General features: G+C 62.6%; 54 protein-coding genes and 1 pseudogene (2 of these 55 only partly in view). 36 read left to right on the top strand and 19 right to left on the bottom strand.

Annotated elements, in window-relative coordinates:
* Window positions 1-446: the final stretch of a cation:proton antiporter gene (locus tag J3P97_RS12770; protein ID WP_434674358.1), read on the top strand. The gene continues 886 nt to the left of window position 1, outside the view; only the last 446 of its 1332 coding nucleotides appear in the window; its start codon lies beyond the left edge, outside the window; its stop codon occupies window positions 444-446.
* A gap of 3 nt (window positions 447-449) precedes the next feature.
* On the opposite strand, the gene J3P97_RS12765 is transcribed toward J3P97_RS12770, so the two are convergent.
* Window positions 450-986, bottom strand: a complete 537-nt coding sequence (locus tag J3P97_RS12765) for a hypothetical protein (RefSeq protein WP_434604881.1) — start codon at window positions 984-986, stop codon at window positions 450-452.
* Between the two features lie 814 nt (window positions 987-1800).
* On the opposite strand from J3P97_RS12765, the gene J3P97_RS12760 reads away from it, so the two are divergent.
* The 11 genes from J3P97_RS12760 (at window position 1801) to J3P97_RS12710 (ending at window position 11313) form a co-directional block, all read left to right on the top strand.
* Entirely contained in the window at window positions 1801-2550 is a 750-nt protein-coding gene (locus J3P97_RS12760; RefSeq protein ID WP_434674357.1) for a helix-turn-helix domain-containing protein, read from the top strand.
* A gap of 232 nt (window positions 2551-2782) precedes the next feature.
* Window positions 2783-3601: an ABC transporter substrate-binding protein gene (locus tag J3P97_RS12755; RefSeq protein ID WP_434674356.1), complete on the top strand. Its 819-nt coding sequence runs from the start codon at window positions 2783-2785 to the stop codon at window positions 3599-3601.
* 10 nt (window positions 3602-3611) lie between these two features.
* A complete protein-coding gene (gene lhpI, locus J3P97_RS12750; protein WP_434674355.1) occupies window positions 3612-5390 on the top strand; it encodes a cis-3-hydroxy-L-proline dehydratase in 1779 nt (592 codons plus the stop codon).
* Entirely contained in the window at window positions 5383-6048 is a 666-nt protein-coding gene (locus J3P97_RS12745; protein ID WP_434674354.1) for an amino acid ABC transporter permease, read from the top strand. Before lhpI ends, J3P97_RS12745 begins: the two co-directional genes overlap by 8 nt.
* 9 nt (window positions 6049-6057) lie before the next feature.
* On the top strand, window positions 6058-6708 hold the full coding sequence (locus J3P97_RS12740; RefSeq protein ID WP_434568543.1) for an amino acid ABC transporter permease: 651 nt from the start codon (window positions 6058-6060) through the stop codon (window positions 6706-6708).
* Window positions 6701-7423 carry an amino acid ABC transporter ATP-binding protein gene (locus J3P97_RS12735; RefSeq protein ID WP_305494738.1) on the top strand — a complete coding sequence of 241 codons (723 nt, stop codon included), beginning with the start codon at window positions 6701-6703 and terminating at the stop codon, window positions 7421-7423. Before J3P97_RS12740 ends, J3P97_RS12735 begins: the two co-directional genes overlap by 8 nt.
* Window positions 7424-7540: 117 nt before the next feature.
* Window positions 7541-8569: a trans-3-hydroxy-L-proline dehydratase gene (locus J3P97_RS12730; protein ID WP_434604877.1), complete on the top strand. Its 1029-nt coding sequence runs from the start codon at window positions 7541-7543 to the stop codon at window positions 8567-8569.
* 191 nt (window positions 8570-8760) lie between these two features.
* Complete coding sequence (locus tag J3P97_RS12725; protein WP_186632069.1) at window positions 8761-9678, top strand: dihydrodipicolinate synthase family protein; 918 nt, start codon at window positions 8761-8763, stop codon at window positions 9676-9678.
* Window positions 9679-9892: 214 nt separating this feature from the next.
* Complete coding sequence (locus J3P97_RS12720; protein ID WP_434674353.1) at window positions 9893-10447, top strand: DinB family protein; 555 nt, start codon at window positions 9893-9895, stop codon at window positions 10445-10447.
* 15 nt (window positions 10448-10462) lie between these two features.
* Window positions 10463-10813 carry a DUF6152 family protein gene (locus J3P97_RS12715; RefSeq protein WP_434568546.1) on the top strand — a complete coding sequence of 117 codons (351 nt, stop codon included), beginning with the start codon at window positions 10463-10465 and terminating at the stop codon, window positions 10811-10813.
* The gene (locus J3P97_RS12710; RefSeq protein ID WP_434674352.1) at window positions 10813-11313 is read left to right on the top strand and encodes a DUF6644 family protein; all 501 of its coding nucleotides are present in this window, start codon (window positions 10813-10815) and stop codon (window positions 11311-11313) included. The genes J3P97_RS12715 and J3P97_RS12710 overlap by 1 nt, the downstream gene beginning before the upstream one ends.
* 36 nt (window positions 11314-11349) lie before the next feature.
* Here the strand turns inward: J3P97_RS12710 and J3P97_RS12705 are convergent, their stop codons facing one another.
* The 3 genes from J3P97_RS12705 to J3P97_RS12695 all read right to left on the bottom strand — a co-directional run bounded on the left by J3P97_RS12705 (window position 11350) and on the right by J3P97_RS12695 (window position 13673).
* Window positions 11350-11679: a hypothetical protein gene (locus J3P97_RS12705; protein ID WP_434674351.1), complete on the bottom strand. Its 330-nt coding sequence runs from the start codon at window positions 11677-11679 to the stop codon at window positions 11350-11352.
* A 351-nt stretch (window positions 11680-12030) separates the two neighbouring features.
* Window positions 12031-13242 (bottom strand): cytochrome c biogenesis protein DipZ, encoded by a 1212-nt coding sequence (locus tag J3P97_RS12700; RefSeq protein ID WP_434674350.1) that lies wholly within the window; start codon window positions 13240-13242, stop codon window positions 12031-12033.
* Between the two features lie 167 nt (window positions 13243-13409).
* Window positions 13410-13673, bottom strand: a complete 264-nt coding sequence (locus tag J3P97_RS12695) for a DUF2790 domain-containing protein (protein ID WP_434674349.1) — start codon at window positions 13671-13673, stop codon at window positions 13410-13412.
* Window positions 13674-13896: 223 nt separating this feature from the next.
* Between J3P97_RS12695 and J3P97_RS12690 the strand changes: the two genes are divergently transcribed.
* The 7 genes from J3P97_RS12690 to J3P97_RS12660 all read left to right on the top strand — a co-directional run bounded on the left by J3P97_RS12690 (window position 13897) and on the right by J3P97_RS12660 (window position 22712).
* Complete coding sequence (locus J3P97_RS12690; protein ID WP_123344949.1) at window positions 13897-14637, top strand: response regulator; 741 nt, start codon at window positions 13897-13899, stop codon at window positions 14635-14637.
* Window positions 14634-15956, top strand: a complete 1323-nt coding sequence (locus tag J3P97_RS12685; RefSeq protein ID WP_434604862.1) for an ATP-binding protein — start codon at window positions 14634-14636, stop codon at window positions 15954-15956. Before J3P97_RS12690 ends, J3P97_RS12685 begins: the two co-directional genes overlap by 4 nt.
* A 304-nt stretch (window positions 15957-16260) precedes the next feature.
* Window positions 16261-16899, top strand: coding sequence for a ferric reductase-like transmembrane domain-containing protein (locus J3P97_RS12680; protein ID WP_434674348.1), 639 nt, complete (start codon window positions 16261-16263; stop codon window positions 16897-16899).
* 16 nt (window positions 16900-16915) lie between these two features.
* Window positions 16916-17434 (top strand): HvfX family Cu-binding RiPP maturation protein, encoded by a 519-nt coding sequence (locus tag J3P97_RS12675; protein ID WP_434674347.1) that lies wholly within the window; start codon window positions 16916-16918, stop codon window positions 17432-17434.
* A 99-nt stretch (window positions 17435-17533) separates the two neighbouring features.
* Entirely contained in the window at window positions 17534-19333 is a 1800-nt protein-coding gene (locus J3P97_RS12670) for a thiamine pyrophosphate-requiring protein (RefSeq protein WP_434674346.1), read from the top strand.
* A 2-nt stretch (window positions 19334-19335) separates the two neighbouring features.
* Window positions 19336-20010, top strand: a complete 675-nt coding sequence (locus tag J3P97_RS12665; protein ID WP_434674345.1) for a DUF2238 domain-containing protein — start codon at window positions 19336-19338, stop codon at window positions 20008-20010.
* A 128-nt stretch (window positions 20011-20138) separates the two neighbouring features.
* Entirely contained in the window at window positions 20139-22712 is a 2574-nt protein-coding gene (locus J3P97_RS12660) for a bifunctional diguanylate cyclase/phosphodiesterase (RefSeq protein WP_434674344.1), read from the top strand.
* Window positions 22713-22918: 206 nt separating this feature from the next.
* Here the strand turns inward: J3P97_RS12660 and J3P97_RS12655 are convergent, their stop codons facing one another.
* Window positions 22919-23359, bottom strand: a complete 441-nt coding sequence (locus tag J3P97_RS12655) for a carboxymuconolactone decarboxylase family protein (RefSeq protein ID WP_434674343.1) — start codon at window positions 23357-23359, stop codon at window positions 22919-22921.
* A gap of 164 nt (window positions 23360-23523) precedes the next feature.
* On the opposite strand from J3P97_RS12655, the gene J3P97_RS12650 reads away from it, so the two are divergent.
* The 3 genes from J3P97_RS12650 (at window position 23524) to J3P97_RS12640 (ending at window position 26059) form a co-directional block, all read left to right on the top strand.
* Window positions 23524-24957, top strand: coding sequence for a PLP-dependent aminotransferase family protein (locus J3P97_RS12650; RefSeq protein WP_434674342.1), 1434 nt, complete (start codon window positions 23524-23526; stop codon window positions 24955-24957).
* A 123-nt stretch (window positions 24958-25080) separates the two neighbouring features.
* Window positions 25081-25374 carry a putative quinol monooxygenase gene (locus J3P97_RS12645; RefSeq protein ID WP_434568562.1) on the top strand — a complete coding sequence of 98 codons (294 nt, stop codon included), beginning with the start codon at window positions 25081-25083 and terminating at the stop codon, window positions 25372-25374.
* Between the two features lie 280 nt (window positions 25375-25654).
* The gene (locus J3P97_RS12640) at window positions 25655-26059 is read left to right on the top strand and encodes a cupin domain-containing protein (RefSeq protein WP_434674341.1); all 405 of its coding nucleotides are present in this window, start codon (window positions 25655-25657) and stop codon (window positions 26057-26059) included.
* Between the two features lie 40 nt (window positions 26060-26099).
* Here the strand turns inward: J3P97_RS12640 and J3P97_RS12635 are convergent, their stop codons facing one another.
* The gene (locus J3P97_RS12635) at window positions 26100-27041 is read right to left on the bottom strand and encodes a p-hydroxyphenylacetate 3-hydroxylase reductase component (protein ID WP_434674340.1); all 942 of its coding nucleotides are present in this window, start codon (window positions 27039-27041) and stop codon (window positions 26100-26102) included.
* 71 nt (window positions 27042-27112) lie between these two features.
* Entirely contained in the window at window positions 27113-28282 is a 1170-nt protein-coding gene (locus J3P97_RS12630; protein WP_434651749.1) for a p-hydroxyphenylacetate 3-hydroxylase oxygenase component, read from the bottom strand.
* A gap of 312 nt (window positions 28283-28594) precedes the next feature.
* Here J3P97_RS12630 and J3P97_RS12625 point away from each other — a divergent pair, with 312 nt between their 5' ends.
* The 6 genes from J3P97_RS12625 to J3P97_RS12600 all read left to right on the top strand — a co-directional run bounded on the left by J3P97_RS12625 (window position 28595) and on the right by J3P97_RS12600 (window position 33751).
* Window positions 28595-29893: an NAD(P)/FAD-dependent oxidoreductase gene (locus J3P97_RS12625; protein ID WP_434623848.1), complete on the top strand. Its 1299-nt coding sequence runs from the start codon at window positions 28595-28597 to the stop codon at window positions 29891-29893.
* 167 nt (window positions 29894-30060) lie between these two features.
* On the top strand, window positions 30061-30426 hold the full coding sequence (locus J3P97_RS12620) for a cupin domain-containing protein (RefSeq protein ID WP_305494777.1): 366 nt from the start codon (window positions 30061-30063) through the stop codon (window positions 30424-30426).
* A 51-nt stretch (window positions 30427-30477) separates the two neighbouring features.
* Complete coding sequence (locus J3P97_RS12615; protein WP_434604834.1) at window positions 30478-31134, top strand: response regulator transcription factor; 657 nt, start codon at window positions 30478-30480, stop codon at window positions 31132-31134.
* Between the two features lie 242 nt (window positions 31135-31376).
* Window positions 31377-32198 carry a molybdenum cofactor biosynthesis F family protein gene (locus J3P97_RS12610; RefSeq protein WP_434674339.1) on the top strand — a complete coding sequence of 274 codons (822 nt, stop codon included), beginning with the start codon at window positions 31377-31379 and terminating at the stop codon, window positions 32196-32198.
* Window positions 32191-32991, top strand: coding sequence for an SDR family NAD(P)-dependent oxidoreductase (locus tag J3P97_RS12605; RefSeq protein WP_434674338.1), 801 nt, complete (start codon window positions 32191-32193; stop codon window positions 32989-32991). Before J3P97_RS12610 ends, J3P97_RS12605 begins: the two co-directional genes overlap by 8 nt.
* Window positions 32984-33751, top strand: coding sequence for an SDR family oxidoreductase (locus J3P97_RS12600; RefSeq protein ID WP_434674337.1), 768 nt, complete (start codon window positions 32984-32986; stop codon window positions 33749-33751). The genes J3P97_RS12605 and J3P97_RS12600 overlap by 8 nt, the downstream gene beginning before the upstream one ends.
* Window positions 33752-33907: 156 nt before the next feature.
* Here the strand turns inward: J3P97_RS12600 and feaR are convergent, their stop codons facing one another.
* From feaR to J3P97_RS12585, 3 genes are all read right to left on the bottom strand, one after another.
* Window positions 33908-34870, bottom strand: a complete 963-nt coding sequence (gene feaR, locus J3P97_RS12595; RefSeq protein WP_434674336.1) for a transcriptional regulator FeaR — start codon at window positions 34868-34870, stop codon at window positions 33908-33910.
* Between the two features lie 121 nt (window positions 34871-34991).
* Window positions 34992-35612 (bottom strand): DUF3156 family protein, encoded by a 621-nt coding sequence (locus tag J3P97_RS12590; protein ID WP_434674335.1) that lies wholly within the window; start codon window positions 35610-35612, stop codon window positions 34992-34994.
* Window positions 35557-37056 (bottom strand): APC family permease, encoded by a 1500-nt coding sequence (locus J3P97_RS12585; RefSeq protein WP_434674334.1) that lies wholly within the window; start codon window positions 37054-37056, stop codon window positions 35557-35559. The genes J3P97_RS12590 and J3P97_RS12585 overlap by 56 nt, the downstream gene beginning before the upstream one ends.
* A 291-nt stretch (window positions 37057-37347) precedes the next feature.
* Between J3P97_RS12585 and J3P97_RS12580 the strand changes: the two are divergent.
* Window positions 37348-38130, top strand: a pseudogene (locus J3P97_RS12580) (hypothetical protein); the annotation flags it as partial.
* A 144-nt stretch (window positions 38131-38274) separates the two neighbouring features.
* Complete coding sequence (locus J3P97_RS12575) at window positions 38275-39762, top strand: aldehyde dehydrogenase family protein (RefSeq protein WP_434674333.1); 1488 nt, start codon at window positions 38275-38277, stop codon at window positions 39760-39762.
* A gap of 333 nt (window positions 39763-40095) precedes the next feature.
* On the opposite strand, the gene J3P97_RS12570 is transcribed toward J3P97_RS12575, so the two are convergent.
* From J3P97_RS12570 to J3P97_RS12550, 5 genes are all read right to left on the bottom strand, one after another.
* Complete coding sequence (locus tag J3P97_RS12570; protein WP_434674332.1) at window positions 40096-41553, bottom strand: amidase; 1458 nt, start codon at window positions 41551-41553, stop codon at window positions 40096-40098.
* Between the two features lie 17 nt (window positions 41554-41570).
* Window positions 41571-42821, bottom strand: coding sequence for an MFS transporter (locus J3P97_RS12565; protein WP_434674331.1), 1251 nt, complete (start codon window positions 42819-42821; stop codon window positions 41571-41573).
* 10 nt (window positions 42822-42831) lie between these two features.
* Window positions 42832-43764: a SphA family protein gene (locus J3P97_RS12560; RefSeq protein ID WP_434674330.1), complete on the bottom strand. Its 933-nt coding sequence runs from the start codon at window positions 43762-43764 to the stop codon at window positions 42832-42834.
* Window positions 43765-43835: 71 nt separating this feature from the next.
* The gene (locus J3P97_RS12555) at window positions 43836-44807 is read right to left on the bottom strand and encodes a helix-turn-helix domain-containing protein (protein ID WP_434604814.1); all 972 of its coding nucleotides are present in this window, start codon (window positions 44805-44807) and stop codon (window positions 43836-43838) included.
* A 99-nt stretch (window positions 44808-44906) separates the two neighbouring features.
* Window positions 44907-45908: an ABC transporter substrate-binding protein gene (locus J3P97_RS12550; protein WP_434674329.1), complete on the bottom strand. Its 1002-nt coding sequence runs from the start codon at window positions 45906-45908 to the stop codon at window positions 44907-44909.
* 209 nt (window positions 45909-46117) lie between these two features.
* Here J3P97_RS12550 and J3P97_RS12545 point away from each other — a divergent pair, with 209 nt between their 5' ends.
* Window positions 46118-47137: a GlxA family transcriptional regulator gene (locus tag J3P97_RS12545; RefSeq protein WP_434651776.1), complete on the top strand. Its 1020-nt coding sequence runs from the start codon at window positions 46118-46120 to the stop codon at window positions 47135-47137.
* Window positions 47138-47157: 20 nt separating this feature from the next.
* Here the strand turns inward: J3P97_RS12545 and J3P97_RS12540 are convergent, their stop codons facing one another.
* Complete coding sequence (locus tag J3P97_RS12540) at window positions 47158-48099, bottom strand: LysR family transcriptional regulator (RefSeq protein WP_434568583.1); 942 nt, start codon at window positions 48097-48099, stop codon at window positions 47158-47160.
* A gap of 401 nt (window positions 48100-48500) precedes the next feature.
* Here J3P97_RS12540 and J3P97_RS12535 point away from each other — a divergent pair, with 401 nt between their 5' ends.
* From J3P97_RS12535 to J3P97_RS12515, 5 genes are all read left to right on the top strand, one after another.
* On the top strand, window positions 48501-49571 hold the full coding sequence (locus J3P97_RS12535) for a sensor histidine kinase (protein WP_434674328.1): 1071 nt from the start codon (window positions 48501-48503) through the stop codon (window positions 49569-49571).
* 19 nt (window positions 49572-49590) lie between these two features.
* Window positions 49591-50241, top strand: a complete 651-nt coding sequence (locus J3P97_RS12530; protein ID WP_434674327.1) for a response regulator transcription factor — start codon at window positions 49591-49593, stop codon at window positions 50239-50241.
* 100 nt (window positions 50242-50341) lie between these two features.
* Window positions 50342-50716, top strand: a complete 375-nt coding sequence (locus J3P97_RS12525; protein WP_434674326.1) for a response regulator transcription factor — start codon at window positions 50342-50344, stop codon at window positions 50714-50716.
* A gap of 988 nt (window positions 50717-51704) precedes the next feature.
* Complete coding sequence (locus J3P97_RS12520) at window positions 51705-52907, top strand: NAD(P)/FAD-dependent oxidoreductase (RefSeq protein WP_434674325.1); 1203 nt, start codon at window positions 51705-51707, stop codon at window positions 52905-52907.
* 214 nt (window positions 52908-53121) lie between these two features.
* A complete protein-coding gene (locus J3P97_RS12515; RefSeq protein ID WP_434568588.1) occupies window positions 53122-54033 on the top strand; it encodes a LysR family transcriptional regulator in 912 nt (303 codons plus the stop codon).
* Window positions 54034-54219: 186 nt separating this feature from the next.
* Here the strand turns inward: J3P97_RS12515 and J3P97_RS12510 are convergent, their stop codons facing one another.
* The 3 genes from J3P97_RS12510 to J3P97_RS12500 form a co-directional block, all read right to left on the bottom strand.
* Entirely contained in the window at window positions 54220-55260 is a 1041-nt protein-coding gene (locus J3P97_RS12510) for an ABC transporter substrate-binding protein (RefSeq protein WP_434674324.1), read from the bottom strand.
* A 127-nt stretch (window positions 55261-55387) separates the two neighbouring features.
* The gene (argE, locus tag J3P97_RS12505) at window positions 55388-56557 is read right to left on the bottom strand and encodes an acetylornithine deacetylase (RefSeq protein ID WP_434651786.1); all 1170 of its coding nucleotides are present in this window, start codon (window positions 56555-56557) and stop codon (window positions 55388-55390) included.
* On the bottom strand, window positions 56550-57032 hold the 3' portion of the coding sequence (locus tag J3P97_RS12500) for a DUF1028 domain-containing protein (protein WP_434604794.1). The gene runs 192 nt beyond the window's last position; the window shows 483 of its 675 coding nt (coding positions 193-675); its start codon lies beyond the right edge, outside the window; it ends in the stop codon at window positions 56550-56552. The genes argE and J3P97_RS12500 overlap by 8 nt, the downstream gene beginning before the upstream one ends.

The raw sequence follows: 57032 nt of genomic DNA, 5'->3' as shown, positions 1-57032 counted from the left end.
CCGTGCACGGCGACACCCAGGCCCTGGACGACGGCCAGGTGGCGGCCGGGGTGATGATGAGCGACATGCTGGCGTTCGGCAGCCTGGTGGAGCGCTCCATGGAAGTGTTCCTGGTCACACTGCTCGGCGTGGTCCTTGCCCATCACTGGGATTGGCGGGCCTTGGCCATCGGTGCCTTGCTGTTCGCGGTGATCCGGCCGTTGAGCGTGTTGGCGATGCCTTGGGGGAGATTGCTGGATGGGCCGCAACGGTTATTGATCGGCTGGTTCGGCATACGCGGCATCGGCAGCCTGTTTTACCTGTTCTACGCCTTGAACCATCACCTGCAGCCTGAAGTGGGGCAGCTGTGCATTGACCTCACACTGTCGGTGGTGGCGCTGAGTATCCTGGTGCACGGAGTGAGTACCCAACCCGCACTGGCGTGGTATGAGCGCCGAAAAAAGTGACAGTCAGCCACCCGGATCGGTCACTTGGATGAACACCGAATACACCCCCAGCAACACCCAGAACGCCGCGAAGATCCACGGTGTGCGCACCGAAAACAGCAGCGACTTGCGATAGCCCTTGTGGGTCGACTCGCGCTCGCTGAACAGCGGCGAATCATCGTAGGCCAGGCCCATCAACGGTTCACTGCGCAGCAGTTCGCTTTGTTTGAAATGCCAATGGTCGATGATCTCGTAGGCAGCCCGAATCCCCGGCCAGGCGTTGAGCGAACTCAGGAAACCGAGCAGCGCCAGAAATGGCGGCACGATCAGCGTGAAGAGCTTGCCCCACTCCGGATTCAGGTTGGCCATGCACGACGCGAAGGCAATCACCAGGAAAGACTGTGCGGCCAGATACGCGTCGGTTCGATTGGCGAGAATACTGGTTTCGTACTGGATTTCCCGCCGGTAGAAATCCAGCCGCTCCTTGGGTGAGCCAAACAGCTTGGCATTGTGCTCGGTCAGATCTTCTTCGGGCGTAGGGTAAGTCAGGATTCTGGGCATTGCGCAGGGGGTTCCTCGGCTTGATTGAGGTGCATCTAGAAGGGATCGCCGTGGCTGAGTTCAAAGCAATGGACCGAAGGTTCTTTGGATCCAAATGACTGAAGGCAGACCTTGCTCCGTGGGCCGCCGCGAGGCGGCCTAGTAGCCGACCTGGTTTCGGTTGGTTCGCGTTTCCCTGTGGGAGCGAGCTTGCTCGCGATGGCGGACTGCCAGCCAATGAAGATGTTGGATGGGCTGGCCTCTTCGCGAGCAGGCTCGCTCCCACAGGGGTTCTCTGTATGCCATGAAATCTGCGTTTGCCGAAATCCAATGTGGGAGCGAGCCTGCTCGCGAAGGCGGTAGGACAGTCGCGTGATGCCAGTATGTGCCCGGCTCTTGCTCTTGCTCTTGCTCTTGCTCTTGCTCTTGCTCTTGCTCTTGCTCTTGCTCTGCTTTTGACTTTGATCGCAGCGCCCCATTAACCACGCTGGCCGAACGCAGGCATTGCGCAGTGGGCAACCCGGCATGGATGCCGGGTTAGCCGCGCTGGGCCATGGATGGCCCTTCGCGGCGGCCCACGGAGCAATGCCGGAGTGAGGGCATGCCGAGCCTAGGCGAGGCACCGAGTGGTGGGGCAAAGCGCTTTTGGTTACTTTTGGCGCTCTTCCAAAAGTGACCCGCCGTAAGGGCGGAACCCTAAGTGGCCGTTACCACAGCAACGGATATACACCAATAGACAGCCCGAGACAGATAAAGCCAGACCGACGACGGAGCACGTGACAATCGCATCACTTCCATCCGACACTCCCTGCCTCACAAAAAAACGACACCGCCCATGTACCCCTCACTCGCCTCCCTGCCCCCCTGCGACCTCGACACCCTGCTCCAGAGCCTGCAACCCATCGCGCCGCTGCTCGACACCCTCACCGACACAGTGTTCTTCATCAAGGACAACCAGGCCCGTTATGCCTTCGTCAACCAGACCCTGGCCCGACGCTGCGGTTTCAAAGAGCGCAACGACCTGCTCGGCCTCACCGCCGAACAGGTATTCCCGGAACGCTTCGGCCCGCTGTACACCGAACAGGACCGCCGAGTGCTCGCCAGCGGAAGAGAACTGGCCGACCAACTCGAACTGCACCTGTATTACGGCAACCAGCCAGTGTGGTGCCTCACCCACAAACTGGCCCTGCACGACCTCACTGGCCGGATCGTCGGCCTGGCCGGAATCTCCCGTGACCTGCAACTGCCACAATCGAGCCATCCGGCGTTCCAGAAGCTGGCGGCGGTGGATGCTCACATCAAGCGCCACTTCGCCCGTACCATCAGCCTGGCCGAGCTGACCGCCATCGCCGGGTTGTCGGTGGCGCAACTGGAGCGACACTGCAAGCGCATCTTCCAGCTCACGCCCCGGCAGATGATTCACAAGGCGCGCCTGGAAGAAGCCTCGCGCTTGCTGCTGGAGCAGGACTTGCCCATCACCGAGATCGCCCTGCGCTGCGGCTACACCGATCACAGTGCGTTCAGTCGCCAGTTCCGCGCCCTGACCAGCCTGTCTCCCAGCCAATATCGGGAAAACCAGCGCTGATTGCTGTTCCTTTATCGGGCGTGCGCGAGTACCACTGCTCCGATCTGTAACACCGCACCTGACGCGCCTGCTCGCCAACGTCAGCTAGCAGCATCGGAAACCCTCGGTATATCAAGCGCTTACCGACGATTTATCGGAAAAACAAAAACAGGCACGTCGATTGCTTATTTAATATCGTATACGAAATCCTCAATACGATATTTCCCAGCACTTATTCGACAGCGAGGCATTTATGAAAAACCCTGCATTGGCCGTAGCCCTCGGCGTGGCCCTGTTTCCCCTGCTCATCCTTCCCGCCCACGCCGACAAACTCGACGACATCATCGGCTCGGGGAAACTGCGTTGCGCCGTGACACTGGACTTCCCTCCGATGGGCTTTCGTGATGAAAGCAATAAACCGGCAGGATTCGACGTGGACTATTGCCACGATCTGGCGAAGGTTCTCGGCGTCGACGCGGAGGTTGTGGAAACGCCATTCTCCGACCGAATCCCCGCGCTGCTCTCGGGCCGCGCCGATGTCATCGTCGCCTCCACTTCCGACACCCTGGAGCGGGCCAAGACCGTCGGCCTGACCGTGCCCTACTTCGCTTTCCAGATGGTCGTGCTGACCCGCGACGACACCGGCATCAACGGCTACGCCGACCTCAAGGGCAAGAAGCTCGGCAACACCAGCAGCACCTATGAAGCCATTGCCCTGGAGAAAGACCAGAAGAACTGGGGCAGCGGCAGTTTCCGCGCCTATCAATCGCAGAACGACACACTGCTGGCCGTCGCCCAGGGCCACATCGATGCCACCGTGGTGACCAACACCGTCGCTGCCGCGACCATCAAGTCGGGCAAGTACAAGGGCCTGAAGATCGCGGGAGACGCGCCTTACGTCATCGACTACGTATCCCTCGGCGCCAAACGCAACGAATACGGCCTGCTCAATTACCTCAACCTGTTCGTCAACCAGCAGGTGCGGACCGGCCGCTACAAGGAGCTCTTCGTGAAGTGGGTCGGCAGCGACATACCGCCGGCCAACCTGACCGTGCCGCAGGTTTATTACTGAGGATCGCGGCATGCCGAGCACGCCTATCCGCCTGCAGGGCCGCAGCCTGGTCGAGGGTGCCGCCGAGGGCAGCCTGTTGTTCGCCGATGTCGGCCTGAGCTTTTGGGGCGGGGTTGATCCGGCCACGGGCGAAGTCATCGACCGACACCACCCGCTCAGTGGCGAGCGCCTGGCCGGGCGCGTGCTGGCGATTCCCAGCGGGCGTGGCTCTTGCACCGGCAGCAGCGTGTTGATGGAACTGATCAGCAACGGCCATGCACCGGCGGCACTGGTGCTGGCCGAAGCCGATGAAATCCTGACCCTGGGCGTGCTTGTCGCCGAGGTGGTTTTCCGGCGCTCCCTGCCGGTGCTGTGCATCGGCAGCGAAGCATTCAGCGCTTTGCGCGGCCAGGGCTTCGGGCGTGTCGAGGGCAACCGCCTGACCTTGTCCGGGCGTCGGCCCAACGACCAATGGCGTGGGGAAAATACTTGCGCGCAGCCGTTCCAGCCCTCCACTGTCCGTTTGAACGAACGGGACCAGGCGCTGCTTGACGGGGTCCATGGCAAGGCTGCCCAGGTGGCGATGCAAATCGTCTTGCGCATGGCCGACATCCAGGGCGCCGAACAATTGCTGGACATCACCCAGGCCCACATCGACGGCTGCATTTATACCGGCCCGGCCAGCCTGCGTTTTGCCGAACAACTGGTGCAGTGGGGCGCAAAGGTATGCGTGCCCACCACCCTCAATTCGATTTCCGTGGACCAGCGCCGCTGGCGTGAGCTCGGCGTCGATCCGGCCCTGGGCGAGCCGGCCAGTGCCTTGGGCGACGCCTACATGGCGATGGGCGCGCAATTGAGCTTCACTTGCGCGCCCTACCTGCTCGACACCGCGCCGACGGCGGGTGAACAAATCGTCTGGGCCGAGTCCAACGCGGTGGTCTACGCCAACAGCGTGCTCGGTGCGCGGACGCAGAAATACCCGGACTTCCTCGATATCTGCATTGCCTTGTGTGGCCGCGCGCCGCTGGCCGGTTGTCATCTCGACGACCAGCGCAAGGCCGCCCTGATCGTCGAGGTGCCAAGGATCGAATCAGCAGACGACAGCTTCTATCCGCTGCTCGGCTATCACGTTGGCGGCCTCACGGGGCGGCGTATCCCGCTGATCCGAGGGCTGGAAGACTCCGCGCCGACCCTGGACGACCTGAAAGCCTTCGGCGCCGCGTTCGCCACCACCAGCGCGGCGCCGTTGTTCCACATCGCCGGGGTGACGCCGGAGGCCATGGACCCGGCCCAGGTCCTGGATCACGACGCCGTGTTATCGGTGAAAACCGTGGACGCGACGGGACTGCTCGCCAGTTGGCGCGAACTCAACAGCGCCCGGCACAGCCATGTGGATGTGGTTTCCCTGGGTAACCCGCACTTCTCCCTGAGCGAATTCGCCACCCTGGCGAACATTTGTGCGGGACGAACCAGGCACCCCGACGTGGCAGTGGCGATCACCTGCGGTCGCGCCGTGCTGGAGCAGGCTCGCCAGGCCGGTTACCTGGAGCCCATCGAGGCTTTCGGCGCGACGCTGGTCACCGACACCTGCTGGTGCATGCTGGGTGAACCGGTGATCCCTCCGGCCGCCACGACCCTGATGACCAATTCCGGCAAATACGCCCACTACGCACCCGGCCTGGTGGGGCGCAGCGTGCACTTCGCCAGCCTCGGGGATTGCGTCGAGGCCGCCTGTACCGCCACGGCCAGCGGCCAGCCGCCGCAGTGGTTGCAACCTATCGCACGCAAGGGAAACCCGAGCCATGTTTGACTACAGCTTCCAATGGCGCCCGGCCCTGCGCGCGCTGCCCGATATGCTCGCCGGCGCCTGGGTGACCTTCGAAACGGCCGTGCTGTCGATGATTTTCGGCGTGCTGATCGCCCTGCTCCTGACGGTGATGCGCCAGGCCCGCCATCCATTGTTGCGCGGCGTCGGCAACGGCTGGGTATCGATCGCCCGCAACACGCCGTCGCTGTTCCAGATCTACATCCTCTACTTCGGTCTCGGCTCCCTCGGCCTGCACGTCAGCTCATGGTTCGCCTTGCTGGCCGGTATCACCTTCAACAACGCCGGCTATCTGGCCGAGAACTTTCGCGGCGGACTCAAGGCGGTGCCGGGCACGCAGATGCGCGCCGCCCGCTCCCTGGGCATGAGCGCGTTCCAGGCCTACCGGATGATCATCGTCCCGCAATTGCTGCGCATCGTCTTCTACCCGCTGACCAACCAGATGGTCTGGGCGGTGCTGATGACCTCCCTGGGCGTGGTGGTCGGCTTGAACAACGACCTCACCGGCGTGACCCAGGAATACAACGTCAAGACCTTCCGCACCTTCGAATACTTCGCCCTCGCGGCGCTGCTGTACTACCTGATCGCCAAGCTGATCGTCGGGCTGGCCCGGCTGTTGTCCTGGCGGCTGTTTCGTTATTGAGGGCTGGTCATGTTTTCTACAAGCCTTACCGTTAATGACGTGCTGTACCTGCTCGAGGGTGCCTGGGTCACGGTGCAATTGACCGCCTGGTCGATCCTGCTGGGCACCGTCGCCGGGTTGCTGTTCGGTTTGCTACGGGCGTTGCTGCCCCGCGCCAGCCTGCCGTTGGCCTGGGTATTGGACGTGTTTCGCAGTGTGCCGTTGCTGATCCAGTTCGTGCTGTTCAACTCCCTCAAGAGCATCGTCGGCCTGGACCTCAGTGCCTTCGCCGTCGGTTGCATCGTGCTCGGCGTCTACGCCGCCGCGTACTTCACCGAGATCGTCCGCGGTGGCGTGCTGGCGGTGCCGCTGAGCACCCGGCGGGCCAGTCGTTCCCTGGGCCTGAGCTACGTGCAGGACTTGCGCTTCATCGTCCTGCCGATCGCCACGCGGGTGGCCTTCCCTGGCTGGTTGAACCTGGTGCTGGGGGTGATGAAAGACACCGCCCTGGTGATGTGGATCGGCATCGTCGAATTGCTCCGCGCCTCGCAGACCATTGTCACGCGGATTCAAGAACCCCTGCTGGTGCTGTGCATCGCGGGCCTCATCTACTACGTCATGAGCCTGGTGGTCGCCCGCCTCGGCGCGCGCCTGGAAAGAAGGTGGCAGGAAAATGATTGAGATCGAAAACGTGCACAAATCATTCGGCAACCTGGAGGTGGTCAAGGGTGTCAGCCTGACGGTGGACAAGGGCGAAGTGGTCTCGATCATCGGCGGCTCCGGCTCCGGCAAATCGACCCTGCTGATGTGCATCAATGGCCTGGAGCCGATCCAGAAAGGCAGCATCCGCGTGGACGGCGTGGAGGTCCACGACAGCGCCACCGACCTCAATCGCTTGCGACAGAAGATCGGCATTGTCTTCCAGCAATGGAACGCCTTTCCCCACCTCACCGTGCTGGAAAACGTCATGCTCGCGCCGCGCAAGGTACTGGGCAAGAGCAAACAGGACGCCGAGGCGCTGGCGGTGCGGCAGCTTGAGCACGTCGGCCTGGGCGACAAGCTCAAGGCCTTTCCCGGCAAGCTGTCCGGCGGCCAGCAACAACGCATGGCCATCGCCCGGGCGCTGGCGATGTCACCCGACTACATGCTGTTCGACGAAGCCACCTCGGCGCTGGACCCGCAACTGGTGGGTGAGGTGCTGGACACCATGCGTATGCTCGCCGAGGACGGCATGACCATGGTGCTGGTGACGCACGAGATCCGCTTCGCCCGCGACGTCTCCGACCGGGTGGCGTTCTTTTGTAATGGTCGAGTTCATGAGATCGGGCCGCCGGACCAGGTGATCGGCAATCCGCAGCAGCCGGAGACGGCGGCGTTTCTGAAATCGGTGAAATAGCGAATGGCCCTTTCGCGAGCAGGCTCGCTCCCACCCGGACTCGTGTACACCATTGAACCCTGTGGGAGCGAGCCTGCTCGCGAAGAGGCCCGACCAGACAACACAAGGATCTGATCCATGCGCTCATCAAAAATCATCCATGTAGTCAGCTGCCACGCCGAAGGCGAAGTCGGCGATGTGATCGTCGGCGGCGTCGCGCCGCCACCCGGCGCCACCGTTTGGGAACAGTCACGCTGGATCGCCCAGGACCAGACCCTGCGCAACTTCGTCCTCAACGAACCCCGGGGCGGTGTGTTTCGCCACGTCAATCTGCTGGTGCCGGCCAAGGACCCGCGGGCGCAAATGGCCTGGATCATCATGGAGCCGGCCGACACGCCGCCGATGTCCGGCTCCAACTCGCTGTGCGTCGCCACCGTGCTGCTGGACAGCGGCATCCTGCCCATGAGCGAACCCCAGACGCGGTTGGTGCTGGAAGCACCGGGTGGCCTGATCGAAGCCGTGGCCGACTGCCGCGACGGCAAGGTGCAGCGGGTCGAGATCAAGAATGTGCCCTCGTTCGCCGACCGCCTCGATGCCTGGATCGAAGTCGAAGGCCTGGGTTCGCTGCAAGTGGACACGGCCTACGGCGGCGATAGCTTCGTCATCGTCGACGCCCAGCGCCTGGGCTTCGCCATCCGGCCTGACGAGGCGGCCGAGCTGGTGGCCGTGGGGCTGAAAATCACCCGCGCGGCGAACGAGCAATTGGGCTTCGTGCACCCGTTGAACGCCGACTGGTCGCACATATCTTTCTGCCAGATCGCCGCACCCCTTGTGACGGAAAACGGCATCGCCACCGGCGCCAACGCCGTCGTCATCCAGCCCGGCAAGATCGACCGCTCTCCCACTGGCACCGGCTGCTCGGCGCGCATGGCGGTGCTGCACGCCAAAGGCTTGATGCAACTGGGCGAGCGGTTTATCGGCCGCTCGATCATCGGCTCCGAATTTCATTGCCGGATCGATTCACTGACCGACGTGGCCGGACGCCCGGCGATCTACCCGTGCATCGCCGGACGGGCGTGGATTACCGGTACCCACCAGTTGTTGCTCGACCCAAGCGATCCGTGGCCGCAGGGCTATCGGCTTTCGGATACCTGGCCCGGGGCATGATTTCCAGCTTCACCCAGAACCCTTGTGGCGAGGGAGCTTGCTCCCGCTGGACTGCGAAGCAGTCCTGAAGGCTGACAACTCGGTGTGTCAGTCAGATCCTGGGGGCCGCTTCGCGACCCAGCGGGAGCAAGCTCTCTCGCCACAAAAGCAACCACATATACCCGTATACGAAATACCAAAAGGAGACACCCATGAGCAAACGCATCAACTGGAGCGGCGTATTCCCCGCTGTCACCACCCAATTCAACGACGACTTTTCCATCAACCTGGAAAAAACCCACCAGGTCATTTCCAACGTCATCCGCGATGGCGTTTCCGGCCTGGTGGTCTGTGGATCCGTGGGGGAAAACACCTCCCTGAGCGCCGAGGAAAAAATCGCCGTGACCGAAGTGGCGGTGGACGCCTCCCGTGGCCGGGTGCCGGTGATCTGCGGCGTGGCCGAGTTCACCAGCGTGCAGGCCGCCAAGGTCGCCAACGCAGTGCGCAAGGTCGGTGTCGACGGGGTCATGCTGATGCCGGCGCTGGTCTACGGCTCCAAGCCGTTCGAGACCGCCGAACATTTCCGCTACGTGGCCCGGCATGCCGACGTGCCGCTGATGGTCTACAACAACCCGCCGATCTACAAGAACGATGTCACCCCGGACATCCTGATTTCCCTGGCCGACTGCGACAACGTGGTGTGTTTCAAGGATTCCTCCGGCGACACCCGCCGCTTCATCGATGTGCGCAACGAAGTCGGTGATCGCTTCGTGCTGTTTGCCGGTCTCGATGACGTGGTCCTGGAAAGCCTCGCCGTCGGCGCCGAGGGCTGGGTCTCGGGCATGTCCAACGTGTTCCCGAAAGAAGGCGAAACCATCTTCCGCCTGGCCCGCGCCGGACGGTTCGCCGAAGCCATGCCGATCTACGAATGGCTGATGCCGATCCTGCACCTGGACGCCCGCGCCGACCTGGTCCAATGCATCAAGCTGTGCGAAGCCATCGCCGGTCGCGGCAGCGCCCTCACCCGCCCACCGCGCCTGGCCTTGCCGGAAGAAGACCGCGTGTACGTGGAGCAGATCATGGCCAAGGCCCTGGCCAATCGGCCGGCGTTGCCGGATGTGGGGCTGTAAAGCCGCAGCCGATGAAAACCCTGTGGGAGCGAGCCTGCTCGCGAAAGCGGTCTGCCTGATTCGAAGGTGCTGGATGTGCCGCCGTCTTCGCGAGCAGGCTCGCTCCCACAAAGGTTGCGCTCTGTTCGTAGGGCCAACCGACCAGCAACACGTCGCCACCGCCAGTCTTTGCTACGCTTTCGCCCGGCGCAACAACGCGAACGGGAGGCGTTCCATGAACTATTTCCTGGCCCAGGCCCTGAACAACCAATGGGCCAACCACCGGCTGCTGGGCGCCTGCGCGCAACTGAACACGGCCGAATACGAAGCCTACCGCACCAGTTTTTTCCCCTCCATCCAAGCCACGCTGTGCCACATCCTTGAGGTTGACCGTTATTACCTGACTGCCCTGGAAGGCGATGTTGACGGCCAGGAACGGGATTTCTACCAGACCCTGGCTTTCGCTGAGCTCAAGGAAAACCAGGGCAAGACCGACCACCGGCTGGTGGCTTTCTGCGAAACCCTGCGGGAAACGGACCTTGCCCGCTCCATCGACCTGGTGCGCGCCGACGGCAGGGTATGCGAGCGGATCGACCGGTTGCTGTTGCACCTGTTCGAGCACCAGATCCACCACCGCGGCCAAGTCCATACCATGCTCAGCGCCACCCACGTCGAGCCGCCGCAACTCGATGAATTCTTTCTCGACTGCGACCGACGTTTCCGCGAGGTCGAGGAACAGCTGCTCCAACTCGACGGGCAGCGGGTCTGGAGCGAATATCATCCCAATTGAACCGGAGAGCTTGTCATGAACCTCACCCTTCGCTGCATTGGTTTATCGTCGCTGCTGGTCGCCACGGCGGCGTTTGCCCACCATGGCTGGAGCGAATACGACGCCAGCAACCCCTTGACGCTGGAAGGCACGATAAAGCAATCCGGTTATTCCCATCCCCACGGCACCGTGCGCCTGCAAACCACCGACAAGACCTGGACCGTAGTGCTGGCGCCGCCCTCACGCATGGAAAGCCGCGGGCTGACCAAGGACATGCTCAAGGCGGGTAACTCAGCCACCGTGGTCGGCTATGCCAACCGCAACAAACCCGATGAACTGCGCGCCGAGCGCATCACCATTGATGACAAGACCACCGAGTTGCGCTGATGCAGGCCGCGGGTCCGGCCGCGCAAGGCTGGATGGACCGGCTGGCCGACTCGTCGCTGGCATTGGCCATGCGCGACGAGCTATGGCTGTACCCGCTGGTGGAGGTGCTGCACATCATCGGCTTTTCGGTGCTGGTGGGCGCGGTGGTGATGTTCGACTTGCGCGTCCTCGGCCTGTCCAAGGCCATCGCCGTGACCGCCCTCGCCCGGCACCTGCTGACCTGGGCCGTCGGGGCCCTGCTGCTGATCGTACCGGCCGGGCTGATGATGTTCAGCGCGCACCCGCAGGATTTCGCCGGGAATAACGTCTTTATCCTCAAGCTCAGCCTGATTGCGGCGGCGGGCATCAACGCCCTGCTGTTTCATGTCGGAACTCACCGTTCGGTCGAACAATGGAATACCGGTCAGAAGGCCCCCGGGCTGGCACGTGTCCAGGCACTGGTATCGATCGCGCTATGGATCGCGGTGATTCTCTGCGGTCGACTGCTGGCCTACACCTGAGCTACACCTTGAAAAAAGGCGATTGCCGCTGAGGGGCTAGCGTCGCGCCAACGCGTGACGCACGCATTGTTCGTAATAGGTCTGCTTGACGGCGGCAGGCTTGAGCCGCGATGCGCTGTTGTAGGTCTGCTCGGTAATGCCCAGGGCAGTCATGCGCATCCATGGCCGCGCAAACTTGCGCACTTGCAGCTTCTTGCGCGCCCCATACAGGCTGACACCGGACAGCTTCGACGCCTGGGCGCCCGCCGCAATGTCCGAACCCCAGCGACACACCGACTGCTGGTTCGAGGTAAGCGCCCTGGCCTGGGCTTCAAGCGAGACAGCGGTCAGCAACATGGCCGCCGCGATCCATATAGAAACGCGCATAGGTTTGTCGTCCAACATTCTGAAATGAAAGAAGTTTGACTTGGTGTGAATGAGCAAGGGGCCAGCATTTTCACTTTGCTCCCGGCCTTGGCGACGTAACTTAGAACTAACTGCATGAAAATCTTATAAGCCATTAAACTTAAAGCGTTTTTCCCAGTAACGAGTAGTCATACAGCAGTTCTCCGTTCTGGAATCCACATATAAACCCGTGGCGAGGGAGCTTGCTCCCGCTGGGCCGGGCTGGCGCTCCAGCGCGCAGCGGCCCTAAAAAAGCACAGACAACTCGGTGCGTCAGCCAGAGACTGGGGGGCCGCTTCGCAGCCCAGCGGGAGCAAGCTCCCTCGCCACGGGTCAGTTGCTGGCCTTCGCTTGTTGCAGCAGTTGTTGAATCACTTGCTCCTGCTCTGCATAACGCCCTTCGCCAAAGTGGCTGTAGCGCACCTGCCCCTTGGCATCGATGAAGTAATGGGCCGGCCAGTACTGGTTGTTGAAGGCGCGCCAGATCGAATACTGGTTGTCGATGGCCACCGGGTAATGGATGTCGAGCTTGCGCACCTGTTCGCGGACGTTATCGATGATCTTCTCGTAGCCGTATTCCGGCGTATGCACGCCGATCACCACCAACCCGTCCTTCTCGTATTTCTTCGCCCAACCATTCACGTACGGCAGCGTGTGCTGGCAGTTGATGCAGTCGTAGGTCCAGAAATCCACCAGCACCACTTTGCCCCGCAGTGACTCGCTGTTCAGGGGTGGCGAGTTGAGCCATTGCACCGCGCCTGCCAGCGAAGGCATCGCGCCCTGAGCATCCAGGGGCGGCAGGCTGCTGGCGTCAGCCTTGCTGACCACGTAATCGATGGCCTTGGGCACGTTCTCCAGCAGGCTTTTTTCCAGGCTGGCGGACTGTTCGGAGGACGTCGCCGCCAACAACCGGTCATCTGCCCCGCTGCCGATCGCCACGGCCGCCAGCAACACCAGCCCGCCCGTCGCCCGACGCAGCCACGCGGTGATCGGCAGCGAGGGTTTCAGCCGACCGATCAGGCCACGCCCGGCCAGAATCAGCGTACCCAGCGACAAGGCGCTACCCAGGCCGTAAGCAAGCAACAGCAGGCTGGTCTGCGCGCTGGCACCTTGGAGCATCGCCCCGGTCAGGATCACCCCAAGGATCGGCCCGGCGCACGGCGCCCAGAGCAGCCCCGTGGCGACGCCGATCAGCAGCGACGCCAGCGGCCCAGCCATCCGTCCGGCTCCGGCGTCGAGGCGATTGCCCAGGCTGACCAGCGGTCGCGCGAGCCAGGTGCCGACCCGGCTGAACATCAGCGACAAGGCAAACAGCACCATCACCACCAGGGCGACTTGCCGGCCGACGCTGCTGGCGCGGATGACCCACTCGCTGCTGACCACCGCAAGGCTCGACACCAGGGCGAAGGTCAGCACCATGCCGGCCAGAGTCAGCAGCACCGAGCCACGCGATTGATTGGCGCGGGCGAACAGGAATGGCACCACGGGCAGGATGCAAGGGCTGAGGATCGTCAGGACCCCGCCGAGAAAAGCGATCAGAAGCATGGCAACACCTCAAAATGAAAGTTGGCGGAAGAACCCGTGGCGAGGGAGCTTGCTCCCGCTGGGCGCGGAGCGCCCCCTCGTTTCTGCCTGACACACCGAATGGTCAATGCGTTTTTGGGGCCGCTTCGCGGCCCAGCGGGAGCAAGCTCCCTCGCTACGAGAGAACGTCAGTTCTGGTTGGTGCAGTGATCAGAAAACTTGCGATAGTCCAGCGCCTGCTCGTGTCCCGCGGAATCCAGATAGGTCATGTGGGCATTGACCACGCCACAGGCCGGTTGCGGGTCTTCGGTCAGGGACAGCACTTTGCGCACGTCCAGGTGGCTGCTGTAGCTATAGGTCTGCGGCTGAACGTTGCTTTCGGCCCGCGCCGACAAGGTGCAGATGTTCAGCGCGGCAAACAGGCAGGCGGCGTAGATGGCTTTGGTGTTCATGACGATGTCCTCGATTCAATGGTTTATCGCAGAGGCCCGTTGTGTTGCCTCGATGGATGCCATTGAATGCCGCCCTGGTATCGCGCCTGTATCGGGCCAGGGGGCTTTTTGCATCGCTGTGTATCCGCCGCGCGCCAGATACACTGCAATACAAACCGTCGCGGGCCAGGCCGGCTGGTGCCTGTAGACTGGCCAACAACAAAACGCCAAGGGGCAGAACAGCATGGATCATGTCGATCATGTGTTGATCGTCGATGACGATCGCGAGATTCGAGAGCTGGTGGGCAACTACCTGAAAAAGAACGGCCTGCGCACCACCGTGGTCGCCGATGGCCGGCAGATGCGGGCCTTCCTGGAAACCACCCCGGTGGACCTGATCGTGCTGGATATCATGATGCCCGGCGATGATGGCCTGGTGTTGTGTCGGGAACTGCGCGCCGGCAAGCACAAGGCCACGCCGGTGCTGATGCTCACCGCCCGCAACGACGAAACCGACCGCATCATCGGCCTGGAAATGGGCGCCGACGACTATCTGGTCAAGCCTTTCGCCGCTCGCGAGCTGCTCGCCCGAATCAACGCCGTGCTGCGCCGCACCCGGATGTTGCCGCCCAATCTGGTGGTCACCGAGAGCGGACGCCTGCTGGCGTTCGGTCGCTGGCGGCTGGACACCACCGCCCGCCACCTGCTGGACAGCGACGGCACCATGGTCGCCCTGAGCGGCGCGGAGTACCGTCTGTTGCGGGTGTTCCTCGATCATCCGCAGCGCGTCCTCAACCGCGACCAGTTGCTGAACCTGACCCAAGGCCGTGACGCCGATCTGTTCGATCGCTCCATCGACCTGCTGGTCAGCCGCTTGCGCCAGCGCCTGCTGGACGATGCCCGTGAGCCGGCCTACATCAAGACCGTACGCAGCGAAGGCTACGTGTTCTCGCTGCCGGTGGAGATCCTCGAGGCGTCGGTATGAAGCTGTCGCTGCGCTGGCCACGTACCCTCGCCTCGCGCTTGTCGTTGATCTTCCTGATCGGCCTGGTCCTGGCCCAAGGCCTGTCGTTTGGCGTCCAGTATTACGAACGCTACGAGAGCGCGAAGAACACCATGCTCGGCAACCTCGAAACCGACGTCTCGACGTCCGTCGCCATCCTCGATCGCCTGCCAGCCGCCGAGCGAGAGGCCTGGCTGCCGAAACTGGCCCGGCGCAACTACGGCTACGTGCTCGACGAAGGCGAACCTGGCATGCCGATGTTGCCCGACAACGCACCGATATCGGTCAGTTCGATCCAGCAAGCCCTGGGCGAAGCCTATGCGCTGACCTATAACCAGATCCCTGGCCCGAAGATGCACTACCAAGCGCACCTGCGGCTGAAAGACGGCAACCCGCTGACCATCGATGTACGTCCGGCAATGGCGCCACTTTCGCCCTGGCTGCCCGCGGTGCTGCTCGGGCAACTGGCGCTGTTGATCGGCTGCACATGGCTGGCCGTGCGCATCGCCGTCAGCCCGCTGACCCGGCTGGCCCAGGCCGTGGAAACCCTCGACCCCAACGCCCACGGCGTGCGCCTGGACGAAAAAGGCCCGACCGAAGTGGTACACGCGGCAAAGGCGTTCAATGCCATGCAGGACCGCATTGCCGCCTACCTCAAGGAGCGCATGCAACTGCTGGCGGCGATTTCCCATGACTTGCAGACGCCCATCACCCGCATGAAACTGCGCGCCGAATTCATGGACGACGGCATCGAAAAGGACAAACTGTGCAGCGATCTGAGCGAGATGGAACACCTCGTGCGTGAGGGCGTGGCCTACGCTCGCAGCATCCATGGCGCCACCGAGGCCAGTTGCCGGATCAGCCTGGATGCGTTTCTCGACAGTTTGGTGTTCGACTACCAGGACACCGGCCAGGACGTGCAGTTGTCGGGCAAGAACGCCGCCGTGATCGACACCCGTCCCCATGCGTTGCGGCGGGTGTTGGTCAACCTGGTGGACAACGCGCTGAAATTCGGCGGCGCGGCGCAGATCCAGGTCCAGCCTGCCACCCATGGGCAACTGGCGATCCAGGTGCTGGATCGCGGGCCCGGCATCAGCGAGGCAGAACTGGCCGAAGTGCTCAAGCCGTTCTACCGGGTGGAGAGCTCGCGCAATCGGGAAACCGGCGGCACGGGCCTGGGACTGGCCATTGCCCAACAACTGGCGAGTGCCATGGGCGGCTCGCTGACCTTGAGCAATCGCGATGGCGGCGGCTTGTGTGCCGAGTTGCGGTTGGCTTGCAATACCCCATCCGGAAGCTGATCAAGCCTGTGGGTTGCGTTAAGTGAACAGCATTACCCTGTGGGAGCGAGCCTGCTCGCGAAAGCGCTTTGACAGTCGACATCACTGTTGGCTGACCTGACGCCTTCGCGAGCAGGCTCGCTCCCACAGGGTTCGGCATTCGGCTTGATGTTGGGTTTGTATATCAGTGTGTCAGCAGGCACATGACATACACAAACTTGCACACCAGCGTCATTCCCGACACACCCCGCTTACACCCGCTTGAAAGACTCCTTGTGTCCCCGGCCACCCTGACGGCCGGGCCATGAATTCAAGGAGCCTACCCATGCCTGCCACCACCGCAACGCCACCTGCTTTCCGTTTCCAGGGCTGGTCGCTGTTCAGCCTGATCGCCGTCCTGGTGCTGTTGATGACCGCGCTGATCCTGGCACTCAACCCGGACCTCACCGAAGGCGTTCGCAGCGCCATTCGCGCCACCGCCCGGTCATCCTTTGCCCTGTTCCTGCTGGCCTTCACCGCTTCGGCGTTTGCCGTACTGGTGCCCTCGCCCCTGAGCAAGTCCCTGGTGCGCGAACGGCGCTTCATCGGCTTGGCCTTTGCCTTTTCGCACCTGGTTCACGCGGTGTTGATCTATTGGTACGGCCAGCTCAACACAGAGTTCTGGCCCGGCCGCACGACCGTCGGCAATCTGCCCGGCAGTGTGGGTTATGTGTTCATCCTGCTGCTGGCCCTGACCTCGTTCAAAAGCACCACGCGGCTGATCGGCGCCACCGCCTGGAAACGCCTGCACACCACCGGCATGTGGGTGTTGGCGGCGATCTTTGCCTACTCCAACTTCAAGCGCATTCCGATGAGCGCCTGGTACGTGCTGCCCTTCGGCCTGATCTGCGCCGCCACGGCGGTCCGCCTGGTGGGCAAGCTCGCCCAGGCCAACAAGCGCCACGCCCTGCAACGTGCGGCCTGAGTAAGGGAGATCAAACATGTACGCGTCTTTTTCGAAAGCCTTGAACGGCCTGCACCTTAACCTCGACCACGCCGGCTCATGGCTCGCACCGCTGGGGCTGCGCCTGTTCCTGGCCTGGGAGTTCTTCGAGTCGGGCCTGGAAAAATGGCACGGCCAGAACTGGTTCGCGGAAATCCAGGCGGCCTTCCCGTTCCCTTTCAACCATGTGCCGGCCAGTTGGAACTGGGAACTGTCGATGTGGGCGGAGCTGATCTGCGCCATCGCCCTGCTGGTGGGCCTGGGCACACGTGTTTCGGCGCTGGTGCTGATGATCGTCACGGTGGTCGCGACGGCGGCCGTGCACTGGCCGGCGGATTGGTCGAGCCTGAGCGAACTGGCCCAGGGATACGCCATCACCAACAAAGGCTTTGGCAACTTCAAGCTGCCATTGATTTACCTGGTGGCGCTCCTGCCGTTGCTGTTGCAGGGCGCCGGAAAATTGAGTGTGGATGGCTTGCTGAGGAAGCTGCAATCGATAAAAAAATCGAAACCTTGAGCGGCTTGCGTCGGTCCAGTCCTGTATGAGCCACGGCGCTGCGTACCGCTGCCCAGGGTCGCAGCCCGACAAGACAGCCCATCAGGACGAGGAACAGACATGAGCATGACCGTCGGCGATTTTCTGGTTGAGCGCCTTTACGAGTGGGGGGTTCGCCGTATCTACGGCTACCCGGGCGATGGCATCAACGGCGTGTTTGGCGCCTTGAACCGGGCCAAGGGCAAGATCCAGTTCATTCAGGCGCGTCACGAGGAAATGGCCGCATTCATGGCCTGCGCCCATGCCAAGTTCACCGGCGAGCTGGGGGTCTGTATCGCCACTTCCGGGCCAGGGGCGTCGCACCTGATCACCGGCCTGTATGACGCGCGAATGGACCACATGCCGGTCCTGGCCATCTGCGGCCAACAAGCGCGAAATGCGCTTGGCGGCCATTACCAGCAGGAACTCGACCTGGTCAGCCTGTTCAAGGATGTAGCCGGCGCGTTCGTCCAACAAGCCAGCGCACCGGCGCAGGTGCGCCATCTGCTCGACCGCGCCGTGCGCACGGCGGTAGGCGAGCGCCGGGTCACCGCGCTGATCCTGCCCAACGATTTGCAGGACATGGAATACACGGCGCCGCCCCACAAGCACGGCACTCTGCATTCTGGCGTCGGTTATCGCAAACCCAAGGTCGTGCCTTACGAGGAAGACCTGCAGCGGGCCGCCGAAGTCCTCAACGCTGGCAAGAAGGTCGCCATCCTGGTGGGCGCCGGGGCGCTGCATGCCACGGATGAAGTGATTGCCATCGCTAACAAGCTCGGTGCCGGCGTCGCCAAGGCCTTGCTTGGCAAAGCCGCGGTGCCCGACGAGTTGCCGTGGGTCACCGGCGCCATCGGCCTGTTGGGCACCGAACCCAGTGACAACCTGATGGCCGGTTGCGACACGCTGCTGATGATCGGGTCCGGCTTCCCCTATGCCGAGTTTCTGCCCCGGGAGGGCCATGCGCGTGGCGTGCAGATCGACCTGCAGCCCGACATGCTCAGCCTGCGCTACCCCATGGAAGTCAACCTGCAGGGTGACAGCGCCGACACCCTGCGAGCCTTGTTGCCGCTGATCGAAGAAAAGACCGACCGCGCCTGGCGCAAGAAAATCGAACACTGGCGTGCGGACTGGGACAAGACCCTGGAAAAACGCGCGCTGGTCTCGGCCAAGCCGATCAATCCGCAACGGGTCACGTTCGAACTGTCCCCACGGTTGCCGGACCGCGCCATCATCACCTGTGATTCCGGCTCCTGCGCCAACTGGTATGCCCGGGACCTGCAGATCCGTCGGGGCATGCTGTGTTCGCTGTCCGGTGGCCTCGCCTCCATGGGCGCCGCCGTGCCCTACGCCATTGCGGCCAAGTTCTGCCATCAGGATCGGCCGGTCATCGCCCTGGTGGGCGACGGTGCCATGCAGATGAACAACATGGCCGAGCTGATTACCGTCGCCAAGTATTGGCGCAGCTGGACGGACAGCACCTGGATCTGCGCAGTGTTCAATAATCAGGATTTGAACCAGGTGACCTGGGAACAGCGGGTCATGGAGGGCGATCCGAAATTCGAGGCCTCGCAGAACATTCCCGACGTGCCCTACCACCTGTTCGCCGAATCCATTGGCCTCAAGGGCATCCTCGTCGATCAGGAAAGCGACGTGGCCAGCGCCTGGGAACAGGCACTTGCCGCCGAACGCCCGGTGCTGATCGAATTCCGTACTGATCCCGACGTGCCGCCGCTGCCGCCACACATCAAGCTGGAACAGGCGAAAAAATTTGCCTCGACTCTGCTCCAGGGCGACCCGAACGAACGGGGCATCGTGGTCGAGACCGCCAAACAGGTGCTGGGCGCACTGCTGCCCGGCCAGCGCAAGGATAAAGAGTAAGCATGCCGATCCGAGCAAGCCGTTACGAGCTGATCCTGCTGGGAAGTTTTATCGCCCTATGGACGGGGCTGGCTATCGCGCCGGTCAAGCGCAGCGACTGGCTGGCGGAAAATCTGCTGGTGTTTGCGCTGCTGATCGTCCTGGTGGCGGTCCATCGGCGGTTCAGCTTCTCGCGTCTGTCGGCGACGCTGGTGTTCGTTTTCCTCTGCATCCATGAGGTCGGCGCTCACTACACCTACGCAAAAGTCCCCTACAACCAATGGTGGCAAGCCCTGACCGGTGGCCAGCCGCTGGACCAGCTCCTGGGTTTCCAACGCAACCAGTTCGATCGCCTGGTGCACTTCAGCTATGGCCTCCTGCTGGCCTATCCGGTACGCGAGGCGCTGCTGCGGGTAATCCCGGCCCGTGGTTTCGCGGGTTATTTCCTGGCGTGGAACCTGATCCTGTCGTCATCGGCCATCTATGAGCTGATCGAATGGATCGGCGGCGCTTATATGGGCGGCGACACCGCCAAGGCCTTCGTCGGCGCGCAACATGACCCGTGGGACTCGCAAAAGGACATGGCGCTGGCGGGCTTGGCCGCGTGCTTGACGTTGGTGGCCGCCGCCGCGGTCAACTATTTCCAGCAACGGGACTTTGCCCTGGAATGGGCACTGCGCAAGAAAGCCAGCACGTGAAAGGGACCGGTCCTCGGAAAAATGATGCAACTGGTCAGCATTTTCTCACTTTTATTAAGTTAATCAGGCAGTCAGCCGATACAAAGCCAGTGCGGGGTATTCTCGCGTTCAGCAGATGGCTTGTTTTTATGATTGAAGATGCTGGCAATGGCTCCTCCGTGATTTCCGGCGAGCGGCCAACCCGAAGTTTCACCCGCCGCACTTTCCCGGCCATCATGCTGTTGCTGTTCATCATGTCCGCTTTGGCCATCGCGGTGCTGCTCAACGTTACCCAGACCCAGGACGAGCAGGCCCGAGAACAAAGCGTGTTTTTTGCCCAGCGGGCCATCGAAGGCATGCGCACGGGCATCGGTCGTGATCTGAGCGACTACTCCAAATGGAGCGACGCTTATCGCCATCTGCACGTAAAGGTCGACAAAGACTGGGCCTACGACCAGGAAAATGTCGGCAGCAGCGTGTTCTCACTCTATGGCTACCAGGCCGTGTTCGTCATTTCTCCAGCCGGCAAGACGGTTTATTCGGTCATCGATGGCGAGATGAGCCAGATGGCGGCCGACACGTGGTTGACAGGTGACCTGCGCGCACTCGCCAGCAAGGCCAGGGCGGCGGAAAACCGCGATGAAGTGATCGTCGAGCTGTTGCATCACGAGGACGCGCCCGCCTTCGTCGCCGTCTCGGCGATTACCACCGGCACCGACAACAGCGTGGCCGAAATTCCGGGGCCGCCCAGCCTGCTGTTATTTGTCAAAGTCCTGGACCGTGGCGCGCTGCAAAGCCTGTCCCGGGACTTCGCCCTGCCCGACGCGCATATTGCCCGCACGCCAGGCCCCAAGGACACCGCCCAGGTCTTGCTCAACGACCTGACCCGCGAAGCTTTGGCCTGGCGCCCCGCGACTCCCGGCAAGGATCTGCGCAAAGTGCTGCTGCCCTTGCTAGCGCTCGCATTGCTGTTTCTTGCCGTCATGGCCCTGGCGGTGTTGCGTCATGCGCTGATCATGCTCCGCGCCCAGGAGCAGCAATACGCCAGCCTTCTCGCCCACCGCAAGGCATTGGAGCGCAGCGAGGAGCGCTTCCGGGACATCGCCGAGGTCTCGTCCGACTGGCTGTGGGAGGTCGACTCGAACGGAACATTGACCTATCTGTCGGAACGCTTCGAACAGGTCACGGGCTTCAACCCCAGCGAGTGGTTGGGCAAGCCGTTGCACCGACTGTTGCATCCGCACAACGGATCGATCTCGATCGCCCATTGGCTGCTCGCCGGTGCCGACAGCGCTTGCTCTGCGCCGCTCCTTTGCGAATACACCGCGCGCAACCAGCGCATACGCACCTGCAAACTCTCGGTACGGGCCATTGAAGCCGGCGCCCTGGGCTTTCGTGGCACCGCCACCGACATAACCGAAGAGTTGCGGGCGCTGGCGCAGATCAAGCACCTGTCGCTGCACGATCCGCTGACCGGGCTGGCCAACCGCAACCGCCTGTTCGATTGCCTCAGCCAACACCTCGACCAGGCGCGAGATACGCCACTGGCAATACTGAACCTGGACATGGACCGGTTCAAACCGGTCAACGACTCCCTGGGCCATGCCGTCGGCGACAAGGTGCTGAAGGAAGTTGCCCATATCCTGCAACAGAACGTGCGCGGCAGCGACCTGGTGGCGCGCCTGGGTGGCGATGAATTCGTCATCATCCTGCCGAGCCCGGGCGGCGCCGATGATCTCAACCAATTGTGCTCGCGCCTGATCGAATGCATGCAACGGCCTATGCACCTGGACGGCAATACGCTGTACCTGGGCGTGAGTATCGGGGTTGCCTGGTCGCAGCCCGCTGAGCAGCGTGCCGAAGAGCTGTTGCGCCAGGCCGACATCGCCCTGTACGCGGCCAAGGCCGCGGGACGCAATACCTGGCGCGTATACGAAGAGGCCATGGGCAATGTGGCCCGCGACCGTCGACGCTATGAGCAGCAGTTGCGCGATGCGATGCAGCAGGGCCAGCTCGAATTGCGTTACCTGCCCCGTTTCGATGTGGGCGCCGAGCAGCTGTATGGTTTTGAAGCACAGGCCTTCTGGCACCATCCTGAGCGCGGTGAGCTGGGCGGGATCGACTTCATCCCGGTCGCCGAAGCATCCGGTCAACTGGAGGACCTGGGCAGCTGGATGCTGATCAACGCCTGTGACGAGGCGATGAGTTGGCCCACCCCGCTCAATGTCTCCATCGCTGTTTCGCCTCGCTGGTTCAGCAGCAGTTTCCTGTTCAATCAGGTGCACAAGGCTTTGGAAACAAGCGGCCTGCCCGCCCAACGGCTGACCCTGGAAGTGGCCGAAGGCGTCCTGCTGACTGACCATAAAACGCTCGCCAGAACCCTTCATGCTTTAAAGGCGCTGGGCGTGCGGATCAATATCGACAAGTTCGGCACCAACATAGCGTCCCTCCGGGAAGTGCTTGACCAGCCATTCGACGGCATCCGCTTCGATCGTAATATCCTGGCGCAACTGGGCCTGGAACATGACAAGGAAGGCGTGCTGGCAATGATTCGGTTGAGTCGCAGCGTCGGGTTGATGGTGACGGCCGAAGGTATCGAGAACGCCGTGCAGTTCAGCCAATTGCGCAGCGTCGCTTGCGATCATGTGCAAGGCCCGTATTTTGGCGCAGCCCTGGCCCGCTCGGAAATGGCCTCATTCTTTACCACGCCTCGCTGGCTATAGCATCTGCAATGCCCCTGTGGGAGCGAGCCTGCTCGCGAAGGCGACGGCACATCCACGACTGATGCAAACTGACCCACCGCTTTCGCGAGCAGGCTCGCTCCCACAGGGGGCTTTGTTGCGTATGCAGATGCAATGAATACCGGTGATCAGGGTGGGAGCGAGCCTGCTCGCGAAGGCGGTCTGACGGCCGCCGCATGAATAGCCGTTTAACCCCCGGGGCTCTGGCGAAAGCTCACCGCGAGGCGGTTCCAGCTGTTGATGGTGCTGATCGCGAGGGTCAGGTCCACCAATTCTTCTTCGCTGAAACTGGCGCGGGCCAGGGCGTAGACGTCGTCTGGCACTTGGCTTTCGGCCAGCAGCGTGACGGCTTCGGTCCAGGCCAGGGCGGCTCGTTCGCGCGGGTTGAAAAACCCGCTGTCGCGCCACACCGCCACCGCGTAGAGACGCCGCTCGGTCTCGCCCTGGCGACGGGCATCCACCGAATGCATGTCGGTACAGAACGCGCAGCCGTTGAGCTGCGAGGCGCGGATCCTGATCAGTTGCAATAATGCCGGTTCTATACTCAGCCGGCTGGTCAGCGCCTCCAGGCCAATCATGGCTCTCATCGCCGCGGGGGACGCACTGTAGTAATCCAAACGCGGGCTCATGGCGGGCTCCGTAGTGATCGATGCATCCACCGTAGGCCGTCGAGGCCGCGCGTGACAGGTCCAATCCGCCGAAAAACGCCCACGCAACTTCTCCGCCACAGCGCATTGCGAGTAATCTCGCGTTCTCCCCTTGCCGCAAAACGATCACCCAGGAGCCCGCGGGTATGGAACTTCATGTCGTCATCAACGGCCGCAAGGACCTGACGGGCCAGTTGTACCGACAACTTCGCAGCGCCATCGAAGGTGGTCGCCTGGCGGCCGGCACGCAGCTGCCGCCCAGCCGTCTGCTGGCCGAGCAACTGGGCATCTCGCGCAAGACGGTCTCCGACACCTACGCCCAGCTGACCTACGAAAACTTCCTCACCGGCGTCATTGGCAGGGGCACCTATGTCAACGCCCGACCGGCCAACATCGTGCGCAAGCAAAGCCACCGCGAGCTCGCCGGGGCGGACGTCGTCGAGACCTGGCGCAACATGCCGGACCTGCTGCGTCACCCGCTCCCCGAAAGTGCGTTGCGCTATGACTTCATCGGCGGCGCTACCGGCAAGGGCCAGTTTCCCCTGGATGACTGGCGCCGGTGTACGGCCCATGCCCTGCGTCAGATCGCCAACGCCAAGGGTTTCTACAGCCAGCCCGAAGGGTTGGCGGCGCTGCGCAATGCCATCGCCCGGCATATCGCGTTCTCTCGTGGGGTCAACTGCCAGGACGAGGACGTGGTGGTGTGCAACGGCGCGCAGCAGGCGCTGGATCTGATTTCACGGGTGCTGACCCGCCCCGGCAGCCTGGTGGCCATGGAAGATCCCGGGTATCCGCCGGCACGCCTGCTGTTTGGTTCCCATGGCGCCACGGTGGCCGGGGTGCCGGTGGATGAGCAAGGCATGCGCGTGGACTTGATTCCCGATGGCACACGGCTGATCTACGTGACACCCTCCCACCAGTTCCCCCTGGGCATGCCCATGAGTCAGCCCCGGCGCGAGGCCTTGCTGTCGCGGGCCTATGAACTGGGGGCGATCATCATCGAAGACGACTACGACAGTGAATTTCGCTATGAAGGCCGGCCCACCGACTCGCTGCAAAGCATGGATGAGCGCGGGATCGTCGCCTACGTCGGGACGTTCTCCAAGACCTTGTTGCCGGAGCTGCGGCTCGGTTATGCAATCCTGCCACCGGCGATCCTCGAAGCAGTGATCCTCGCCAAGCGCCTCACCGACCAGCACACCTCCACCCTGCCCCAATGGGCGCTGGCCAAATTCATTGCCGAGGGCTGCCTGCTCAAGCACATCCGCCGTTGCCACGCCCTGTACGCAGGCCGGCGCGAGCGAATCCTGGCCCGCATGGGCGACGATCTGGCGCCTTGGTTCGAGGCCGTGCCGACCACCGCGGGTTTCCATATGGCGGTGTTGTGCAAAGTGCTAATCGACCTGCCGCTGGTGATCGAGCTGGCGAAAAAAGCCGAGGTCGGGCTCTACAGCCTCGACGGTTTTTTTCATGCCGCACCGGTACGCTCCGGCCTGATGCTGGGCTTTGGCGCCATCGAACTGCTCGACATCGACGTCGCCCTCGACCGTTTGCGCGACATTCTCCAGCAGGTCGCCTGATCGATTGGACTAGGATTTATCCGCCCATTGGCTGTTTTAGCCGGGTGCCGGCAGGCCTATTCTGCTCGGGTGTCATCGCGTATCGGAAGCACTCCCGTTCGACTTGATTCAGGAGCCAGGACAATGTCTCGCCAAGTGATCAACACCGTACAGGTGCAAGCCGCCGCCGGGCGCTCGGAAGAACTCGGCCGGCAGTTGCAGCAAATCGTCGAAACCCTGCGCGCCTTGCCGGGCTGCGATGCTTACATGGTCGACCGTTGCCCGGAGCACAGCGACCGTTGGAACGTCAGCGCCCGCTGGCAATCGGAGGCGGCCATGCAGGCCCATTTCAATTGCCCCGAAGTCCAGGGTTTCATCAGCCTGATCGAAAGCCGCCTGGCTCGCAGCGTCGACTTCAACAGTTTTCCGCTGGTGTGAATCCCTTCTCCCTGTGGCACTGAAAGCTTTCGTGGCGAGGGAGCTTGCTCCCGCTGGGTCGCGCAGCGGCCCCCAGCTTTTCGCATTGTGCCAAAAAACCTGGGCCTGCTTCGCAGTCCAGCGGGAGCAAGCTCCCTCGCCACAGGGGGCCCTCCGCGTGTGGCACTCATTGGTCTACCTGTCTTCCGAAAGATTGGACGTTTGTCCGCAACGTCTCGGGGCTTAGGGTGGAGCCATCGCCACAGCGCGAACCCACTCCCACCACAAAGGTCCCGCCTCGATGAAAACCCTCTACTTGATCGCTGCCCTTGGCCTGCTTCCCGTCGCCCCGCTCTACGCTCATGAAACCGCGCCTTCGGAAAAGATCCAGGTGTTGCAAGAGAAACTGCTGAAAAACCTGCCCGACAAAAAAGCCATGATGCTGGCCGTCGACTATGCGCCGGGCCAGTCTTCCATCGCCCACAAGCATGACGGCACGGCCATGGCCTATGTGCTTGAGGGCGCCATCACCTCCCAGGTCAAGGGCGAACCGGCGATCACCTACAAGGCCGGTGAGTTCTGGTACGAAGCCGCCGGCTCCGAGCACCTGGTGTCGAAGAACGCCAGCGCCACCCAACCGGCGAAGCTGTTGGTGTTCATGGTGATGGGCAAGGACGAAGCGGTGCTGATCCCGTTGAAAGACTGACCGCCGCCGCGACTGTGCCGGGCTTTTGGCCCGGTGCAGCTCAGGCGCCCTGGATGATGCCCTTGAGCACCGTCTTGAAACTCTCGAGTTGTTTATCGCTGAACTGGCCGAACACCTTGTCCTGCTGCTCCTTGGCAATCGCCCAGAGGCCTTCGGTTTCATCGATGCCCTTGACGGTAAGGCGCACCCGATCACCATCATCGGTGACCAGCCCCTTGCGCCGCAGATTGGCTACCGCCTCTTCGATCTCACGCACCGGCATCGCGACTTCGCGCTGCAGATCGGCCATGTTCAGGCCGGCGTCGTTCTCCAGCACCATCAACATCCGCGCCTCGCTGGTGCGCAGTCCGGTGGACAACTGACGCGGCTGGTAACTGGCCTGGTAGGCCCGTAGAGCCTGGGTCATCAGGTAATACAGGTTATGACTCAAGCGACCCTGGAAATGACTGCTCGGCGGCTGGCCTTCGCCGCGCTGGGTCATGCGCGTATGCGGCAGGACCATCGAATAGGCGCCCTGATGGTAGAGCAACGGCGAGCGCCCGAAATCATCGAACGCGACGACTTTGCCGATCATGATCCAATGATCACCGCCATCGACCTGCTGGAACTTCTCGCAATGGAAACGCGCCGAGCAATCGACGAACACCGGCGCCCCCCCTTCCCCGGCCTCGAACTGGATTTCGGCGAAGCGGTCATCCTTGGGCCGGGCGAAGTTGTTCGACAGGTCGATCTGGTCGGCGGCCAGCACGTTGACGGCGAAATGGCTCGCGGCTTCGAATACACCGTGGCTGCTGGAACGCTTGTCGATGCTCCAGAGAATCAGCGGCGGGTCGAGGGATACCGAATTGAAGCTGTTGGCCGTCACGCCGACCTTGCGCCCATCCTCGGTCGCGGCGGTGACCACGGTCACGCCGGTGGCAAAGTTGCCCAGGGCCCGGCGGAACGCGCGGGTGTCGAAAGCAGTTTCACAGATATCGGACATGCAAGACTCCCGGCCGCCTCAGTCGACGGCCTCGATTGTTGTTATTGGAACCGGGTTTGCCGGGCAGACGATCAGACCATGCTGGGATCGGGCTCAAGACCCATCAATTCCCGGCCCAGGATCTGCGCGCAGACGTCATAGTCGGTGTAGGCATGGGCGCCGGTCAGGTGCGCATCGCGGAACAGCCGTTGCAGTTCATTGGTTTCGAACCACGCGCCGCCGCCCGCGGCTTCCATCAGGCGATCCACCGCCTGGATGCACATCCTGGTCGCATAACCCTGGTTGGTCCGCCAGAACGCCAGGGTCTCGCGGCTCGGGTATTGATGCCGCTCGCTGTGCTCGGCGTGGTCCTCCCAGGTTTTTTCGAGGAAAGCCCGAGCCGCGGCCACCTGGTGGGTGGACTCGGCCAGGCGCATCAGCGCTGGCGTGGCGGCGCCGACCGCGGCACCGGTGTAGGCCCGCACGCGGGTCCGGGTCTTCTCGCGAAAGACCTCCAGCATGCGCTCGGCGACGCCCAGGCTGACGGTAGAAAAGCCGCTGGCGAAATACGGACGATACGGCGCATAGAAAATCTTGCTATCGGGGTACAGGCCAAAGCCGCCGGACTTGCCTTCCATCATGTCCTTGGCTTTCTGGATCCGGTGTTCCGGCACAAAGGCGTTATTGATGATCAGAGTCTTGCTGCCGCTGCCGCGCATGCCGACCGCGTACCAGTCATCGCGGATCTCATAATCGCGGCGAGGCAACACCGCAAAGCAATAATCCTGGGTGCCTTCGGCATTCTTTCGGCGGAAACCGACAATGGCCCATTCGGCGTGGTCGCAACCGCTGCTCCAGCCCATTTCGCCGCTGAACGTCACGCCGCCCTCGACTTCCTCGGTGCGGCCGAAAGGCGCGATGCTGCTGCTGGCGGTGGCGTCGGGGTCGTCACCCCAGACCTCCTCCTGGGTCTGGGCCGGAAACAATGCCAACTGATGACTGTGAGTGCACAACAGGCTCATGGCCCAGGCGGTGCTTGCGCAAGCGCCGGCCAGCAGGGCGATGCAATCGGCGAACTGCGGCAAGGAAATCTCCATGCCACCGTATTTTTTCGGCTGGAAGGCCCGGTGCATACCTATGCTCTTGAGCAGGGCAATGTTCTCGACGGGAACGGTACGGTCCTTCTCGGCCTGGAAGGCGTTGGCGGCGATGACCGGCAGGATTGGCTTGAGGTCTTCGAGCAGCGGGTTTGGCTTTTTCATGGACGGGCTCTTTTATTATCTGGCGTCTGCCGATCCCGCCTTTGCCCGCCGGCCAGGCGGCTACGCAAACAGCGGGATCAATGATTAAGGCCGGTCCAGTATGGGTTCACCAGAGCCGCTGAAAAATGCACCTTCCAGATCCAAGATTGTACTTTTCATGGTGCGCGATACCGCGATGGCGCGCTCGGTCAAATAACCGGCACGGATGATCAAGACAGCCGCCCCCCCCAGGCCCCTTAATAGAGCCATCCCTCGCAGCGCCTGGCTCAGGCCCTGCAAGCGGAGCTTTCCTTCACTTTGTCAGGTTGCGTCATGATCAATATCGAAACGCCCACCTATTACACGGCCACCAAGAAGTACAACCTCAGTTTTGCGACCCTGGAACAGGACGTGGAAGCCGACGTTGTGGTCATCGGTGGCGGTTTCTCCGGCATCAACACCGCGTTGGAGCTGGCGGAGAAAGGCATTACCAACATCGTGGTGCTGGAGGCGCGTTACCTGGGCTTCGGCGGCACCGGACGCAACGGCGGCCAGATCATGGCCGGCATTGGTCATGACCTGGAAAAAATCAAGAAGGACGTCGGTGAAGAGGGTCTGCGCCAGGTCTTCGAAATCAGCGACCTGGGCGCCGACATCATCAAGGACCGCATTGCCAAATACGATATCGATGCGGACTTCTGCCATGGCTATGGCTACATGGGTTTCAACGCCCGCCAGGAAAAGACTCTGCGGGCCTGGGAAAAAGATTTCAAGTCGATCAACAGCAAGCACGAGATCCGCTTTCTCGGCGGCTCCGACGTCCGGCAGATCATTGGGTCCAACGCGTACGGCAGCGCATTGCTGCACATGGGCGGTGGGCATGTGCACTCGCTGAACCTGCTGTTGGGCGAAGCCAAGGCGCTCGTCAGCCACGGCGTGCGGATCTTCGAGAACAGCCCGGCGCTAGAGGTCAGTTATGGCGAACGCATCACCGTGCGCACCGGCCGTGGCTCGGTCAGGGCCAGCAAGCTGCTGTGGGCCTGCGACAGCTTCCTGAACAAGCTGGAACCGGAGCTGCATCGCTCGACCATCAACACCTACGCGTTCCAGATGATGACCGAGCCGCTGTCGGATGAGCTGATCCAGCGCATCAGCCCGATTCGCGGCGCCTACAGCGACATCCGGCCGGTGATCGACTACTACCGCGTCACCAACGAGAACCGCCTGCTGTTCGGCGCGGCAACCCCGTTAGTCGAGCATATCCCGCAGGATCTGAAGGCGTGGAACCGGCGCCTGATGCTGAAGATTTTCCCTTACCTGAAGGATGTGAAGATCGACCTGGCCTGGGGCGGCCCCATGGCGTGCAGTCCGAACCTGTTCCCCCAGGTCGGCACCCTGCCCGGTCGCAGCAATGCGTTTTTCGTCCAGGGCTACTCGGGTTTTGGCGTCACGCCGAGCCACATCATCTGCAAGGTGCTGGCCGAAGGCATGAGCGAAGGCTCGGCGCGCTACGACCTGGTCAGCTCGATCAACCGTCCGACCATCATCGGCAAGGACGCGATCCGTCCGCTATTGCTGACCGCCGGCAAGTCCTGGCATCAGTTGTCGGGTTACTGGAATGGTCGTCGTTGACAACACCCTGATACAGCCACTGTGGGAGCGAGCCTGCTCGCGAAGACGGTACGACAGTCGACATTGATGTCGCCTGACTCAACGCTTTCGCGAGCAGGCTCGCTCCCACAGAGGGCACGCTTGACCCGGATTGAACATACACCCCGACTTTTATCAGGAGATATCCCATGCCGCTTACCACCCTCGAAAAAAACATCCAACTGTCCGACCTGGACGCCTGGGGCACCGTTGCCGACCTCGGTTCGCAGATTCTCGAAGGCGAAGTCAAAGCCTTCGGCAAGATGACCTTCGGTGCGCCCACCGACCCGGTCAGCAGCGCCTACTTCGGCACCACACAAGGCAAGTTCCGCATGGTCTATCCGTTCGCCGAACAGGCGACCGTGGTCACTGGCGAAGTGGTCCTCACCGACGAAGCCACCGGCCAGAGCACCCGCTACAAGGCCGGCGACAGCTGGTTCGTGACCAAGGGCACGCCCGTCCTGTGGGAAGTGGTCAGCGAAAGTTTCGTGAAACACTACTTCGCGGTAGCCTGACCGATTCCGGCTGCCGGCCCCCGTCGGCAGCCTCCTGGCGGAGTCTGGAAAATGAATGTCATCGCTGTACAAGACATCGCAAGTCATTGCCTGAACGCCTTCACGCAACTCATTCCCGCCAGCCGGGCTGCGTTCTATCGCGTAGACCGGCATTTGCAGGCCTACGACTTCAGCTTGCACGGCATGAGTGGCGAGATGCACCAGGACTATCTCGACCATTACTGCGCGTTCGATCCGCTGCGCCCGCGAAACTGTCTCTCCAGTCCGAGCGTCGTCCCGCTGAGCCTGGCCATGGCCCGCCAACCGGTCCGCGACAATCATTGCTACCAGCGTTTCCTGCAGCGCTATGGCGTGGTGGATGTCGTGGAAGTGTTCGTCCACCGAGCCGGCCAGCCGCAAGCGGCGATTTCAATGCTGCGCACCGCCGAACAAGGCGCGTTCACCGGCCAGCAATTGAGCCAGCTCAGCGCGCTGCAAACGTTGCTGCATCTGGCGGTGGCCCAGTTGCCCTGCGCGGACGACGGTCTCGGCCAGCTGACGCCCAAGGAGCGGCAGATTGCGCTGTTGCTGCGCGAGGGCGCCAGTAACAAACAACTGGCCCGAGCACTCGACATCGGCTTGCCGACGGTCAAGACCCACCTGATCAACCTGTTCCGCAAGACCGGCGTGAGCAATCGTACCGAGCTGGTCAGCAGCCTTTTCCTGTAACACCGAGCCGGTGGCACCGCCCCGTGGCGAGGGAGCTTGCTCCCGCTGGGCTGCGCGGCGGCCCCAGGAAGGGCGACTCGATCTGTCTGACAAATCGCAATAACCGATTTCAGGACCGCTGCGCGGCCCAGCGGGAGCAAGCTCCCTCGCCACAAGAGCTTTGCTCAACCCTTTGGTTGATAGGCCGACGCTCTGCCAGGCGCCATGATCCGAGTGGCACATTCAACCACCGGAGCCTTGCAATGAGTACTTCTTCAGACTGGATCACCGTCGGCGCCCTGGCCGATGGCTTTGCCCCCGAAGCCTTCATCCTGCCGAACCTCGCCGACCTGGACGGCAAGACCTTTACCCTGCACTTTGCCAATGGCTGGCAGATCGAACATCGCTTCGAACAGGACGCGCTGAGCTGGAAAGCAGCCGATGGGCATTCCACCGGCACCGCGCCGTATCGAGCCACGTCGGTGCGTCCGGGCCTGTACCTCGTCGACTTCATCAAGCGCGAAGATGGCCAGACGTGGTCGGTGAGCCTGGTGCTCGATACCGTCAGTGCTGCGTTCACCGCCGTGATCGGGCGCATGCCCGCCGAGGCGCAAACCCGCGATGGCCTCTACAGCCGCGCATTGGCCGGCAAACCATTGACCTCGGTGGAAGTCGAGTTCCTCCACGGCACGCTGGATCGTCCATGGCAACCGGGCCTCTGCCCTCACGCACCGACGAGCGAACTGGTGGGGCTGCGCAATCTGTATCGCTACAGCCCGAGTGAAGTCTACGAACACATCTACCTCAACCAGCGGTTTTATTCCTGGCAGTGCCTCAAGGGCGTTGAACAAGGCCTGTGCGACACCGACCGCTGCGACACCTACAAGATTGCCGATCAGCTGTACCTGTTCGTTTGGCGGGAGAAGATCATCCCGACCCTGGGCCTGGTGCTGATCGACCTGCAGCAGCACCGTAGTGACGGCAAGATTTTCGGTTACGCCGGCGCATCCTTCGACGAGTTCTCGAATTTCCCGGTCAGCTCCTATTGCCAGGTGCTCAACCAGACGGAGTATCCCGATGCCTGAGCCAAGCACTGTGGTGATCACGGGTGCCGGCACCGGCATCGGTGCCGCTTGCGCCCGCCTGTACGCCGCCGAGGGCGCCAACCTGGTGCTGATCGGCAGGCGCCGCGAGCCGCTGGAGCAACTGTCAGAGGAAATCGGCGGCCTGGTGCTGGTGGGCGACGCGGCGTGCCCGGCGACGTGGGACGGTTTCGTCGCACAGATACGCCAACGCTTTGGCCGACTTGACGTGCTGCTGGCTTGCGCCGGCGGGCTGGGCCAGGGCAGCGTCACCGACACCAGCCCGTCGGCGTGGGAAGCGGCGCTACGCAGCAACCTGGACAGCGCCTTTTACAGCGCTCGTGCCTGCCTGCCGCTGCTGATGGAGAGCGCCGGCAATATCGTGTTCGTCGCCTCCATCGCCTCCCTGGCAGCCGGACCGCAGGTCTGCGGCTACACCACCGCCAAACATGCGCTGCTCGGCCTCAGTCGCTCGCTGGCGCGGGACTACGGACCACGCGGTATGCGCGTCAACGCGGTTTGCCCCGGTTGGGTACGCACGCCGATGGCCGATGAAGAGATGCAGGCCTTGATGCAGTTCCATGGTGAGAATCTGCAACAGGCCTATGCCCGGGCCTGCGCCGATGTGCCATTGGGCAGGCCCGCCAGCGCCGAGGAAATCGCCCGGGTTTGTCGTTTCCTGGCCTCGGCGGATGCTTCGATCATCACCGGCGCGACGCTGGTGGCCGATGGCGGATCCAGCATCGTCGATGTGCCGACACTAGCCTTCAGCCGAATGGAGCAAGCAAATGCCTGATGATCTGCATTTCTCCGGCAAGACAGTGCTGGTGACCGGCGGCGCGCAAGGCATCGGCCGGGCCATCGTCGAAGGGTTTGCCTGGCGTGGGGCGCGAGTGGTCATTGCCGACCTGGACCTGGCGGGGGCCGAGGCTGTATCCAGCGACTTGCGCGCCAGCGGTTACCCGGTGGATGCCATGGGCGTCGACCTGGCCGACGCCACGGCCATTACGCAGATGATCGCCAAGCTGGAACAACGCACCGGCAGGCTGGATGTGCTGGTGCACAACGCCGGCTATTTCCCCCTGACGCCCTTCGCCGAAATCACGCCAGCCGTGCTGGAGCGAACGCTGGCGGTGAATCTGTCAGCGTTGTTCTGGCTGACCCAGGCCGCACTGCCGATGTTCCGTCGCCAGGGTCAGGGCTGCGTGCTGGTGACCTCTTCGGTGACCGGCCCGCGCGTAGCCTACCCGGGCCTCAGCCACTATGCGGCGTCCAAGGCCGGGGTCAACGGCTTCATCCGCAATGCGGGGCTGGAGCTGGCGGCGGAAAATATCCGCGTCAATGGCGTCGAACCGGGGATGATTGCAACACCGGCCATGGCCAACCTGGGGGACGCCCAAGTCAACCACGACATCGCCCGCCGAGTACCGCTGGGGCGACTCGGCAAACCGTCGGACATCGCCGGAGCCATGCTGTTCCTGGCCTCGGACCTGGCCGCCTACATCACCGGCCAGACCCTGATCGTCGATGGCGGCTCAACCTTGCCTGAGGTTTGAGCCCTGTTCGCGATAGCGGTGGGTCAGCGGGCATCGTTGCTGAATCAACCGCCGCCTTCGCGAGCAGGCTCGCTCCCACGCTGTTTTGTGTCGATCAGCTGATCCGGAGTCAACCCGGTCACCTGTGGGAGCGAGCCTGCTCGCGAAGGCGGTGGATCAGGCCACCCCTTGCGCCTGCTGCAACTGGCTGGAGCGGAACGCCTTGGGCGACTGTTCGAATTGTTTCTTGAACGAACGGCTGAAGTGTGCCGAATCGGTGAAGCCCCATTTGTAGGCAATCGAGGTGATCGACTCGTCCCGCAAGAAAGGATTGGCCAGGTCATCGGCGCTGCGCTTGAGGCGGGCGCGCTGGATGTAGCGGCACACGCTGTCATCCTGCTCTTCGAACAAGCGGTACAGGTGTCGCACCGAGATGTTCAAGCGGTTGGCCAGGCCGACCGGGTTGAGACCGGGTTGGGTCAGGCATTCATCAATGACTTTCTGTACGTAGCTGCGCAGATGACTGCCTTGCAATCCGACGCTGTCGCCGCACAGGTCGGTTTCATGCTCCAGCGCCGATCCCAACAGCGAGACAAAGGCGTTTTGCAGGGCTTCGCCCTCCCCGGCGCTGCTTTCGCCCTCCGGGGTGTCCTTGCAGAGCTGGTCCACCAATACATGCAGCATTCTTCCGCAAGCCTTGCTTGAAGAAATCTTGCCGAAGGTCTTGCTGTCGCCGCCCAGTCGCCTGGCGACGTCGCGCCGAGATAACGACAACACGGCATGCTCGATCAGGCCGAACGGGCTGATTTCAAGAGAACCCACCGAATCCATCAGCAACAGCTCGCCGGGAGCCAGCTGGATACTCGTGCCATTTTGGGTGATACGCGAATAACCGCTGCGCTGGCTGACCAGGAAACAGTCCTGGTCATCATCGTGATCCGGTTTGCATAGCTGGCGCCTGATGGAACCGGCATTGGTGCGCAGGTTAGCGAGTGAGAGGCCGCCGCGCTGAAAGGTCGACACTTCGCCAATGAACAACGCGCGATTGAAGGCCAGCTCCGTCTCGAAATGGCCGCATGTCGCACGCAGGTCCCGATTCCAGGTGTCCAGCCCGCCTTGCCCAGCCTGTTGCATGCTCATGGCGCTCTCCACAATGGCTTATTGTTTTTGTGCGGCAATAGTTAACATGTTATCTAAATGCGCGCAACAAGTACCTGATCGCCAGAGCAGTAGCAGGAATGATGCCAGGCAAAACGAAAACTCAGAACGTCGAGAGTACCCTCCGCAGCCCACCCAGCGTTGCGAACAAGGCCTCGCGCTGCAACGGGCTCAGCGCGATGTAGCGGCGGAACGCGGGCATCCGGTTGACCACCTCGCTGCCGCCTACATGCTCCAGTCGCACAGACCATTGCCGGCCTTGCAACTCGATGTCCAGGCGCTTGAAGTCCAGCGGCATCAGGGCGGCGTAAAGCGCACGATCACCTTCGATGGCCGTCCGCAGCCGAACCGACAACGCGTCATCTCCCTTCAACTGGCGGCAATGAATGCCGCTGCGCCGAATGGCTCCGCCATGGTGCAATTGCAGGCGCGCGCTGCCCTCTCTCGACGCAGGCACGTGCAACACGAACTCGGTCGTTACCACGTGCATCAACAACTGCGACTCGGTGCGTTCAACGATCTCCAGTTGCAGGCTCCCATCGTCGGTGACCACCGTCGCCGCCCCCGGCATCGACAGCTCGAACCGCGCCAGTGCGAGGTTGCGTCGCAAATGCTCCAGCGTTACCCCGGGTCGATAACCGGCCGGGGCGCGACGGGCGCTGAACAGCTCAGACAGCTTTTGCAGCAGGCTCGATAAACCCGCCGACAGGTTGCCCTGGCTCATGGGAAAACTCCTTGGCCAGCACGTCTTCGACGGTCGCCGGCTTGAATGGATTGACCTTCTGCACCACCAGGGTCCAGAACAGGGCGTAGGCCGCAGTACCGCCAAGCATCACGGCGAAGGGCACATAAATGTCCGCCGGATTCATGCCCGGCGGCGTGATGAACCACATGCCCAGGACGATGCCGACGCTGGACAGGATCTGTGGCAGCGGGAAAAACGGCGAGCGGTAGGCCCGGGGCAGATCGGGACGGCGGACGCGCAGGCTGATCACCGAAATCGTCACCAGCAGATAGGCAAAACTCCAGGCGCACACCGCCGCCAGTACCAGATGCATGATGTTATCGGTGTTACCGCCGAGCCACAGCGCATGCAGGCAAGGGATCAGCATCGCCACCAGGATGCACAGCAACGGCGTCTTGAAACGGGGATGCAGGTAGGTGAAGACCTTGGGCAGCGCGCCATCCACCGCCATGCCGTAGAGAATGCGCGGCACCCCAGCCATCAGCGTATTGATGGTCGCGGCGCCGGCAAACAGGAAGCCGATCCCCAGCCACATCGGCCCGATGTCGCCCATCACCTGCTCGGCGAAGCGCGGAATCGCCATGGGCGTGTCCAGCAGGTGAACCCCGCTGGTGGCATCGAGCAGCACGTTTTCCACCTGGCGCTTCATCGCCGCGCCATAAATGAACATGCAGGCCGCGACGCTGAACAGGCCCAGCATCATCGCTCTAGGCATGGTCCTGGCTGACTGGCGCAGGTCCGGCGCCAGTGGCGTGACGAATTCGCACCCGACGAACATGAACATTGCCATGCCCACCAGCGACAGCACCGTGACCAGGTCGGTCCCGACCACGGACGCGCCGAACCAGCCCTCAAGTTCTACCGCCGGCGCGGCGATCAGCCCCAACACGCCGAACACCATCAGGGTCATCCACATGCCGAAGGTCAGGATGATTTCGGCCCGGCCAAAAGCACTGACGCCGAATGCGTTGAGTACACCAAACACCACCACGAAACCCACGCCCAGCAGCCAGGAACCACCGGCCGATTCGACCAGGGTATTGAGGTGTTCGAAGTTCACCAGGGCCATGACCCCGGCCAGGATGGTTTCCGCCGTTCCGGCAAACACATGGACAATCAGGTACGCCGACAAAGTGCCGGTAATCGCGAAGAAACGCCCCATGCCGCAGTTGATGTAATCGTAGACCGAGCCGGTGGTCGGCAAGATCGATGCGGCTTCGGCGAACGTCGTCGCCTGGGCCAGCATCATCACCACCGCGATCAGCATCGCCATGGCGAAGGCGCTGCCACCGATGCCGAACCCCATGGTGGCGGTCAGGATGACCGGGCTGGCCATGATCAGGCCAATGGTGCTGGCCAACGCAGTGGGAAAACCCACCGTACCCCGGTTCAGATGCTCGGTGAGCCTGTCATTGATCGACATGGTGCGGATCCTCGAAAAACGGACTTTTAGTATGGTTGCTACCGCCGTCCGGGCACTGGCGTTCAAGCCTTCCCCAGCCAGTCCCTGATTAAAACGGCGTTGCGTGCAGGATCACTGTGCGCCGCCTCGCCCCGAGCGTCTTGCCCATGCCTGCCGCCGGTCTTGTAGCTGCCTGCCACTGCCACAGCCATGGCGGCCAGGGTCAATACCTTGGCAGGCTGGTGAAAGACTTCGCAGCCCAGGCTCTCCCTAATGCGCGCTCCGCTGTCCTATCGCACTGGGGAAAACACCATGCAGCACACTCGTCAATCACGCCTGCCACGCCAGGCCATCGGCCTGGGCATCGCCTTGCTGGCGGCAGGCTCATCGGCCCAGGCCTTCGAGCTTTATGCCGACGATGACACCACCGTCACCGGCAACTTCCTCGCGGTCTACGGTCTGTTCAACAGCCGCAAGAACTACGACGGCAGCGCCGGCGGTTCGAGCTGACGCGAAGGTTTCATCAAGTATGGCCTGAGTATCGAGCAGACACTCGACGGCCGCGGGAACCTCTACGGGACCGCCAACCTGGTCAGCTCCGGCACCTGGGGCGATGGCGATGCGGCGGGCCTGAGCGACGGCTCAGAACGCACCACGAAATTCGACGAGGCCTTCGCCGGTTGGCGCTCCGGCGATCTGTTCCCGCTGTTGGGCAAGGATGGCGTCGACCTGTCCTTCGGTCGCCAGGTGATTACCCTTGGCGACGGTTTCATCATCAACGACGACGGCCTGAACGTCGGCAAGGGCGTGGCCGATGGCGAACTCAATCGCGGCGGCGCCTATTACCTCGCCGCCCGGCACGCCTTCGACAAGACCGCGGTGCTGCGCCTGGGCGACAAGGACGGCGTGCATGGGAGCCTGTTGTGGTTCAAGTCCGACAATCGCGCCCAGGCCGATACCGAGATGGCCGCCGCCACCCTGGAATACACCGCAGCACGCGGCACCCTCGGGCTGACCTACATCCATGGCATCGACGTGGATGAGCACTACGCCAGTGACTTCCAGAAACAACGCGACGGCATGGACATCTACAGCCAGTTGGTGGTGGCGGTTCCGTTCTGAGCATCAGCCCCGGAATTGGCAGCCACAGACATGCGACGCGGCAGGCACGGTCAAGCCCACCCGGCCTCCCAAGGGTTAGTCTCGGGGCTTTCCCTTGCCTGCGAACAGGAACTTCCCATGAGCGATATTGCCCTGCTGCCCGAGGTCCAAGCCTTCCTTGGCCGACACCACGCGCTGTTCATCGACGGTGCTTATGTCGAAAGCCAGAGCCGACAGACGCTGGACGTGATCAACCCGGCCACGGGCCAGGTCATCGCCCAGGTCTGCGACGCCGGTCCTGGCGATATCGATGCGGCGGTCGAGTCGTCCCGGCGCGGTTTCAAGCAGTGGTCCCAGGCCGCCCCGGCGGTCCGCGGGCATGTATTGCTGAAACTGGCGGACCTGATGGAGCAACACCGCGAGGAGCTGGCACAGATCGAAACCTGCCAATCCGGCAAGATCATCCATATCTCCCGCGCCTTCGAAGTCGACCAGGCTGCGCACTTCTTGCGTTACTACGCCGGCTGGGCGACCAAGATCAGCGGCCAGACCATCACCCCGTCGCTGCCCTCCTTCGCCGGTGAACGCTACACGGCGTTCACCCTGCGCGAACCGGTGGGCGTGGTGGTCGGCATCGTGCCGTGGAATTTTTCGACGATGATCGCCATCTGGAAACTCGCCTCGGCCTTGGTGACCGGTTGCAGCATTATCATCAAGCCCAGCGAGTTCACTCCCCTGACTATCCTGCGCATCGCTGAACTGGCCATGGAGGCCGGTCTGCCGGCGGGCGCGTTGAACGTGGTGACGGGTGGCGGCCTGGTGGGCAAGGGCTTGATCGAGCATCCAGGCACCAACAAGGTGTCGTTCACCGGCTCGGTGCCTACCGGCATCGCCGTGGGCCAGGCGGCGATGGGCGCCGGACTGACCCGGACGACACTGGAACTGGGTGGCAAGAATGCTGCGGGATTCCTGCCAGATGTGGATCCCGAGGTGGCGGTCAATGGCATCATCGAGGCAGGTTTCCTGCACTCCGGGCAGATTTGCGCGGCGGCCGAGCGGTTCTTTGTCCACCGCTCGCAGATCGAACCGATCATGCGCAAGCTCGCAGAACGCCTGAGTCAGCTCAGCATCGGCTCGCCGCTGGATGAAGCCACGCAATTCGGTCCGGTGACCAACCGTCAGCATCAGCAGAAACTCGGCGAGTATTTCGCCAGGGCGCGGGCACAGAACAACAGGATTGTTCATGGTGGCAAGCTGATCGACAGGCCTGGCTGCTATGTCGAGCCGACCATCATCCTCGCCAACCATCGAGATGATGCGCTGCTCAATGAAGAAACCTTCGGCCCGATCGCCACCTTCCTGCCCTACGACACCGAGGAGGAACTGCTCGACCTGATGAACGACTCGCCCTACGGGCTGAGCGCCAGCCTTTGGACCAACGACCTGGGCAAGGCCCTGCGCATGGTGCCCGCCATTGAAGCCGGCACCGTCTGGGTGAACATGCACACCCTGCTCGACCCCGCCGTGCCATTCGGCGGGAGCAAGTCTTCGGGTATCGGCAGGGAGTTCGGCAGCGCGTTCATCGATGACTACACAGAGCTGAAGTCGGTAATGATTCGGTATTGAGCTCCGGTTGCATTGATTTGCCCATGCTTGCTGCTCACAAAGCCCCTGTGGGAGCGAGCTTGCTCGCGATAGCGGACGTTCAGTCAAAGAGGATATTGAACCTGACAACGCATTCGCGAGCAGGCTCGCTCCCACACAGGTTCCGCCGCGCCGCCACCATCCCCGCCCGACACTCATCACCTGTGGGAGCGAGCCTGCTCGCGATAGCGGACTGTTAGTCAATAAATGATGTCGAACCTGACGACGCCATCGCGAGCAAGCTCGCTCCCACACAGGTTCCGCTGTGCCCCCACCATCCCCGCCCAGCTTCCACATGAGGTGTGGGTGCAGTTTTCATCCGCGGTAAGCATTGACCGGCGGTACACGCCCGCGCCATGGCTGGGCGCGTTCCAGTTGGGCGGCCAGGGCCAGCAAGGTGCTTTCTTCGCCGAACCGCCCGGCAAAATGCGCGCCCAGCGGCAGGCCGTTTGCGCTCCAGGACAACGGTACCGACATCGCCGGCTGGCCGCTGGCATTGAACAGCGCCGTGAACGGTGAGTAGCTGTGGAATCGTTCGATGAGCGCTTCAAGGCTCATGCAGACGTCGTCAACGTTGAGCTCGCCAATCATCACCGGTTCGCGGGTCAGGACCGGAGAAAGGATCACGTCGTAATCCTGCATGAACACCGCCAACTGGCGGCCCAGCGCATGAATCCATTCCACCGCGCCGACGTACTGGGCGCCGCTGACATCGCCTTTGTCCCGCAGGATGATCCGGGTGCGCACTTCCAGTTCCTCCGCCTGCACCGCAGACCCACGCATCTGGCCCAGCAGGTCGACATAACGGCGCGTGCTTGCGCCAATGATGGTGAAAACCTGATCATAAAAATCAGGCAGCACCACCGGCAGTTTCACCGGTTCGACGCGGTGGCCCAAGGCTTCACACAACCTGGCGGCCTCGTTCACCGCCTGCACGCTTTGCTGGGAGGTGGCCCAGGGGCCGAGCTGTTCGACCAAGGCAATACGCAACGGCTTCGGATCACGCAGCAGCGCCGTCACATAAGGCTGGACCTGGACCGGTGCGGCATACGGCGCTCCCAAGTCGATTCCGGCGGTGGCATCCAGCAGCGCGGCGCTGTCACGCACCGACAAGGTGATAACGTGGGGCGTGCCCATTCCTGCCCAGCCCTCGCCCATTATCGGACCTGACGGCATCAGGCCGCGGCTGGGCTTGAAGCCGAACACCCCACAGCAGGACGCCGGCACCCGCAACGAACCGCCGCCATCGTTGCCATGGGCGAACGGCACCACCCGGGCCGCCACCAGCGCCGCCGCGCCACCGCTGGAGCCGCCCGCGCTGCGCTCGGTGTTCCAAGGGTTTCGCGTGGCGCCAAAACGTGTCGATTCGGTGGAATAGGACGTGCCAAACTCAGGCGAAGTGCTGGTGCCCATCATCACGCATCCAGCCTGTCTCAGGCGTGTCACCACTTCCGATTCAAAATCCGCGCGGCAGGCGCCCAGCGAGCGGGAGCCGTTGGTCATCGCCGCGCCCTGGACCGGCGAAAACAAATCCTTGATCAAGGTTGGAACGCCCGCCAACAGTCCCTGCCGGACTTGCGGTCCACACACCGCCTCCCGCGCCGACTCGTACAGCCGTTCCGCCACGGCATTGAGCTGTGGCTCGACCTGTTCCAGTCGTTCGATGCCCGCCTCCAGCAGTTCCCCGGGCTGGACCTCGCCACGCCTGACCCACTCGGCCAGTGCAACGGCGTCTTGGGTGTCCATCAATTGATGTATGTCTTGCAGACTCATGGTTCAGACTCCTTGTTTCATGACGATTGACGTGATCCGGCGACGTTCGCCCGGCCGTGACTACGCGTGCGCAAACCGACGGCCACCCATAGCAGCGCCGCCGCAAGACTGGCGAAGGCCAGCCATTGGATCGATTGACGAAGGTCCCCGGTAAATACACCCACGCAAGCCACCACCAACGGGCTGATGAACTGGCCGAAATAGAGAAACGAGGTGAAGCCGCCCAGGCCCCGCCCGCGGGTGCTTGCGGTCAAGGCGTTCATCACCGGCGCCATTACGTTCGGCACCAGCAGCCCGGCACCCAGCCCCTGGACGAATACGGCCAGCAGCACCGCGTTGTAGCTTTGCGCTCGAACCAGCAGGCACAGCCCAAGCCCCATCAACGCCAGCAACAGGGCGTTGCAACCGGCGATGCCGAATCGGCGGCGCAGCAACGGCCAGGTCAACGAGCCGACGAGGGTTGCCAACAGGCTCAACCCCGCCGCCAGGCCGATCAGGGTGCTGGACGTCACACCGAGGCTGACCAGCAACGTCGGCGCCTGGATCGGCATGACAATGGTCAGGACCATCCCGCAAACAATCATCAGATAGCCAACCAGCAGTTGCGGCACCGCGACCTTGGTCGGTGCCGCCTCATCGAGGCGCTCGGCCGTTTTCAGCTTGCTCACCGGCGGTTCCCACAAGACTTTCATCATGGCCGGCACCAACAACAACGGCAGCAGGTACAGCAGGAACGGCGAGCGCCACGAATGTTCCCCGAGGGCCCCGCCGACGACGAAGAACAGCGCCCCCACCAGGCCTATCGTTACCACTTGCCGGTTGACGTAGCGCAAGCGTTCCTCGCCATGCCAATAGTCGGCAATCAAAGTCGCGCAGCAGGTCATCACCGCCGCCTCCGCGCAGCCAAACAGCAAGCGCGCGCCGACAATCGCCGGCAAGTTGTCGAGCAGCGCCGGCAACGCGCCGAGCAAGGCGTAGAGCAATGTCGCTACCACCAGCAAGGCCTTGCGTCCGACCCGGTCGGCCAACCAGCCGGCCAACGGCGCGCAGAGGGCAATCGCCAGGGCCGGCCCGGTGATTGCCAGCGGCACCAACAAATCGGCGCGAGGCTCGACGGGGCCGAACTCGGCGGCCAGCCGAGGAAGAATCGGCGTGACCATTACCGAGCCCATGATGGTCAGGCTGCTGCCGAGCATCAGCACCAAGCCTTCGCGCCGGCCAACTGCCTGACGCGGCGACGCCGTTGAAATGGAATTTGATGAGTTCATGACGCCCCCTTCAGAAACTGTGAGAAATGCGCAGGGCCGTGGTGTAGCCCTCGGCACGGTTTCGCGCGTCGAATTCCTTGTAGACGTGCAGCCAGATCGGCGGCACGCCGGGCTTGAAATAACTCACCGCCGGCCCGACCGCGAGCACCCGGGCGCGATTGCCCGACTCCAGCCCCGGAGCATCGTCGTCGGTGAACTGGCGGTAGTAGTAGCCGCCCACACCCAGCGTCCAGGGGCCGACATGCTGGCCGACGGCGAATTCATGGCGATACTCGACGCCGCTTTTGTAGTCGGTGGCAGGGTTGCGAGTGTTCACATCGACTTCGATACTGGAGGACACCTCGAAGCCAGTGTCGGAGATATAGGTCGCGTTGAGGATCGGCGAGAACGTCCAGTGGTTCAGGCCCGGCGAGATCAGCCGGTCCTCGTCGTAATCGCCGGTCGGGGTCTGGATCTGGAATTGCGCGTTGACGAACAGGTTTGGCGACAACGTCCATTGCAGGATGACGGGCAATACCTGGATGTCGGCCATGCGAAACGGATCGGCTTCGAGGTTCAGCGGACCGACCGGCGTCTGCACCCTTACCGAGGCGTCCATCTGGAAGAACGGCACTACCGCGCCATAGCCGTACTTGGCGCCGAGCACGGTGTAATCGGTCATGTGCATGTAGGCGACGCCGATCGACAGCACATCGAGGGACAGGTTGTTGTCCACCGAGCGACCATGACGGTCTTTCTGCACATTGGCCGAATAGAACGCAGTACGCAGCCCGACCGTCCCGAAGGGCGTGGCCGGCGGCATCATCCCGGCACCGAAGTCGTAGACGCCGAACGCAGTGGTCGGCGCACCGTTCTCGGTAGCGTTGGCCACGGCGCAGGCGCCGAAAAGCCCCAGGGTGAGCCACGTAAAATGCCGCAGGTTTTTCTTTTTATTCTGATTCATCGAATGCCCCATCCCAACCATGTGGTGATGGGGTCATCCTAGGGAGCCGGTCCGCCAGCCGTTATCCGTTTTCAGCACAGATGCGTGCGCCGCAGGGTTTGTGAAGGGGTTTCGCCGAACAGGGTCCGATAGTCGCTGGAGAAACGGCTCAGGTGCCAGAAGCCCCAGCGTGCCGCCACCTCCTGCACGCCCCTGGCCTGGTCGCCAGCGCGCAGCTCCCGGCGCACGGCATTGAGGCGCAGCGCCCTTAAATAGGCCACCGGATTGATGCCCAGGGTTTCCTGGAAGCAGTACTGCAATTTACGCCGGCTGGCGCCAATGTGGTTGCACAGGTCGAGGATCGACAGCGGCTCGTCGACATGGGCCAGGGCATATTCCCGGGCCCGGTCGACCATGCGCTTGCGGGCCGTCGGGGTCAGCGGCGGCGCCTGGTCGGGCGCCACCAGCTCCAGCAGGTGCAGCATCACCGTATCGCGCAGGCCACGGCGGATCGACTCGAAGCCCAACAATGACTCATGCCCCTGGCCGCCCCCTTCGAGTTCGTCGAAGAGCGCCGCCAGCTCAGCGGGCAAGGTCGAATCGCCGAGACGGTAACACTTGGGAAGATCGGTAATTCGAAAGTCGCTGCCCTGGCGCTCCAGCAGGTGCTCCAGGGCCTGCTCCTTGACGGCAACGCCGAGCAGGTCCAAGTGCTGGGGGGTGCGCAGGTCGGGCAGGTTGCGGCCATGGGCGACCATCAGGCTCGGCTCGACAATCGGGTGCCCGCAGCAGAATACCGGCCCGTCAGCGCGCAACGGTACGCTGAAGGTAATCGCGCCCTCCCACGCCATGCCGCGCTTGGTCATGGCCTGATTAGAGCGGTCGCGCACCAGTTGCATCCAATCTGCACGGAACTCGATCAACTCGCCTTCGAAGCGTCCTGGCGTCAGTTGGTCGTAGCTCACCTGCCAGCCGCCCATGTTCCGCGCGTGCTCGTCGATGTCGCCGGTGCGGAACCGATTGATCGGCCGCGTCGGCAACCCGTCCGCCATGTCGTCGTTCATTCACCCGACCTTCGCTGATTCCAGGGTTATGGATCGAAGATCAGGCAAGTTCCATTCCGTCTCCCGGGTGACTCGCTCGATTGTGCCGAAAACGGCTAGTCAGCTACCTGCGTCGCCGTGGGCTTCTTCAAAGAAGTAGTCCTTCCAGCTGTCGGCCTTGTTCTTCAATACACCCAGCTCATGCAGTTTGTCGGCGTAGATATAGGTGCGTTGCGGGACCACGGTGAAATCGATTTCCGGGTCGCTGACGATCTTCTCCACCAGGGGCAATGGCAGCTTGGATTGCTCTACCCGGATGTACGTCTGGGCGGCGGCAGGTTTGTCGGCCTTGATGATGTTCTGGGCTTCGACCAGCGCGGCGTAGAACGCCTTGTAGGTCTTCGGGTTTTCGTCGTGGAATTTCTCCGTGGTGTAGAGCACGTTGAACGTGGCCGGCCCGCCGAGCACGTCATAGGAGCTGAGGACTTTGTGCACGTTGGGGTTCTGCAACGCCTGGTACTGGAACGGCGGGCTGGAAAAGTGCGAATTGATTTCCGACTTGCCCGCAATCAACGCGGCCGTGGCGTCCGGGTGCGGGAGGCTGACCGAGATGTCGTCGAATTTCTTGTAGCGCTCGTTGCCGAACACCTTGGCCGTCTCGATCTGCAATGTGCGCGACTGGAAGCCGACACCCGCCGCCGGGACCGCGATCCGGTCCTTGTCGGTGAAATCCTTGAGCGTCTTGATCCCGGGGTTGTTGGTCAACAGGTAGTTGGGCATCGAGCCCAGCGAGGCGATGGCCTTGACGTTCTGCTTGCCCCGGGTCCGATCCCAGATCGTCAGCATTGGCGGCACCCCGGCCGACACCACGTCGAGGGCGCCGGTCAGCAACGCTTCGTTCATGGCGGTGGCGCCGGAGATGCTGTTCCAGTCCACTTTGATATCCAGGCCCTGGGCCTTGCCATGTTTCTCGATGAGCTGCTGGTCACGCACGACGTCCAGGATCAGATAACCAATGCCGAATTGCTGGGCGATGCTGATCTTGCCTTCGGCATGGGCCAGCGGCCCGACCAGCAGGCTCGCCGCCAGGGAAAGAAAAAGTACGGGACGCTTGAACGCCATGGCCGTGGCCTCTTATGGATAAATTCAGGCGCCGACTTTAAAGCTATAAAAAATAAAATTTAAATACCTGTATCGCATAACGATAGCACCTGAAGATTCAACGCGGCCGACTTGACATTGTCCGGGCGGAGGATTAATCACCCAGGGACACCGAGGCGCAGCCGCTGCCCCCTCCGAACCTGCCCATTCTTGAAACGAGCCGCGCGACCATGAACGAGATGACCTGTGACATCCGCATTGCCGCCGAGTCCGTATCCCAACCGCGCGCGCTGGTATTCCTCGCCTATCCGCAGATGGGCCTGCTCGACCTGACCGGCGCCCAGACGGTGTTCTGGGCGGCCACCAAAGCCATGACCGAACGTGGCCTGCCCGGCTACCGGATGCACACCGCCAGCCTTGAAGGCGGCCTGATGCAGACCGCCGAAGGGCTGGTCGTGCAAACCTGCGCCCTGGGCGAGTTCGACAATGCCGTCATCGACACGCTGATCGTGCCTGGCGCGCCGAACATCCGTCAGGCGATGATCGACTGTGTCGAACTGGTGGACTGGCTGCGCGCGGCCTCGACCAAGGCCCGCCGCACCGCTTCGGTGTGCAGCGGGACCTTCCTCATGGCCCAGGCCGGCTTGCTCGACGGCCGCCGCGCCGCCACGCATTGGGCCATGTGCGAAATGCTCAAGAGTGGCTTCCCCTTGATCGAAGTGGACCTCGACGCGATTTTTATCCAGCAGGACAGTGTCTGGACCTCGGCGGGCGTCAGCGCCGGCATCGACATGGCCCTGGCCTTGGTGGAAGCCGATTGTGGTCGCGATGTCGCGCTGCAAGTGGCCCGGGAACTGGTGGTGTTTCTCAAGCGCCCCGGGGGGCAGGCGCAGTTCAGCCAGTTGCTGCTGGCACAGACCCAGGACAGCGCCGGGTTCGATGAACTGCACGCCTGGCTCGCCGAGCACCTGGATGAGGCCGACCTGAGCATCGAGCGCCTGGCCCGGCAAGCGCGCATGAGCCCGCGCAACTTCGCCAGGGTCTACAAGCGCCAGACCGGACGCACCCCGGCCAAGGCCGTCGAGATGTTCCGGCTCGAAGCGGCCAGACGACTGCTGGAGGACTCCGAGCGCAACATCGATCAGATTGCCCGTTCGTGCGGCTTCGGCGACGAAGAACGGATGCGCTACACCTTCCAACGCCACCTCTCGATTTCACCACGGGACTATCGCAACCGGTTCTCCCGCTGAGCTTGAACCGCGCTGTCGCGTCAGGCTACGCGCCTGGCTTGAGCCTGTGCTTCGGCCTGCTCGCCGATGAACGCACAGCAGCGTGAACGGAGCCAGCGTTCTCCCGGGTCATTATGGGAAGTCCCTCGCCAGACCATCGACAGCTCGCGCTCGGGCAACCGGAGCGGCGCCGGTTCCGCGCGCAAGCCGGTCGTTTGGGCCATTGCCCGAGCGACATAGTCGGGCACGATGGCGATCATCTCGCTGCGCGCCAACAACACCGGCAAGGCGCTGAATTGCGGCACGCTCAGGACCACACGCCGTTGCCGCTCCATCTGGCTCAGGGCCCGATCGGAATCATCGATGACATGTCCCATGGATGAAACCACCGCATGCGGGCGGCGGCAAAACTCATCCAATGTCAGCTCGCCCGGACGCGAATCGGCGCGCAGCAACATCGGCCGGATCGGACGCAGCGCCTTGCGCCGGGCATTGGCCGGAAGCTCCAGGGTATGGCTGATACCGATGGTAATTTCGCCGCTCGCAAGCAGTTGGCACATCTGCCATTGATCGGCCCGGCGCACCACCAGAGTCGTGCCCGGCGCCTCGATACGCAGTCGGTGCAGCAGGTCTGGCAGCAGCGCGTATTCGACGTCATCGGACAGGCCGATGTGGAACGTCGCGTCGCTGGTGGCGGGATCGAACGCCTGGCAGCGGCTCAAGGCAGCCGCGATGCCATCCAGCGCCGGCGACAGGTTGGAAAAGATTTCCTGCGCCCGGGAGGTCGGTTCCATCACCCGGCCCGCGCGGATGAACAAGGGGTCGTCGAACATCAGGCGCAACCGCGCCAGGGCGGCGCTGACGGTCGGTTGGCCAAGAAACAGCTTCTCGCTGACACGGGTGACATTTCGCTCATGCATCATGGTTTCGAAGACAACCAGCAGATTGATGTCAGCACGACGCAGGTCATTTCTGTTCATCATGGTAGCCATTCCAGGCGCAGGGCCAATGAGGCGGGAAAGAAACGTCGTGCCTGGGCCGCTTTGCGCGGCTCGACAGCGACGGCGTGCCTGGAAGGTTATGCCACGGCCCATCCGGCGTCTGTCGTACGGGAGGACGCTGCGTTGACGCTTTGGGTCCACCGATTGATACCTGGGTATACAGGACGAGTGCCAGGGTCTGGCAGGATTTCAGGGTTTTATGTCCTACCCCGAGGCAAGGGGCAGCTTTTAAGATTCAAGACGATGCCCCCGTGTCCACCGCCACCGGGACCGGACCGACAAGACAAAAGAAAGGTTGCAGCGTGCCCACACCCGCCATGATGTTCAAAAGCATCTACGACAGCCTTCGGTATCAGCCGCCTCCGAAGGCATCGAGCCCTTCTATGGGCATCAGCTCTCACCCGCTGGTCAACGCCCTGGGCTGGGCGGTCGGCCTCGTCGTGGCCTGTGGGATTGTCATCATCAATTCCGAAACCCATTCCGACCTGGCACCGACGCTGCTGTACATCACCTTGCTGCTGATGGCGGCCAACCTGTTTTCAATCAACCTGGTGATCACCGTTGCGCTGCTGTGCATGTTCCTGCTGACGGCGATGTTCCTGTACAACGGCGGTTACCACCGCTGGGAATCGATCACCGGGTTCTTCCGTTGCCTGACGGCCCTGTCAGCCATCGCGTTTCTCGCACTGCGCAGCAAGCATGCCTCGGACCGCCTGCGGCATAACCAGGCCTACCTGATCGAAGCCCAGGCGCAGTTGGCCCATGCCACGCGGCTGACGTCCTTGGGGGAAATGGCCGCCTCCATCGCCCATGAAGTGAACCAGCCGTTGACGGCCATTACCAGCAGCGGCGAAGCCTGTCGCCGCTGGCTGGACCGTCCAGTGCCCGACCTCAAGGAGGCCCTCGACTCGCTGGACCGGATCGTCGCCAACGCGTGCCGCGCCAGTGAAGTCATCAATCGGACCCGGGCGATGGCGCGCAAATGCAACCCTCTGCGTCGGCCCGAACGACTGGACGAAATCGTCAGCGAAACACTGGATCTGGTGCGCCACCAGCTGGCTCAGCACCAAGTCAGCCTGAAGGTAGACCTGACGGCGGCAAGCCTGGTCGACGCTGATCGGGTCCAGCTGCAGCAGGTGATCATCAACCTGGTCTCCAACGCTTGCCACGCCATGGAAACGCTCCCGGTGCGCGACCGAATCCTTTACGTGCGCACCTGGACGCACGCGCACGACGTGCTGCTGGCGGTGACGGACCGGGGAATCGGCATCACGGCCGAGACACTGCCCTCATTGTTCAACCCGTTTTTTACCACCAGGGAAAACGGCCTTGGCATAGGCCTGTCGATCTGTCGCTCGATCATCGATTTCCATGACGGCAGAATCTGGGCTACCAGCGAGGCAGGCCAAGGTACCTCGTTCACCTTTTCGTTGCCGTTGTTAGCCAAAGCCTGACTTGTTGCGGACTCCTGCCATGAACCCAAGCCACGCCATGCCCCCTGCTCTCGCCCATGAACCGATTGTCTACGTGGTCGACGACGACGCATCGTTACGCGAAGCCCTTCGCAGTCTGCTGCGGTCCATTGGCCTGTTGGTCGAACTGTTCGACTCGGTGACGGATTTCATGGGCCATCCACGTCCCGACGCACCCAGTTGCCTGTTGCTGGATGTGCGCCTTCGCGGCACCAGCGGGCTGGACTTCCAGCAGCAGTTGGCGAACGCCGGAGTTCCTCTGCCGATCGTATTCATGACCGGGTATGGCGACATTGCCATGACCGTGCGGGCCATGAAGGCCGGTGCGGTGGATTTCCTGACCAAGCCGTTTCGCGAACAGGACCTGATCGATGCGGTGTCCGCCGCCCATCAGCGCGACCGACTGCGCCGCGAGGCCGAGCGTGGCCAGCAGGCGCTTCAGGACCGTTACGCCACGTTGACCGCCCGGGAGCGCCAGGTGATGGCACTGGCAGCGTCGGGCCTGATGAACAAGCAGATCGCCGGGCAAATAGGCCTGAGCGAGATCACCGTCAAGATCCACCGAGGCCAGGCCATGCGCAAGATGGCTGCGCGTTCGTTTGCCGACCTGGTGCGCATGGCCCAAGCCCTGGAACCGAGCCGCGATCGTTGAAAGTTCATACCCACGTATACTAGGCGCGGCTTTTGGACCGCGTATCTTGCAGCGATAGGGGCGCTTTAATAGCGACCTGATATTACTGCCAGGTTTCGAAATGTCCGACACTGCACTTATTTCTGTTATCGATGACGATGAATCGGTTCGAGTTGCATTGGATGGTTTGCTGCGCTCTCACGGGTATCGCGTCAGGACTTATGCCAGTGCCGTCGCCTTCCTGTCTTCAGCCGGGTTTGAAAACACCGCGTGCGTGCTGTCGGACATACAGATGCCGGGCATGACGGGCATTCAGTTGTGCGATGAGCTCTATGCCCGAGGAATCGACATTCCGCTTGTTTTCATCACGGGCCTGCCTGTTGTGCCCGCGCTGGCCATACCGGGGGGTTGCGGTCCCGTGGCGGTTTTCCCCAAGCCGTTCAGGTGTGGGGAGTTGGTTGCTTGCATCGAGTCGATTCTTGAACGGTCGGTTTAGATTGGTGTGTATATCCCCGCGATGGCAGTAGGTCAGCCAATGAAGATGTTGGATGGGCTGGCCCCTTCGCGAGCAGGCTCGCTCCCACAGTGACTCAATGTGGGATATGAAATCTGTGTTTGCCAAAAATCCAGTGTGGGAGCGAGCTTGCTCGCGATGGCGGTGGGTCAGCCAATCGAGATGTTGATGGGCTGGCCTCTTCGCGAGCAAGCTCGCTCCCACAGGGGTTCTCTGTATGCCATGAATCAGCGTTTGCCGAAAATCCAATGTGGGAGCGAGCTTGCTCGCGATGGCGGTGGGTCAGCCAATGGAGATGTTGAATGGGCTGGCCTCTTCGCGAGCAGGCTCGCTCCCACAGGGGTTCTCTGTATGCCATGAATCTGTGTTTGTCGAAAATCCAATGTGGGAGCGAGCCTGCTCGCGAAGGCGATGGGTCAGTTGCATAAGTGCCAGCATGTGCCCCGCTCTTGCTCTTGCTCTTGCTCTGCTTTTGATTTTGATCTCGGCGCCCCATTAACCACGCTGGCCGAACGCAGGCATTGCGCAGTGGGTAACCCGGCATGGATGCCGGGTTAGCCGCGCTGGGCCATGGATGGCCCTTCGCGGCGGCCCACGGAGCAATGCCGGAGTGAGGGCATGCCGAGCCTAGGCGAGGCACCGAGTGGTGGGGCAAAGCGCTTTTGCTTACTTTTGGCGCTCCTCCAAAAGTGAGCCGCCGTAAGGGCGGAACCCTAAGTGGCCGCGACTGCGAGAACGGATATACACACATACCTCCGTATACCCCCCTCACACCCACGCATACCCCAACTGACCCTATGTAGAAGTGTCGAACCCAAAGCCACCCCCTACCATCTCCCACAGCGAACCGAAGCTGAATGCGCCCGATGATTTCAACCATCAGGCCCCACAGCTTCGGGTACCTCGCAACACGGTCACGCTGAAACCTCAAACAATTCAACGTATCGATTTTCGTCTTCGGGAGCTCATCATGAAACAGCACATCTTGATTGTCGGCGCCGGTTTCGGCGGCGTATGGAGCGCACTCAGCGCCGCCCGCCTGCTCGACCAGCATGATCGCAACGACGTACAGATCAGCGTCCTGGCCCCCCAGCCGGAACTGCGTATCCGCCCGCGGTTCTACGAGCCGAACGTCCATACCATGATGGCGCCGTTGGGCGCGCTGTTCGATGCGGTCGGCGTGAACTTCGTCCAGGGCGTGGCCGAGAACATCGATGTCAGCCGCAAGCAGATCAGCTACCGCGACCTGTCCGGCAGCCTCGCGAGCCTGGGCTACGACCGACTGGTAGTGGCCGCGGGTAGCAAGCTGGTTCGCCCTGACCTGCAAGGCATGCTTGAACACGCGTTCGATGTCGATGAGATCGAACAGGCAACACGCCTCGAAGCCCACCTCAATTCGCTCGGGAACCTGCCGGACAGTCCCGCACGCAATACCGTGGTCGTCGCAGGCGGTGGTTTCACCGGCATCGAAACCGCCACCGAAATGCCCGCCCGCCTGCGCGCCGTCCTCGGCAGCGATGCCGATATCCGCGTGATCGTGGTCGACCGCGGGCCGAAAATCGGTGCGGCACTGGGTGAGGGAATCAGCCCTTCGATCATCGAAGCGTCCGAGCACCTGGGCATCGAGTGGATCCTCAATGCCTCGGTCGAATCGGTGGATGCCGGCGGTGTCACCCTCTCGGATGGCCAGCGCATCGAGTCCAGCACCGTTATCTGGACCGTAGGCTTTCGCGCGAGCCCTCTCACCGAACAGGTGCCCGCAACCCGCGACCGCCAGGGCCGTCTGCATGTCGACGGGCATTTGAAGGTGCTCGGGCAGAACGATATCTACGCCAGCGGCGATGTGGCCTATGCCGCCACCGACGAATTGGGCAACTACGCGGTCATGTCCTGCCAGCATGCCATCGCCCTGGGTCGTTATGCGGGCAACAACGTTGCCGCCGACCTGCTCGGCGTCGCGCCGATGACCTACAGCCAGCCCAAGTACGTGACGTGCCTGGACCTGGGCGCCTGGGGCGCGGTGTACACCGAAGGCTGGGACCGCCAGCTCAAACTGGTTGGCGAGGAAGCCAAGGAGCTCAAGACCCAGATCAATTCGGTGTGGATCTACCCGCCCGCCGCCGATCGGGCAACCGCCCTGGCGGCTGCCGATCCATCGATTCCCGTAGCCTGATTCCTCTCGCCTGATTCACGCGCCCGGCCCGGCCAGTCCTTCTGCGCCGGTCTTTCCCAGACGCCTGCCAAGGTTTTTTCGGCGGGCGTTTTTTCTACCCGCGCGGCAAGCCAGCCTGCATATCGCCACTGCCCAGCAAAATCCGTTGCAACGTCCATCGCCCTGCATGAGCGACACACGGTAAGGTAGGCAAAAATCCGGATCGAGGTGTGTCGTGGCGTCCTACTCCCTGCGTCAGTTGAAGTACTTCGTGACCACCGTGGAATGCGGCAGCGTCGCCGAAGCCTCGCGCAAGCTGTACATCGCCCAGCCATCGATTGCCACGGCGGTAAAAGGCCTGGAGGACAGTTTCGGCGTGCAATTGCTGATCCGCCATCACGCCCAGGGCGTCTCGCTGACGCCCGCCGGTGCGCGTTTCTATCGCAAGGCCCAGGAACTGCTGCGCATGGCCCGGGAGTTCGAACAGAACGCGCTGGCGGACAACGATGTGGTCAGCGGGCAGATCGACATCGGCTGCTTCGAGACCGTCGCCCCGCTCTACTTGCCACGGCTGATCGCCGGGTTCCGGGAGCGTTTTCCCGGGGTGGAAATCCGCGTACAGGATGGCGAACAGCAGGAGCTGGTCCAGGGCTTGACGGGGGGACGTTTCGACCTGGCGATTTTTTATGAGCACGATCTCGACAGCACCATCGAAACCGAAGCGCTCACCGCGCCGCAGCGGCCCTATGCGTTGCTGCCGGAGGGGCATCGCTTCGCCGATCAAGGCCAGGTGTCGTTGCGGGACCTGGCGCTCGAACCGATGATCCTGTTGGACGTGCAGCCCAGCCGGACCTATTTCGTGAGTATCTTCGAAGAACTGGGCCTGACGCCGAACATTGTCTTCAGTTCGCCCTCCATCGAGATGGTGCGCGGCATGGTCGGCCAGGGATTCGGCTTCGCCGTGCTGGTCACGCGACCGCAATCGAGCTGCACCTACGACGGGCAGCGAGTGGTGTGCGTCAACATCGCCGAGGACGTGACAGGTTCAGCGCTGGTGGCCGGCTGGCTCAAGCGCGCGCACTTGACCAAGCCGGCGCAGCTGTTCGTGGATTATTGCAAGGAGCAGTTCGGCGAGTGGCTGGCGTAGCCCACCCTTGCGCCCAGCCGCTCCCCCGTGGCGAGGGAGCTTGCTCCCGCTGGGCTGCGAAGCAGCCCCAAAAAAGCCTGACAGGGTCCACCTGTTACACCACAGGCTCAAACAAAGGGGCTGCTGCGCACCCCAGCGGGAGCAAGCTCCCTCGCCACAAGAGCGGTTCGCCAGGAATTTCAGTGCCTAGCGAGCCGCCCAGGCATTGAAGCGCTGCTCAAGCTCTTCACCATGGTCCACCCAGAACTCGGCATCCACCGCTCGCGCTTGCGCCAGGTTGGCCTCGGCGGTGGGCAGTTGCTCGCGTATTTCGGCGGGCAGCAAGGCCAGCGTCTGGCGATGCACCGGTCCGTAGGGAATGTTTTCCGAGAAGACTTTCTGCGTCTGCGGCTGGCTGGCAAAGGCAATGAATTTCTCCGCCAGGGCCTTGTTCGGCGTACCTTTGACCACCGCCCAGTACTCTGGGTCATACAGGCTCTGCGGCCAGACGATGCTCAGTTTCATGCCTTCCTTCTGTGCCGAGGCGATGCGCCCGTTGTAGGCGGCGCTCATGGCAACGTCGCCGGCCACCAGCCATTGCGCCGGCTGCGCACCCGCCTCCCACCACTGGATGTTCGGCTTGATCTGATCGAGCTTGGCGAAAGCACGTGTCACCCCTTCCGGCGTGTTCAGCACCTTGTACAGATCCTCGGCCTTGACGCCATCCGCCAGCAAGGCGATTTCCAGGGTGTACTTGGCACCCTTGCGCAATCCGCGTTTACCCGGGTACTCGCTCACGTTCCAGAAATCCGCCCAGGATTGGGGCGCCTTGGCGAGTTTGCCCTGGTCGTAGGCCAGGACCATCGACCAGACATACGTCGCCACGCCGCATTCAGTAAGCGCACCCGGAACAAAATCCGCAGCTTTTCCGATCGCCACCGGGTCGAGTTTTTCGAACAGACCTTCCTCACAACCGCGCAGCAGCTCGGGACTTTCAACCTCGACCACATCCCAACTGGTGTGCCCGGCCGCGACCATGGCCTTGATCTTCGACAGCTCGCCGTTATATTCGCCGGCGACGATGTTTCCTGCACCGCTGGCGTTGAAGGGTTGGAAATAGGCCTTGTCCTGGGCCAACTTGGTGGCGCCGCCGAATGAGATCACGGTCAGGCTTGGTGGCGCGGCCAGGACGCTGCTGCTCAGCAACGCCAGGGCACACGCAATGTTGCAACGCAAGGATATGGACATGAAGCGGTTCCTCGAAAATGCCGGCTCGCCCGCACGAGCCAGCGATGGGGCTCAGAGGCGACCGTAAGCGCGGGCGGTGCGGTCTACAGCGATAGCAAAATCGTTCATCCTGGACTCCTTTTTTCGGTCACAGGCCATCGGGTTCGCTCAAATGCTTCGCCAGGCGGTCCATCAACCGGTCGCAGGCAGCCATTTGCTCAACGCTCACGTATTCGTCGGGCTTGTGCCCCTGGTCCATGCTGCCGGGCCCGCAAACCACCGTCGGGATACCGGCCTGATCAAACAGCCCACCTTCGGTGCCGAACGCCACGGTGCCGAAGGCCTCGCTGCCGCACAGCCGGGCTATGAGACGCGCGGCTTCGCTGTCCGGCGCAGTCGCCAGGCCCGGGTAGGCGGACAGGTGTTCGAAACGAATCGCGGTGTCGGCGCTAACCGCGCGCATCCTCGGCAGCAGCGCCTGTTCGGCGTAATCCTGCAATTTCTCGACCACCCCCTGCGGGGCAAAATCCGGCAAGGCGCGCACCTCGAAATCGAAGCGGCAGTCGGCCGGAACGATGTTCAGTGCGGTCCCGCCCTGGATCACGCCGACCTGCACGGTCGAGTAAGCCGGATCAAAGCGCCCATCGTGTCGCGACGGTTCGGCCAGCTCCGCACCGATCTCTCCCAGGCGACCGATCAGGCGCGCCGCCTGCTCGATGGCGTTGACTCCATAAGGCGCGTAGGCCGAGTGACACGGTGCGCCTCGGACGTGGCAGCGCATCGCCAATTTGCCTTTATGACCGAGCACCGGTTGCAGCTCGGTGGGCTCACCGATCAGGCACAAGGCCGGCTGAGGGATGCGTTGCGGCAGCACCTCCAGCAGACTGCGCACGCCCAGGCACCCGACTTCTTCGTCATAGGAAAACGCCAGGTGCAGCGGGCGTCTGAGCGGGCTGGACAGGAATGTCGGCACCGCCGCCAGCACCGAGGCCAGGTAGCCTTTCATGTCCGCCGTACCGCGCCCGAACAGCTTGCCGTCCATCTCGCTCAGGCAGAACGGATCAACCGTCCAGGCCTGGCCGTCCACCGGCACCACGTCGGTATGCCCGGACAACACCACACCGCCAGGCACCGACGGGCCGATGCTCGCCAACAGGTTGGCCTTGGTGCGCTCGGCGTTGTAGATCAGCTCGCTGCTTACCCCCAGGCCTTGCAGGTAATCGCCCACGAACTCGATCAGCGCCAGGTTCGAATCACGACTGACCGTGGCAAAGCCCACCAGCTCGGCGAGCAATGCGCGACTGCGCAACTCACTCATCGCCCGGCACCCCGTAGCTTGGTGCCAGGGTCGGGTTGAGCGCGCGGGTCAGGTAGTCCTGCAGTTGCGGTTGATAGGCGAGCCAGAGTTTTTCCAGTTCGCCGATGGGATTTTCGTCGGCCCAGTCCACCCGCAGATCGACGATGGGCCAGGTCAGGTCATCCACCACCGACAGCGCTGCCGAATGCACCGCACCGGCCTCTCCACCTGCGGCCTGCCCAGCCTGCAACGCCCCAAGCAGGCGTGACGCGAGACTGCCCTCGCCCTGCTCGAACGCCGCGACCATGGCCGCGATGACTCCGTCGCTCGCCAGCAGATTGCCGGCCGCCACACACTGCTCACCTGGCTGGGCGCCGTGAATACCCAACGCGTGGCGACCGCTGAAGACCGCCGTACGTCCCTGGGCATCCACCACCGCGACCTGGCGATATTCGCTATAGCCGTTACGCGCCAAGGCATGATCCAGCGCCTCTTG

It is taken from the genome of Pseudomonas sp. R1-15, assembly GCF_051132085.1.
Classification (GTDB): domain Bacteria; phylum Pseudomonadota; class Gammaproteobacteria; order Pseudomonadales; family Pseudomonadaceae; genus Aquipseudomonas.
Note: the sequence above shows the minus strand (reverse complement) of the source record. Positions and strands in the feature narration are given on the sequence as shown.

Coding starts and splice junctions, on each gene's coding strand:
- J3P97_RS12765 (WP_434604881.1), bottom strand. CDS start 986: ATGCCCAGAATCCTGACTTACCCTACGCCCGAAGAAGATCTGACCGAG.
- J3P97_RS12760 (WP_434674357.1), top strand. CDS start 1,801: ATGTACCCCTCACTCGCCTCCCTGCCCCCCTGCGACCTCGACACCCTG.
- J3P97_RS12755 (WP_434674356.1), top strand. CDS start 2,783: ATGAAAAACCCTGCATTGGCCGTAGCCCTCGGCGTGGCCCTGTTTCCC.
- lhpI (WP_434674355.1), top strand. CDS start 3,612: ATGCCGAGCACGCCTATCCGCCTGCAGGGCCGCAGCCTGGTCGAGGGT.
- J3P97_RS12745 (WP_434674354.1), top strand. CDS start 5,383: ATGTTTGACTACAGCTTCCAATGGCGCCCGGCCCTGCGCGCGCTGCCC.
- J3P97_RS12740 (WP_434568543.1), top strand. CDS start 6,058: ATGTTTTCTACAAGCCTTACCGTTAATGACGTGCTGTACCTGCTCGAG.
- J3P97_RS12735 (WP_305494738.1), top strand. CDS start 6,701: ATGATTGAGATCGAAAACGTGCACAAATCATTCGGCAACCTGGAGGTG.
- J3P97_RS12730 (WP_434604877.1), top strand. CDS start 7,541: ATGCGCTCATCAAAAATCATCCATGTAGTCAGCTGCCACGCCGAAGGC.
- J3P97_RS12725 (WP_186632069.1), top strand. CDS start 8,761: ATGAGCAAACGCATCAACTGGAGCGGCGTATTCCCCGCTGTCACCACC.
- J3P97_RS12720 (WP_434674353.1), top strand. CDS start 9,893: ATGAACTATTTCCTGGCCCAGGCCCTGAACAACCAATGGGCCAACCAC.
- J3P97_RS12715 (WP_434568546.1), top strand. CDS start 10,463: ATGAACCTCACCCTTCGCTGCATTGGTTTATCGTCGCTGCTGGTCGCC.
- J3P97_RS12710 (WP_434674352.1), top strand. CDS start 10,813: ATGCAGGCCGCGGGTCCGGCCGCGCAAGGCTGGATGGACCGGCTGGCC.
- J3P97_RS12705 (WP_434674351.1), bottom strand. CDS start 11,679: ATGCGCGTTTCTATATGGATCGCGGCGGCCATGTTGCTGACCGCTGTC.
- J3P97_RS12700 (WP_434674350.1), bottom strand. CDS start 13,242: ATGCTTCTGATCGCTTTTCTCGGCGGGGTCCTGACGATCCTCAGCCCT.
- J3P97_RS12695 (WP_434674349.1), bottom strand. CDS start 13,673: ATGAACACCAAAGCCATCTACGCCGCCTGCCTGTTTGCCGCGCTGAAC.
- J3P97_RS12690 (WP_123344949.1), top strand. CDS start 13,897: ATGGATCATGTCGATCATGTGTTGATCGTCGATGACGATCGCGAGATT.
- J3P97_RS12685 (WP_434604862.1), top strand. CDS start 14,634: ATGAAGCTGTCGCTGCGCTGGCCACGTACCCTCGCCTCGCGCTTGTCG.
- J3P97_RS12680 (WP_434674348.1), top strand. CDS start 16,261: ATGCCTGCCACCACCGCAACGCCACCTGCTTTCCGTTTCCAGGGCTGG.
- J3P97_RS12675 (WP_434674347.1), top strand. CDS start 16,916: ATGTACGCGTCTTTTTCGAAAGCCTTGAACGGCCTGCACCTTAACCTC.
- J3P97_RS12670 (WP_434674346.1), top strand. CDS start 17,534: ATGAGCATGACCGTCGGCGATTTTCTGGTTGAGCGCCTTTACGAGTGG.
- J3P97_RS12665 (WP_434674345.1), top strand. CDS start 19,336: ATGCCGATCCGAGCAAGCCGTTACGAGCTGATCCTGCTGGGAAGTTTT.
- J3P97_RS12660 (WP_434674344.1), top strand. CDS start 20,139: ATGATTGAAGATGCTGGCAATGGCTCCTCCGTGATTTCCGGCGAGCGG.
- J3P97_RS12655 (WP_434674343.1), bottom strand. CDS start 23,359: ATGAGCCCGCGTTTGGATTACTACAGTGCGTCCCCCGCGGCGATGAGA.
- J3P97_RS12650 (WP_434674342.1), top strand. CDS start 23,524: ATGGAACTTCATGTCGTCATCAACGGCCGCAAGGACCTGACGGGCCAG.
- J3P97_RS12645 (WP_434568562.1), top strand. CDS start 25,081: ATGTCTCGCCAAGTGATCAACACCGTACAGGTGCAAGCCGCCGCCGGG.
- J3P97_RS12640 (WP_434674341.1), top strand. CDS start 25,655: ATGAAAACCCTCTACTTGATCGCTGCCCTTGGCCTGCTTCCCGTCGCC.
- J3P97_RS12635 (WP_434674340.1), bottom strand. CDS start 27,041: ATGTCCGATATCTGTGAAACTGCTTTCGACACCCGCGCGTTCCGCCGG.
- J3P97_RS12630 (WP_434651749.1), bottom strand. CDS start 28,282: ATGAAAAAGCCAAACCCGCTGCTCGAAGACCTCAAGCCAATCCTGCCG.
- J3P97_RS12625 (WP_434623848.1), top strand. CDS start 28,595: ATGATCAATATCGAAACGCCCACCTATTACACGGCCACCAAGAAGTAC.
- J3P97_RS12620 (WP_305494777.1), top strand. CDS start 30,061: ATGCCGCTTACCACCCTCGAAAAAAACATCCAACTGTCCGACCTGGAC.
- J3P97_RS12615 (WP_434604834.1), top strand. CDS start 30,478: ATGAATGTCATCGCTGTACAAGACATCGCAAGTCATTGCCTGAACGCC.
- J3P97_RS12610 (WP_434674339.1), top strand. CDS start 31,377: ATGAGTACTTCTTCAGACTGGATCACCGTCGGCGCCCTGGCCGATGGC.
- J3P97_RS12605 (WP_434674338.1), top strand. CDS start 32,191: ATGCCTGAGCCAAGCACTGTGGTGATCACGGGTGCCGGCACCGGCATC.
- J3P97_RS12600 (WP_434674337.1), top strand. CDS start 32,984: ATGCCTGATGATCTGCATTTCTCCGGCAAGACAGTGCTGGTGACCGGC.
- feaR (WP_434674336.1), bottom strand. CDS start 34,870: ATGAGCATGCAACAGGCTGGGCAAGGCGGGCTGGACACCTGGAATCGG.
- J3P97_RS12590 (WP_434674335.1), bottom strand. CDS start 35,612: ATGAGCCAGGGCAACCTGTCGGCGGGTTTATCGAGCCTGCTGCAAAAG.
- J3P97_RS12585 (WP_434674334.1), bottom strand. CDS start 37,056: ATGTCGATCAATGACAGGCTCACCGAGCATCTGAACCGGGGTACGGTG.
- J3P97_RS12575 (WP_434674333.1), top strand. CDS start 38,275: ATGAGCGATATTGCCCTGCTGCCCGAGGTCCAAGCCTTCCTTGGCCGA.
- J3P97_RS12570 (WP_434674332.1), bottom strand. CDS start 41,553: ATGAGTCTGCAAGACATACATCAATTGATGGACACCCAAGACGCCGTT.
- J3P97_RS12565 (WP_434674331.1), bottom strand. CDS start 42,821: ATGAACTCATCAAATTCCATTTCAACGGCGTCGCCGCGTCAGGCAGTT.
- J3P97_RS12560 (WP_434674330.1), bottom strand. CDS start 43,764: ATGAATCAGAATAAAAAGAAAAACCTGCGGCATTTTACGTGGCTCACC.
- J3P97_RS12555 (WP_434604814.1), bottom strand. CDS start 44,807: ATGAACGACGACATGGCGGACGGGTTGCCGACGCGGCCGATCAATCGG.
- J3P97_RS12550 (WP_434674329.1), bottom strand. CDS start 45,908: ATGGCGTTCAAGCGTCCCGTACTTTTTCTTTCCCTGGCGGCGAGCCTG.
- J3P97_RS12545 (WP_434651776.1), top strand. CDS start 46,118: ATGAACGAGATGACCTGTGACATCCGCATTGCCGCCGAGTCCGTATCC.
- J3P97_RS12540 (WP_434568583.1), bottom strand. CDS start 48,099: ATGATGAACAGAAATGACCTGCGTCGTGCTGACATCAATCTGCTGGTT.
- J3P97_RS12535 (WP_434674328.1), top strand. CDS start 48,501: ATGGGCATCAGCTCTCACCCGCTGGTCAACGCCCTGGGCTGGGCGGTC.
- J3P97_RS12530 (WP_434674327.1), top strand. CDS start 49,591: ATGAACCCAAGCCACGCCATGCCCCCTGCTCTCGCCCATGAACCGATT.
- J3P97_RS12525 (WP_434674326.1), top strand. CDS start 50,342: ATGTCCGACACTGCACTTATTTCTGTTATCGATGACGATGAATCGGTT.
- J3P97_RS12520 (WP_434674325.1), top strand. CDS start 51,705: ATGAAACAGCACATCTTGATTGTCGGCGCCGGTTTCGGCGGCGTATGG.
- J3P97_RS12510 (WP_434674324.1), bottom strand. CDS start 55,260: ATGTCCATATCCTTGCGTTGCAACATTGCGTGTGCCCTGGCGTTGCTG.
- argE (WP_434651786.1), bottom strand. CDS start 56,557: ATGAGTGAGTTGCGCAGTCGCGCATTGCTCGCCGAGCTGGTGGGCTTT.